General features: G+C 73.7%; 51 protein-coding genes and 1 riboswitch (1 of these 52 running past the window's edge). Of the genes, 32 read left to right on the forward strand and 19 right to left on the reverse strand.

All coding sequences use genetic code 11. The annotated features are described in order from the left end of the window. The 4 genes from ACFV1L_RS15180 to ACFV1L_RS15195 form a co-directional block, all read left to right on the forward strand. On the forward strand, positions 1-980 hold a 980-nt coding region (locus tag ACFV1L_RS15180; RefSeq protein WP_380366011.1), incomplete at its 5' end, for a diguanylate cyclase domain-containing protein. Between the two features lie 75 nt (positions 981-1,055). Further along, the gene (locus ACFV1L_RS15185; protein WP_380366013.1) at positions 1,056-1,985 is read left to right on the forward strand and encodes a hypothetical protein; all 930 of its coding nucleotides are present in this window, start codon (positions 1,056-1,058) and stop codon (positions 1,983-1,985) included. Positions 1,986-2,103: 118 nt separating this feature from the next. Then, positions 2,104-2,526: a hypothetical protein gene (locus tag ACFV1L_RS15190; RefSeq protein WP_380366014.1), complete on the forward strand. Its 423-nt coding sequence runs from the start codon at positions 2,104-2,106 to the stop codon at positions 2,524-2,526. Positions 2,527-2,627: 101 nt separating this feature from the next. After that, positions 2,628-3,581 (forward strand): hypothetical protein, encoded by a 954-nt coding sequence (locus ACFV1L_RS15195; RefSeq protein ID WP_380366016.1) that lies wholly within the window; start codon positions 2,628-2,630, stop codon positions 3,579-3,581. A 4-nt stretch (positions 3,582-3,585) separates the two neighbouring features. Here the strand turns inward: ACFV1L_RS15195 and ACFV1L_RS15200 are convergent, their stop codons facing one another. The 4 genes from ACFV1L_RS15200 to ACFV1L_RS15215 all read right to left on the reverse strand — a co-directional run bounded on the left by ACFV1L_RS15200 (position 3,586) and on the right by ACFV1L_RS15215 (position 7,688). After that, entirely contained in the window at positions 3,586-4,443 is an 858-nt protein-coding gene (locus tag ACFV1L_RS15200; RefSeq protein WP_380366018.1) for a ketose-bisphosphate aldolase, read from the reverse strand. A gap of 93 nt (positions 4,444-4,536) precedes the next feature. Next, complete coding sequence (gene nagA, locus ACFV1L_RS15205; protein ID WP_380366019.1) at positions 4,537-5,712, reverse strand: N-acetylglucosamine-6-phosphate deacetylase; 1,176 nt, start codon at positions 5,710-5,712, stop codon at positions 4,537-4,539. After that, entirely contained in the window at positions 5,709-6,641 is a 933-nt protein-coding gene (locus ACFV1L_RS15210; protein WP_380366021.1) for an ROK family protein, read from the reverse strand. Before ACFV1L_RS15210 ends, nagA begins: the two co-directional genes overlap by 4 nt. Before the next feature lie 126 nt (positions 6,642-6,767). Beyond that, positions 6,768-7,688, reverse strand: a complete 921-nt coding sequence (locus tag ACFV1L_RS15215) for an SIS domain-containing protein (protein ID WP_380366022.1) — start codon at positions 7,686-7,688, stop codon at positions 6,768-6,770. Between the two features lie 175 nt (positions 7,689-7,863). Between ACFV1L_RS15215 and ACFV1L_RS15220 the strand changes: the two genes are divergently transcribed. The 4 genes from ACFV1L_RS15220 to otsB all read left to right on the forward strand — a co-directional run bounded on the left by ACFV1L_RS15220 (position 7,864) and on the right by otsB (position 11,206). Next, positions 7,864-8,652, forward strand: a complete 789-nt coding sequence (locus ACFV1L_RS15220) for a DeoR/GlpR family DNA-binding transcription regulator (RefSeq protein ID WP_380366023.1) — start codon at positions 7,864-7,866, stop codon at positions 8,650-8,652. A 148-nt stretch (positions 8,653-8,800) separates the two neighbouring features. After that, entirely contained in the window at positions 8,801-10,063 is a 1,263-nt protein-coding gene (locus ACFV1L_RS15225) for an extracellular solute-binding protein (protein WP_380366024.1), read from the forward strand. A gap of 25 nt (positions 10,064-10,088) precedes the next feature. After that, positions 10,089-10,319 (forward strand): DUF3263 domain-containing protein, encoded by a 231-nt coding sequence (locus tag ACFV1L_RS15230; protein ID WP_380366025.1) that lies wholly within the window; start codon positions 10,089-10,091, stop codon positions 10,317-10,319. Positions 10,320-10,360: 41 nt separating this feature from the next. Continuing rightward, entirely contained in the window at positions 10,361-11,206 is an 846-nt protein-coding gene (gene otsB / locus ACFV1L_RS15235; protein ID WP_380366026.1) for a trehalose-phosphatase, read from the forward strand. Positions 11,207-11,221: 15 nt separating this feature from the next. Here otsB and ACFV1L_RS15240 read toward each other — a convergent pair whose 3' ends face one another. Both ACFV1L_RS15240 and ACFV1L_RS15245 read right to left on the reverse strand, forming a co-directional pair. After that, positions 11,222-12,688, reverse strand: a complete 1,467-nt coding sequence (locus ACFV1L_RS15240; protein WP_380366027.1) for a trehalose-6-phosphate synthase — start codon at positions 12,686-12,688, stop codon at positions 11,222-11,224. A 178-nt stretch (positions 12,689-12,866) separates the two neighbouring features. Further along, positions 12,867-13,865, reverse strand: coding sequence for a glucosyl-3-phosphoglycerate synthase (locus ACFV1L_RS15245; RefSeq protein WP_380366028.1), 999 nt, complete (start codon positions 13,863-13,865; stop codon positions 12,867-12,869). Positions 13,866-14,004: 139 nt separating this feature from the next. Next, a riboswitch (SAM riboswitch) is annotated at positions 14,005-14,133 on the forward strand. A 17-nt stretch (positions 14,134-14,150) separates the two neighbouring features. Between ACFV1L_RS15245 and thrC the strand changes: the two genes are divergently transcribed. The 4 genes from thrC (at position 14,151) to groL (ending at position 18,475) form a co-directional block, all read left to right on the forward strand. Beyond that, on the forward strand, positions 14,151-15,431 hold the full coding sequence (thrC, locus tag ACFV1L_RS15250; protein WP_380366029.1) for a threonine synthase: 1,281 nt from the start codon (positions 14,151-14,153) through the stop codon (positions 15,429-15,431). A gap of 29 nt (positions 15,432-15,460) precedes the next feature. Further along, positions 15,461-15,739 carry a MoaD/ThiS family protein gene (locus ACFV1L_RS15255; RefSeq protein WP_380366031.1) on the forward strand — a complete coding sequence of 93 codons (279 nt, stop codon included), beginning with the start codon at positions 15,461-15,463 and terminating at the stop codon, positions 15,737-15,739. Positions 15,740-16,325: 586 nt separating this feature from the next. Beyond that, positions 16,326-16,532, forward strand: a complete 207-nt coding sequence (locus tag ACFV1L_RS15260) for a cold-shock protein (protein ID WP_014137493.1) — start codon at positions 16,326-16,328, stop codon at positions 16,530-16,532. A 320-nt stretch (positions 16,533-16,852) separates the two neighbouring features. Then, a complete protein-coding gene (gene groL / locus ACFV1L_RS15265; protein WP_380366033.1) occupies positions 16,853-18,475 on the forward strand; it encodes a chaperonin GroEL in 1,623 nt (540 codons plus the stop codon). An 89-nt stretch (positions 18,476-18,564) separates the two neighbouring features. Here groL and ACFV1L_RS15270 read toward each other — a convergent pair whose 3' ends face one another. Beyond that, the gene (locus ACFV1L_RS15270) at positions 18,565-19,029 is read right to left on the reverse strand and encodes a very short patch repair endonuclease (RefSeq protein ID WP_380366035.1); all 465 of its coding nucleotides are present in this window, start codon (positions 19,027-19,029) and stop codon (positions 18,565-18,567) included. Positions 19,030-19,108: 79 nt separating this feature from the next. On the opposite strand from ACFV1L_RS15270, the gene ACFV1L_RS15275 reads away from it, so the two are divergent. From ACFV1L_RS15275 to ACFV1L_RS15305, 7 genes are all read left to right on the forward strand, one after another. Continuing rightward, on the forward strand, positions 19,109-20,347 hold the full coding sequence (locus tag ACFV1L_RS15275; RefSeq protein WP_380366036.1) for a DNA cytosine methyltransferase: 1,239 nt from the start codon (positions 19,109-19,111) through the stop codon (positions 20,345-20,347). 57 nt (positions 20,348-20,404) lie between these two features. Then, on the forward strand, positions 20,405-21,418 hold the full coding sequence (locus tag ACFV1L_RS15280) for a DUF4928 family protein (protein WP_380366038.1): 1,014 nt from the start codon (positions 20,405-20,407) through the stop codon (positions 21,416-21,418). A 122-nt stretch (positions 21,419-21,540) separates the two neighbouring features. Then, a complete protein-coding gene (locus tag ACFV1L_RS15285; protein ID WP_380366040.1) occupies positions 21,541-22,383 on the forward strand; it encodes a hypothetical protein in 843 nt (280 codons plus the stop codon). Positions 22,384-22,385: 2 nt separating this feature from the next. Then, positions 22,386-23,699 carry a hypothetical protein gene (locus tag ACFV1L_RS15290; RefSeq protein WP_380366042.1) on the forward strand — a complete coding sequence of 438 codons (1,314 nt, stop codon included), beginning with the start codon at positions 22,386-22,388 and terminating at the stop codon, positions 23,697-23,699. Continuing rightward, complete coding sequence (locus ACFV1L_RS15295; protein ID WP_380366044.1) at positions 23,696-25,576, forward strand: DEAD/DEAH box helicase; 1,881 nt, start codon at positions 23,696-23,698, stop codon at positions 25,574-25,576. Before ACFV1L_RS15290 ends, ACFV1L_RS15295 begins: the two co-directional genes overlap by 4 nt. A gap of 23 nt (positions 25,577-25,599) precedes the next feature. Then, on the forward strand, positions 25,600-26,517 hold the full coding sequence (locus tag ACFV1L_RS15300; protein ID WP_380366045.1) for a DUF3883 domain-containing protein: 918 nt from the start codon (positions 25,600-25,602) through the stop codon (positions 26,515-26,517). Positions 26,518-26,571: 54 nt separating this feature from the next. Continuing rightward, complete coding sequence (locus ACFV1L_RS15305; RefSeq protein WP_380366047.1) at positions 26,572-26,928, forward strand: hypothetical protein; 357 nt, start codon at positions 26,572-26,574, stop codon at positions 26,926-26,928. 58 nt (positions 26,929-26,986) lie between these two features. On the opposite strand, the gene ACFV1L_RS15310 is transcribed toward ACFV1L_RS15305, so the two are convergent. Then, entirely contained in the window at positions 26,987-27,616 is a 630-nt protein-coding gene (locus ACFV1L_RS15310; protein WP_380366049.1) for a hypothetical protein, read from the reverse strand. 170 nt (positions 27,617-27,786) lie between these two features. Here ACFV1L_RS15310 and ACFV1L_RS15315 point away from each other — a divergent pair, with 170 nt between their 5' ends. The 5 genes from ACFV1L_RS15315 (at position 27,787) to ACFV1L_RS15335 (ending at position 33,372) form a co-directional block, all read left to right on the forward strand. Then, positions 27,787-28,503 (forward strand): ABC transporter ATP-binding protein, encoded by a 717-nt coding sequence (locus tag ACFV1L_RS15315; protein ID WP_380366050.1) that lies wholly within the window; start codon positions 27,787-27,789, stop codon positions 28,501-28,503. Beyond that, positions 28,500-31,205, forward strand: a complete 2,706-nt coding sequence (locus tag ACFV1L_RS15320) for an ABC transporter permease (protein WP_380366052.1) — start codon at positions 28,500-28,502, stop codon at positions 31,203-31,205. The genes ACFV1L_RS15315 and ACFV1L_RS15320 overlap by 4 nt, the downstream gene beginning before the upstream one ends. 63 nt (positions 31,206-31,268) lie before the next feature. Beyond that, the gene (locus ACFV1L_RS15325) at positions 31,269-31,613 is read left to right on the forward strand and encodes a PadR family transcriptional regulator (RefSeq protein WP_380366054.1); all 345 of its coding nucleotides are present in this window, start codon (positions 31,269-31,271) and stop codon (positions 31,611-31,613) included. Further along, a complete protein-coding gene (locus tag ACFV1L_RS15330) occupies positions 31,610-32,560 on the forward strand; it encodes a hypothetical protein (protein ID WP_380366056.1) in 951 nt (316 codons plus the stop codon). Before ACFV1L_RS15325 ends, ACFV1L_RS15330 begins: the two co-directional genes overlap by 4 nt. Positions 32,561-32,685: 125 nt before the next feature. After that, positions 32,686-33,372, forward strand: coding sequence for a copper homeostasis protein CutC (locus ACFV1L_RS15335; protein ID WP_380366058.1), 687 nt, complete (start codon positions 32,686-32,688; stop codon positions 33,370-33,372). Here the strand turns inward: ACFV1L_RS15335 and ACFV1L_RS15340 are convergent. Continuing rightward, positions 33,359-35,449, reverse strand: coding sequence for a HelD family protein (locus tag ACFV1L_RS15340; protein WP_380366060.1), 2,091 nt, complete (start codon positions 35,447-35,449; stop codon positions 33,359-33,361). The genes ACFV1L_RS15335 and ACFV1L_RS15340 overlap by 14 nt on opposite strands. Before the next feature lie 311 nt (positions 35,450-35,760). Between ACFV1L_RS15340 and ACFV1L_RS15345 the strand changes: the two genes are divergently transcribed. After that, on the forward strand, positions 35,761-35,916 hold the full coding sequence (locus ACFV1L_RS15345; RefSeq protein WP_380366062.1) for a hypothetical protein: 156 nt from the start codon (positions 35,761-35,763) through the stop codon (positions 35,914-35,916). Positions 35,917-35,922: 6 nt separating this feature from the next. Here the strand turns inward: ACFV1L_RS15345 and ACFV1L_RS15350 are convergent, their stop codons facing one another. The 3 genes from ACFV1L_RS15350 to ACFV1L_RS15360 all read right to left on the reverse strand — a co-directional run bounded on the left by ACFV1L_RS15350 (position 35,923) and on the right by ACFV1L_RS15360 (position 40,502). After that, complete coding sequence (locus tag ACFV1L_RS15350; RefSeq protein WP_380366064.1) at positions 35,923-37,554, reverse strand: DNA repair helicase XPB; 1,632 nt, start codon at positions 37,552-37,554, stop codon at positions 35,923-35,925. Positions 37,555-37,636: 82 nt separating this feature from the next. Further along, the gene (locus ACFV1L_RS15355; protein ID WP_380366066.1) at positions 37,637-38,767 is read right to left on the reverse strand and encodes an acyltransferase family protein; all 1,131 of its coding nucleotides are present in this window, start codon (positions 38,765-38,767) and stop codon (positions 37,637-37,639) included. 136 nt (positions 38,768-38,903) lie between these two features. Further along, positions 38,904-40,502 (reverse strand): DUF2079 domain-containing protein, encoded by a 1,599-nt coding sequence (locus tag ACFV1L_RS15360; protein ID WP_380366068.1) that lies wholly within the window; start codon positions 40,500-40,502, stop codon positions 38,904-38,906. 157 nt (positions 40,503-40,659) lie between these two features. On the opposite strand from ACFV1L_RS15360, the gene ACFV1L_RS15365 reads away from it, so the two are divergent. Continuing rightward, entirely contained in the window at positions 40,660-40,929 is a 270-nt protein-coding gene (locus ACFV1L_RS15365) for a hypothetical protein (RefSeq protein WP_380366070.1), read from the forward strand. 53 nt (positions 40,930-40,982) lie between these two features. On the opposite strand, the gene ACFV1L_RS15370 is transcribed toward ACFV1L_RS15365, so the two are convergent. After that, entirely contained in the window at positions 40,983-43,472 is a 2,490-nt protein-coding gene (locus ACFV1L_RS15370; RefSeq protein WP_380366072.1) for a helicase-associated domain-containing protein, read from the reverse strand. Between the two features lie 156 nt (positions 43,473-43,628). Between ACFV1L_RS15370 and ACFV1L_RS15375 the strand changes: the two genes are divergently transcribed. Then, positions 43,629-44,492, forward strand: coding sequence for a hypothetical protein (locus ACFV1L_RS15375; protein ID WP_380366074.1), 864 nt, complete (start codon positions 43,629-43,631; stop codon positions 44,490-44,492). A gap of 10 nt (positions 44,493-44,502) precedes the next feature. Here ACFV1L_RS15375 and ACFV1L_RS15380 read toward each other — a convergent pair whose 3' ends face one another. Continuing rightward, the gene (locus ACFV1L_RS15380) at positions 44,503-45,516 is read right to left on the reverse strand and encodes an ABC transporter substrate-binding protein (RefSeq protein WP_380366075.1); all 1,014 of its coding nucleotides are present in this window, start codon (positions 45,514-45,516) and stop codon (positions 44,503-44,505) included. A gap of 110 nt (positions 45,517-45,626) precedes the next feature. Between ACFV1L_RS15380 and ACFV1L_RS15385 the strand changes: the two genes are divergently transcribed. Next, positions 45,627-46,232: an HAD family hydrolase gene (locus ACFV1L_RS15385; protein ID WP_380366077.1), complete on the forward strand. Its 606-nt coding sequence runs from the start codon at positions 45,627-45,629 to the stop codon at positions 46,230-46,232. 7 nt (positions 46,233-46,239) lie between these two features. Here the strand turns inward: ACFV1L_RS15385 and ACFV1L_RS15390 are convergent, their stop codons facing one another. Further along, positions 46,240-46,494, reverse strand: a complete 255-nt coding sequence (locus tag ACFV1L_RS15390; protein ID WP_380366079.1) for a hypothetical protein — start codon at positions 46,492-46,494, stop codon at positions 46,240-46,242. Between the two features lie 168 nt (positions 46,495-46,662). Here ACFV1L_RS15390 and ACFV1L_RS15395 point away from each other — a divergent pair, with 168 nt between their 5' ends. Together ACFV1L_RS15395 and ACFV1L_RS15400 are read left to right on the forward strand one after the other, a co-directional pair. Next, positions 46,663-47,796, forward strand: a complete 1,134-nt coding sequence (locus ACFV1L_RS15395; protein ID WP_380366080.1) for an alpha/beta hydrolase — start codon at positions 46,663-46,665, stop codon at positions 47,794-47,796. Between the two features lie 326 nt (positions 47,797-48,122). Then, positions 48,123-48,506 carry a cold-shock protein gene (locus ACFV1L_RS15400; protein ID WP_035865009.1) on the forward strand — a complete coding sequence of 128 codons (384 nt, stop codon included), beginning with the start codon at positions 48,123-48,125 and terminating at the stop codon, positions 48,504-48,506. Positions 48,507-48,512: 6 nt separating this feature from the next. Here ACFV1L_RS15400 and ACFV1L_RS15405 read toward each other — a convergent pair whose 3' ends face one another. From ACFV1L_RS15405 to ACFV1L_RS15420, 4 genes are all read right to left on the reverse strand, one after another. Then, a complete protein-coding gene (locus ACFV1L_RS15405) occupies positions 48,513-49,364 on the reverse strand; it encodes a 1,4-dihydroxy-6-naphthoate synthase (protein ID WP_380366082.1) in 852 nt (283 codons plus the stop codon). Next, positions 49,349-50,044: a futalosine hydrolase gene (locus ACFV1L_RS15410; protein ID WP_380366084.1), complete on the reverse strand. Its 696-nt coding sequence runs from the start codon at positions 50,042-50,044 to the stop codon at positions 49,349-49,351. The genes ACFV1L_RS15405 and ACFV1L_RS15410 overlap by 16 nt, the downstream gene beginning before the upstream one ends. Before the next feature lie 11 nt (positions 50,045-50,055). Further along, positions 50,056-50,574, reverse strand: coding sequence for a hypothetical protein (locus tag ACFV1L_RS15415; RefSeq protein WP_380366086.1), 519 nt, complete (start codon positions 50,572-50,574; stop codon positions 50,056-50,058). A gap of 61 nt (positions 50,575-50,635) precedes the next feature. Beyond that, complete coding sequence (locus ACFV1L_RS15420; protein ID WP_380366210.1) at positions 50,636-51,976, reverse strand: MFS transporter; 1,341 nt, start codon at positions 51,974-51,976, stop codon at positions 50,636-50,638. Positions 51,977-52,473: 497 nt separating this feature from the next. Between ACFV1L_RS15420 and ACFV1L_RS15425 the strand changes: the two genes are divergently transcribed. Both ACFV1L_RS15425 and ACFV1L_RS15430 read left to right on the forward strand, forming a co-directional pair. Continuing rightward, a complete protein-coding gene (locus tag ACFV1L_RS15425) occupies positions 52,474-53,355 on the forward strand; it encodes a DUF3027 domain-containing protein (RefSeq protein WP_380366088.1) in 882 nt (293 codons plus the stop codon). Between the two features lie 224 nt (positions 53,356-53,579). Further along, a protein-coding gene (locus ACFV1L_RS15430; protein ID WP_380366090.1) for a sacsin N-terminal ATP-binding-like domain-containing protein crosses the window boundary here: on the forward strand, positions 53,580-56,057 show its 5' portion. Its footprint extends 810 nt past the window's final position; only the first 2,478 of its 3,288 coding nucleotides appear in the window; the start codon lies at positions 53,580-53,582; the stop codon falls past the right edge of the window.

Here is a 56,057-nt window from a genome sequence, read left to right on the forward strand (position 1 = left end):
ACCACCCCGCCGACCTGTACGTGGTGCTGCGCACCCGCGCGGTGGGCGGCGGGGCCGAAGTGAGACTCTCCCGCGGGGAGGGCGGCCACCTGTGGGTCTCCCTGCCCAACGGGGTGGTCGCCGACGCCGCCGAGGGCCCGAGCTTCCTGCTCACCCACGTCGAGGACATCGAGGACCGCAAGCGGCACGAACTCCAGCTCGCCCACCGGGCCAGCCACGACGCCCTCACCGGCCTGCCCAACGGCGCCGAACTGCGGGCCCGGCTCGCCCGCCGGCTCTGTTCCCGCCCCGGACTGCCCGGCCAGCCACTGCCGCCCGGCGCCGCGCACCAACCGCCCCACGCCGCCCAGGACGGGCCGGCGGCCCCCGCCGCCCCCGCCGCCCTCGCGCACGGCTACGCGGCCCCGGACGAGGCCCTGGAACGCGACCGCGAGGCCTTCGCCGCGGGCGAGGTGCTCCGCCACGACGGCACCCCCGCGCACCACGTGCACGCCGTCGTCCCCGCCGACCCGGCGCACGGCGAACTCTGGCACGGCCAGCGCCGGGCCGCCCCCGACAAGGGCCTCGCCGTCCTCTACTGCGACCTCGACGGCTTCAAGCTGGTCAACGACCGCTACGGCCACAACGCCGGCGACGCCGTGCTGATCGAGATCGCCCGCCGGCTCCAGCAGGTCGTCCGGGAGGGCGACACGGTCGCCCGGATGAGCGGCGACGAGTTCGTGGTGCTGGCCGACGCGATCGGCCGCGAGGAGGCGAAGGAGCTCGCCGGGCGGCTGCGCAGCGCCATCCTCCCGCCGATGCGGATCGACAACCGGGTGGTCCGGGTCGGCGTCAGCCTCGGCATCGGCTGGGCCGGCTGCGGCATGAGCATCGACGAGGTCCTGCACTCCGCGGACGAGCGGATGTACGACGAGAAGCGCACCCGGGGCGGCGCGGCCCGCGGCTCGCGCGGCGAGCGCTCGCACCGCCGGGCGGGCTGAACCGTTTGTTCCGTCCTCGGCGGCGGCAGGTAGGGTGCCCTGGGTACGAGAGCATCCAGTACTGGGGAGTTGACCGTGACCACGGCCGGCAGCAACGGCGGCGCGCCCGACGGCGCGGGCGAGGACGACCCCTTCGCGTACCTGTACCGCCCCGCCGAGGGCGAGCAGCCCGCACCCGAGCGGCCCCGCACCGGCTACAGCCGCCCGATGGAGGTCGGCCGCGCCCACTACGGCGAGCGGCCCGCCCACCCGCAGACCCCGCCGCCCGCCGGCCCCGTCGCCGCGCCCGGCCAGGAGACCGCCGCGCTCCCGCAGCAGTCCCGGTACGCCGAGCGCTCCCGGCCCCGGCCCGGCGAGGACCGGCCGGCAGGCCGCGGCAAGGCCGCCGTGATCGGCGCCGTCGCGGTGGTCGCCGCGATCGCCGTCGGCGCGGGCGTCGCGCTGTCCACCGGCGACCCGGACGGCGGCAAGAACCAGGCCTCCCCCACGCACAGCCCGACCGCCCCGGCCGCCCCCCAGAGCGCGGCCCCCTCCAGCGCGGCGCCGAGCCCCAGCGCGCTCTCCGGCGGGACGGACGTCGCCGACGCCGCAGGCATGAAGCTCAGCGGCGGCAGCGTCGTCGCCACGCAGGTGGCGGGCGCGAAGGGAGCCGGCGGCAAGTACGTCGACGGCCTCCGCACGGTCGGCGCGTCGGTCTCCTGGGACGTCGACGTGCCCGCCGCCGGGTCGTTCCAGATCTGGCTGCGCTTCAACAACAGCGGCCCGAACGCCACCGCGACGGTCGCGGTGGACGGCAAGCCGACCTACACCCCGATAAAGCTGAACAACTACAGCCCCGGTCTGCCGCCGGAGAGCTCCTGGTACTCGTCCTGGGTCAGCGGCACCGTCGCCCAGCCCGGCCACCACACCATCTCGGTGACCTGCCAGGCCGACAACCAGTGCGGCTTCCTGCTCGACCAGATAGCTGTCACCCCGAACGGGACCTCCAAGGTCCAGGGCTGGTAGTCCGGCCCGGTCACCGGCCGATCATGTCCGCACGAACCTTCCCCGGTGGGCCGTGCGGACTTTATGATCTTGGTCCGGCGGGCGCTCGGCGAGAGCGCCCCTGATCGGAGGGGACTACATGCGCTTCAAGCGGACGGTCGCGGCACTGGCGGTGGCCGCGGGAATGGCGGCCAGCGGGCTGGTTGCCGCAACGCCGGCCTCGGCGGACATGGCGGGCGCCGACTGCGGGGGATCCGGTGCCTTCGTCTGCCTGTACTACAGCCCGCGGGCCAGCGGGTACGGCGCGGTGTTCAAGCAGGGCGGCGACATCGCGAACTACTCGGGCTACACCTTCTCGTGCAGCCACTTCGGCTGCTCCGGTGCCGGCCAGCCCGTGCGCAACAACGCGGCGGCGATGGACAGCAGCCTGACCGTCGGCTTCACGGTGTACTACAGCGTCAACTACGACTGCAGCTACTCGTGCCAGAGCATCCCCGCCTACGGCCTGGCCGACCTGAACGGGTCGATGCGCAACAACAACGCGTCGGGCCGCACTTCCTGACACCGCGACGAGCGCCGGGCCGTCCGATTCCGCGCGGATCGGACGGCCCGGTCCGTTGGTGCGCCATGCCTGACCGGTCGATCGATCCGAGAGGAGCACGGGTGTCGCGACTGCGCCGCCTCGCCACTGCTGTTGCCTTCCTGCCGATGCTGGCCGCGGCCGCCTGCGGCGGCCCGTCCCCGGCCCCGGCGGCCGACGCGGGGACGCCTTCCGCGGTGCCCTCCGTCGGGCAGGTGCCCGTACTCGATTCGGCCAACGACCGTCCGCTGCCGCTGGATTCCTATTTGCTGACCCCCGCGCAGGAGGCGTTGGTGATCGGCACGCAGCAGCGCCTGCTGGCGCAGTGCGCCGCGCGGTTCGGGCTGACGTACACGATGCCGGACGCCGTTCCGCGGGACAGTGACGCCCCGACGACCCGGGTGGACGGACGTTACGGTCACCAGAGCGCCCGGTTGATGGCGGTGTGGGGCTACCACCCCGAGGGCGGGCTGCGGGCGGGCCAGAACCGGTGGAGCGCGGGGGTGGACACCACCCTGCCCGGGGCTGCCGCGGCCATGACCGGGTCGGACGGCTCCGGCAGCAAGTTCGGGCCCGGCGGCCAGGTCGTCAACGGCCAGGTCGTACCGGATCACGGGTGTGCCGGGGAGGCCATGAAGGCGTTGACCGGCTCGCTCGGAGGGCGGCTGGGCAACGCCCAGATCGCGGAGGACCTGAAGCTCGACACCCTGCGGCGCTCGCAGGACGATCCGCGGACCCGGGCCGTGTTCGCGCTGTGGTCGGCGTGCATGAAGGAATCCGGCTTCGACTACCCGGACCCGGTGGCGGCACTGACCGATCCGGAGTGGTCGCGGACGCCACTGCCCGGAGAACACGAACTACGGGTGGCCCGGGCCGACGCGGAGTGCCGTCACCGCCACAACGTGGTGGGTGTCTGGTACGCGGTGGACTTCGCCGCCCAGGAGCAGGCCGTCCGTGAGCACGCCGATGCCTTGGCGGCGGCCCGGGCCGCCGTGGCGGCCCAGGTCGCCGCGGCGCAGCGAGTGGCGTCGGGCTGAGGGGTCAGCGGGCCGCGGCGACCACCCGGGCCAGCTGTTCGACGGTGCGGGTCATGGCGTCCCGGGCGGCGGTGAGGTACTTGCGCGGGTCGGTGGTGTCCGGGCGGGCCGTCAGGTGGTCGCGGACGGCGGGGGTGTAGGCCAGGTTGAGGGCCGTGCCGATGTTGACCTTCACCATGCCGGCCGCGACGGCCGCGGCCAGCTGCTCGTCGGGCACGCCGGAGCTGCCGTGCAGGACCAGCGGGACGGGGACGGCGGCGGCCAGTTCGCCGATCAGCGCGAGGTCGAGGTCGGCGGTGCGCGAGGTCATCGCGTGCGAGGAGCCGACGGCGACGGCGAGCGCGTCGACGGCGGTGTCGGCGACGTAGCGGGCCGCCTCCGCCGGGTCGGTGCGGGCGCCGGGGGCGTGCGCGGACAGCGGCGGCTCGCCGTCCTTGCCGCCGACCCGGCCGAGTTCGGCCTCCAGGTGCAGGCCGTGGCGGTGCGCCCAGGCGGCGGCCTCGGCGGTGGCCTTGACGTTCTCGTCGTGCGGCAGCGCGGAGGCGTCGAACATCGCGGAGGAGAACCCGGCGGCGGGGGCCGCGCGCAGCAGGTCGAAGTTCTCGACGTGGTCGAGGTGGAGCGAGACGGGCACCCGGGCGGCGGCGGCGATCTCCGCGCAGGCCCGGGCGATCGGCAGCAGGCGGCCGCCGCGGTAGGCGATCGCGTTCTGGCTGAGCTGCAGCACGACGGGCGTGCCGACGGCTTCGGCGCCGGCGGCGATCGCCTCGGCGTGCTCCAGCGTGATCACGTTGAAGGCGGGCAGTCCGCGCCCTTCGGCGGCGGCGGACGCGAGCAGGTCGGAGGTGGGGACGAGCGGCAAGGGGGTCTCCCGGTCGGGGTGAGCAACGAGGCGCAGGTTCCGCTGCTCACCCCCACGCGTGCGGGAGCGACCGGGGGACGGCCCCCAGCCGGGTCAGGCCGGGTTGCCGGCCCTGGTGAAGCGGTCCGCGCCGACGATCCACTCGCCGCGGCGCATCACCGCGGCGAGCTCGTAGGTGTCGGAGTCGAGGACGACGAGGTCGGCGTTCTTGCCTGCCTCCAGGGTGCCGAGGGTGTCGGCCAGGCCCATCAGCCGGGCCGGGACGGTGGACAGCGAGGTGACGGCCTGGTTCAGGGAGAGGCCGAGCACGGTGACGGCGCGCCGGAAGGCGACGTCCAGGGTGAGGGTGGAGCCGGCGATGGAGCCGCCCTCGACGAGGCGGGCCACGCCGTCCTCGACCCGGACCTGGAGCGGGCCGAGCGGGTACAGGCCGTCGCCCATGCCGGCCGCGCCCATCGCGTCGGTGATCAGCGCGACCCGGTCGGCGCCGGCCGTGCCGTAGGCGAGTTCGAGCACCGACGGGTGCAGGTGGATGCCGTCGTTGATCAGCTCGACGGTGACCCGCTCGTCCTCCAGCAGCGCGACGATCGGGCCCGGGGCGCGGTGCTGGATGCCCGGCATCGCGTTGAACAGGTGGGTGGCGACGGTGGCTCCGGCGTCGATCGCCTCCAGGGTGACCGCGTAGTCGGAGTCGGTGTGGCCGACGGCGGCGATGATGCCCTGCTCGGCGAGCATCCGGACGGACTCCAGGCCGCCGGGCAGCTCCGGGGCGAGGGTGAACATCTTCGCGTGGCCGCGGGCGGCGTCGGCGAGCTTGCGCACCAGCGCCGGGTCGGGGTCGCGCAGCAGGTCGGGGCGGTGGGCGCCGCACCGGTTGTGCGAGATGAAGGGCCCCTCGAAGTGGATGCCGGCCAGCACGCCGTCCTCGACGAGTTCGGAGAGGACGGCCGCCTGGCGGCAGACGTCGTCGATCTCGCCGGTGACGGTGGAGGCCATCGTCGTGGTGGTGCCGTGCTCCAGGTGCGTGCGGGCGGCGGTGAGCGCCTCCTCGGCGCTCCCGGAGGCGTAGCTCGCGCCGCCGCCGCCGTGCACGTGCAGGTCGACGAAGCCGGGGACGACGGTGTACCCGGTCAGGTCGAGGTCGCCGGCCGCGGTCTCGCCGCCGAGGTCCGCGATGCGCGGCCCCTCGACCGTGAGCCGGCCGCCTTCGATCACCCCGCCGGGCAGGACCAGTCGGGCGCCGGCCAGTGCAGTTCGGTCCGCGGTCACGCGGTCACCTCCATGGAGAGCAGATCCCAGGCGAGCAAACCGGCGCCCAGGGACGCGGCGGTGTCTTTGAGCATGGCCGGAACGACCTTCGGGGGCATCTGGAAGGTCAACCGCTCGGTCACCGCGGCGCGCAGCGGCGTGAAGAGGGTGTCACCGGCCTCGGCCAGCCCGCCGCCGACGATCACCGTCGACGGGTCGAGCAGGCTCTGCGCCAGCACGATGCCGTCGGCGAGGGCGTCCACCGCGTCCTGCCAGACCTCGACGGCCGCCGGGTCGCCGGCCTCGACGGCCAGCGCGCAGGCGGCGGCGTCGGCGTCCGGGTCGCCGGTGGCCTCGGCCCAGGCCCGGGACACCGCGGAGGCGGAGGCCAGGGTCTCCAGGCAGCCGCGGGCGCCGCAGCCGCAGAGCGGGCCGCCGGGGCGGACCACCACGTGTCCGATCTCGCCGCCGTAGCCGTGGGCGCCGGCCTCGATGGATCCGCCGATGCCGATCGCGCCGGCGATGCCGGTGCCGAGCGCGATGAACAGGAACCGGTCGACCCCCCGGCCGGCCCCGATCCGGCCCTCGGCGAGGCCGCCGGAGCGGACGTCGTGGCCGAGGGCGACCGGGATGTTGCCGAGGCGCTCGCCGAGCAGCTTGCGCATCGGCAGGTCCCGCCAGCCGAGGTTGGCGGAGAAGACCGCGATCCCGTTCTTCTCGTCGATCGTCCCCGGCACGGCGACGCCTGCCGCGAGGGGGGCGGCACCGAACCGGGTGCGGCCCTCCTGCGCCAGGTCGGCGGCGAAGTCGAGGATGGTGGCGACGACGGCGTCGGTGCCGTGCTCCCGCCCGGTCGGTCGGCGTGCCTCGTACAGCACGGAGCCGTCCTGGGCGACCAGCGCGGCCTTCATGCCGGTGCCGCCTACATCGAGTGCGATGACGTGCTTCACGGGGGACAGTTTCCCTTGGCCGAGTCGAAGAGGTCTAGTCCAGTTGCTCGATTGGTCTGGTCCTGGGAGGTGAGGTTTATCGCTCTTTGGCGACTCCTGGGGGTTTTGCCGGACCGGGGCGGGCGGTCAGGACAGGATGATCGAGCGGGTCAGGTTGCGCGGCTCGTCCGGGTTCAGGCCGCGGTGCGCGGCCAGTGCGACCGCCAGCTTGTGCACCCGCACCAGGTCGGCCAGCGGGTCCAGGCCGCCCGCGCCGGAGTCGGCCACCAGCCGCCCGCCGACCGCCGCCACCTCGTCCGCCAGGCCGACCGGCAGCGCGCCGAAGGCCCAGGCGGCGCGGCCGGGGGCGGTGATCGAGATCGGGCCGTGCCGGTACTCCATCGCCGGGTACGCCTCGGTCCAGGCGAGCGCCGCCTCGCGCATCTTCAGTCCGGCCTCCTGGGCCAGGCCGTTGGTCCAGCCCGCGCCGAGGAAGGAGATCTGCTCCAGCTCGACCAGCTCCTGCGGCACCTGCCAGGCGACCGCGCGCTCGGCGTCCGCGGCGGCCTCGGCGACGGTGGCGACCCCGGCGGGGCGGGCCTCCTCCAGCTCCAGGTGGGCGCGGAGCAGGGCGAGCACGGTGGTGGCGAAGCGGGTCTGCACCACCGAGCGCTCGTCGGCGAAGCCCAGGTCGATCAGGTGGCCGGCGGAGGCGGCCACCGGCTGGTCGGTGCAGGCGGTGATCGCGGTGCTCGGCAGGTCGGTGTCGGCCAGCAGCCGCAGCACCTCGGTGGTGGTGCCGGAGCGGGTGATCGCCAGCACCCGGTCGTAGCGGCGGCCGTGCGGGAACTCGGACGCGGCGAAGGCGTCGGTCTCGCCGTGGCCGCCGGACTCGCGGAGCGCGGCGTACGCCTGCGCCATGAACCACGAGGTGCCGCAGCCGACCACGGCCACGCGCTCGCCGCGCTGCGGCAGGCCGGCCGGGCCGCTCGCCGCCAGCGCCGCGGCGGTGCGCCAGTTCTCGGGCTGGGTGGCGATCTCCTCGCCGGTCAGGGACGGGTGCGGCATGGGTGCGGACTCCTTCGACGGTATCCGGGCGACGACACAGGAAGTGTGCGCAAATCTGATTGATTTATAGCCGTTTCGCGCATCACTGCGCAATGCACTGGCGACGACCCGGTTGTGCGAAGCTGTCCGGACCGGCCGCGGGGCGCGCGGTGGCGAGCGCGGGAGGAGCGGAACGATGTCCAGGTACGAGCGGTGGAACGCGCTGCTGGAACTGCTGGCCGAGCACGGCAAGTTGGACGTCGAGGAGGCGGCCGCCGCACTGGACGTCTCGGCCGCCACCATCCGGCGCGACCTCGACCAGCTGGCCCGCCAGCAGATGGTCACCCGCACCCGGGGCGGTGCGGTGGCGCACAGCGTCTCCTACGATCTGCCGCTGCGCTACAAGACCGCCCGGAACGCCGACGCCAAGCAGCGGATCGGCGCCCTGGTGGCCGGCCTGATCGCCCCCGGCGAGGTGGTCGGCCTGAACGGCGGCACCACCACCACCGAGGTGGCCCGCGCCCTCGCGGTCCGCCCCGACCTGGCCGAGCACCCCGAGAACGGCCAGAGCCTCACCGTGGTCACCAACGCGCTCAACATCGCCAACGAGCTGACGGTCCGTCCGCAGGTGAAGATCGTCGTCACCGGTGGCGTCGCCCGCCCGCAGTCCTACGAGCTGATCGGTCCGCTGGCCGCCCAGGTGCTCGGCGAACTCGCTCTGGACACCACGGTGCTGGGCGTGGACGCGATCGACGCCGGGCACGGCGCCACGGCCCACCACGAGGGCGAGGCGGCGGTCAACCGGCTGCTCGCCGAGCGGGCCCGCCGGGTGGTGGTGGCCGCCGACTCCTCCAAGCTGGGCCACCGCGCCTTCGCCCGGATCTGCGGCCTGGACCGGGTGGACACGCTGGTCACCGACGACCAGGTCGAGGACGGTCTGGCGGCCGCCTTCGCGGACGCCGGCGTGACGGTGCTCAAAGCGTGAACGTCCCATTACCGGACAGTTCTTGATGATGTGTCACGCTGAGCGAAACACGATCTGACACTTCGATAACTCCGTCCCCACAGGTGTGGACCACTACCTGGAGCGGCTGTCAGGGTCACGCTGTCACCCTCCTGAAGGCGGTCCATCTGTGAAGCGATCAGCGCTGCTCCCCCTGCCCATCGTCGGGTCCCTGCTGCTCACCGGCTGCGGTGCCCTGGACATGTCGGGGGGTGTCACGCTCAGCCTGGTCGCAGCCGACTACGGCGACAACGAGACCAACTCCAGCGCGATCTACTGGAACGACCTCGCCCGCCGCTTCGAGGCCGCCAACCCCGACATCAAGATCCGCGTCGACGTGGTCGGCTGGACCGACATCGACAAGCACATCGCCGACCTGATCGCCAAGGGCAAGACCCCCGACGTCGTGCAGACCGGCGGCTACGCCGACCAGGTCGCCGCCGACCGCCTCTACCCGGCCGGCGACGTGCTCTCCATCGACACCCAGGTCAACATCCTGGACTCGTTCGCCAAGGCCGGACAGGTGCTCGGCAGCCAGTACGGCATCCCGTTCATCTCCTCCAGCCGGGTGTTCTTCTACAACAAGGACATCTTCGACAAGGCCGGCATCACCGCCCCGCCCACCACCTGGGACGAACTGCGCCGCGACGCCGAACTGGTCAAGGCCAAGGCCCCCGGCGTCATCCCGTACGCGCTGCCGCTCGGCCCCGAGGAGGCCCAGGGCGAGTCGATGATCTGGACCATGAGCGGCGGCGGCGGACTCTCCGACAACGCCGGCAACTACACCATCGACAGCCCGCAGAACCGTTCCACCTTCAACTGGCTGCGCACCAGCCTGGTCGACAAGCGCCTCACCTACGACGACCCCGCCAAGGTCGACCGCAAGACCGCGTTCGCGGACTTCGCCGCCGGCAAGGTCGCCATGCTCAACGGCCACCCCGGACTGGTCAGCAAGGCCGTCGCCGGCAACATCAAGTACGGCACCGCCGCGATCCCGCGCAAGGACAAGACCGTCAAGCCCGCCACCCTCGGCGTCGCCGACTGGATGATGGCGTTCAAGGAGAACGGCCACCGGGCGGAGATCAAGAAGTTCCTCAACTTCGTCTACAAGAAGGAGAACACCCTCAAGTTCGACGAGCAGTACAACATGCTGCCCGTCACCCAGGACACCCTCGACGAGATGTCCGCCAACCCCGCCCACAAGGACCTCACCGAGTTCCTCAACGCGCTGCCGAACGCCAACTTCTACCCGCTCGGCGACCCGTCCTGGGACAAGGTCTCCAGCATGCTCAAGCAGCGCATGGGCGAGGCCGTGAAGCCCGGCGGCGAGGACGTGCTCGGCGAGCTCCAGAGCGCCGCGGCGGCCGAGGCCTCCCGGGCCCGCAAGGGCTGACAGCCGCCGCGACTAGCCTGGACGCATGGCCGAACTGACCGACCGCGACCGGGCGGTACTCGAACTGGAGGCACGCGGGTGGCGGACCGCCGGCGCCAAGGAGCAGGCGATCCGGCAGGAGCTCGGCATCTCCGCCACCCGCTACTACCAGCTCCTCAACGCCCTGCTCGACCGGCCGGAAGCCCTCGCCCACGACCCCGTCCTGGTCAACCGGCTGCGCCGGGTCCGGCAGACCCGGCGCGACGCCAGGCAGTGAGACGCGCCCGCGGACGGCCGGCGCCGGGTAGCGTCTGGGGCATGGGAATTGCTGAGCAGATCACGTCCCAGGCAGGTCGGACCGGACTGGCGGGCCTGCTCGCCGACCCGCGCTCCGCGGTCGTGGGACTCGACTTCGACGGCACGCTCGCGCCGATCGTCGCCGACCCGGAACAGGCCCGCGCCCACCCCGGCGTCGTCCCCGCCCTCACCGCGCTCGCCCCGCTGGTCGGCTCGGTGGTCGTCGTCACCGGGCGGCCCGCCGCGACCGCCGCCGCGTACGGCGGCTTCGCCGACACCCCCGGCCTCGAACACCTCACCGTCCTCGGACACTACGGGGCCGAACGCTGGGACTCCGGGCGCGGCGTCAGCGCCGCCCCGCTGCCGCCCGGCGTCGCCGCCGTGCGGGCCGAACTCCCCGCGCTGCTCGACGAGTTGAAGGCGCCCGAGGGAACCTTCGTGGAGGACAAGGAGCGCGCGCTGGCCGTGCACACCCGGCGGGCGGACGACCCCGACGGCACGCTGGAACTCCTCCGCGCACCCCTGGCCGAGCTCGCCGCCCGCCACGGCCTGATGGTCGAGCCCGGCCGGATGGTGCTCGAACTCCGCCCGCCCGGCGTCGACAAGGGCACCGCCCTCCGGGAGTTCCTGGCGGAACGCCGGGCCGGCCCCGTGCTGTTCGCCGGCGACGACCTCGGCGACCTCGCCGCGTACGCGGAGGTCTCCCGGCGCCGGGAGCAGGGCCACCCCGGTCTGCTGGTCTGCAGCGGGCCGGTCACCGGCGAACCCCCCGTCCGCGAACTCGCCGACCGCGCCGACCTGGTGGTGGCGGGGCCGGCGGGCGTGGTCGACCTGCTCACGGAGCTGGCCGAGCTGCTGCGGGGGTGACGGCGGGCGCCCCTGTCACAGCGCCCCCAACTGGTCGAGGAACCACTGCTGCGGCGGCAGCGCCGTCGCCGCAGCAGCCAGTCGCCCGGTGCGCTCGGCGCGTTCGGCCGCGGGCATGTCGAGGGCCCGGGCCAGGGCGTCCGCGGTGGCGATGACGTCGAAGGGGTTGACGGTGATCGCGTCGTCGGCCAGCTCCTCGTGGGCGCCGGCCTCGCGGGACAGGACCAGGGCGCAGCCGTGGTCGGAGACGACCGGGACCTCCTTGGCGACCAGGTTCATGCCGTCGCGGATGGGGTTCACCAGGGCGACGTCGGCCAGCCGGTACGCGGCGAGGGAGCGCGGGAAGTCGTCGTCGACGTGCAGCAGGACCGGCTGCCAGTCCGCGGTGCCGAACTCGGCGTTGATCTCCTCGGCGATCCGCCGCACCGCCGCGGTGTACTCGCGGTACTCGGCGAGGTCGGTGCGCGAGGGGTAGGCGAAGGCGATGTGGACGACCCGGTCGAGCCACTCGGGGCGGCTGCGGAGCAGGTGCCGGTAGGCGAGCAGGCCGCGGACGATGTTCTTGCTGAGCTCGGTGCGGTCGACCCGGACGATCGTGCGGCGGTCGCCGACGGCCTCCCGCAGCGCGGTGAGACGCTCGTCGACGTCCGGCCGGTGGGCGCGTTCGCGCAGGAACTCGCCGTCGGCGCCGAGGCCGTGGACGCCGAGCCGAGTGGTGCGGCCGGCGTGGGTGACGGTCAGGGCGTCGCGGTCGACGTCGGCGCCGAGGAGGGCCTCGCAGCAGTCGGCGAAGGCGAGCGCCCAGCGGCGGGTGAGGAAGGCGGCCCGGTCGGCGCCGAGGATGCCTTCGAGGACGTCGGCGGCGACGTCATCGGGCAGCAGCCGGTAGTAGTCGGGCGGGGCCCAGGGGGTGTGCGAGAAGTGGCCGATGCGCAGGTCGGGGCGGAGGGCCCGGAGCAGCGCGGGGGCCAGCGACAGGTGGTAGTCCTGCACCAGGACGGCGGCGCCGGGGGCGGCCTCGGCGGCGAGGGCCTCGGCGAAGGCGGTGTTGTAGGCCCGGTAGGCGTCCCATTCGGTGCGGAAGTCCGCGTCGAAGGCGGGCTGGACGGGGGTCCGGTACAGCAGGTGGTGGACGAACCACAGGGTGGAGTTGGCGACGCCGTTGTAGGCCCGGGCGAAGGTCTCCGGGTCGATGTCGAGCATGCGGACGGCCTGTCCGCCGACGTCGTGGCCGGCCCGGTCGAGGCGTCCGTCGGGCGCCTTCCGGGCGGCGGTGCGGTCGGCGTCGGAGAGGGCGGCGCAGACCCAGACGGCGTTCGGGTCGTCGATCGCGGAGAGCCCGGAGACCAGGCCGCCGCCGCCTCTGCGGAGGCTCAGCGTGCCGTCGTCCTCCGTGCGGAAGGACACCGGCCCGCGGTTGGAGGCCACCAGGATCGGGGCGGCTCCGGACTGCTGGGGGCGTTCGGACGCGTGATCGGCCATACAGCCAACCTTGCCGTGTGATCAGCGGACCAAACCACCCGGCGCGGCCCGCACCGGGTGAACACTCGGGGTCGGCCGCCGCCGGCGCGGCCGCTCGGCGAACGCGGCGGGCCGGGCACGGCGGGCGGGAGGCGGTGCCGGGGCGGGCTTCCGCGCCGGGGCGGACGCGGGTGGGCGGTCAGCGGTTGCGGTACTCCGGGACGGTGGTCATCGGGGGGCGTTCGGTGGCCGGGACGGGGTGGGTGCGGGGGGTGAAGCCGGTGGGGGTGCGGGTGTACTGGGTGAGGAGGGGGCGGACCAGGTCGGGGTCGGCCTTCAGGCGGTGGGTGCGGTCGAGGCGTTCCAGCGCGGTGCGGTAGATGGTGGCGGCCATCCGGCCGAGGGCCTGGCCGTCCTGGTGCCGGTGGTGCCGGACGCCGACGTCGACCTGGGCCAGCGCGTCCAGCCCGACCAGTTCCAACGCATCGACCAGCAGCCCGAGTTCGACGCCGTAGCCGGTCGGGAAGGGCAGCCGCTCCAGCAGGCTGCGGCGGGCCGCGTACTCGCCGCCGAGGGGCTGGACGAAGCCGGCCAGCTGCGGCCAGTGCAGGTTGAGCAGCGGGCGGGCGACCAGTTCGGTGACCCGGCCGCCGCCGGCCGGGACGACCGCCCCGTCGGCCTCGAACGGGCGGTCGTACATGGCCTTGACCAGCTGCAGGGCCGGGTCGGTGAGCAGCGGGCCGACGATGCCGGAGACGAACGCCGGGTCGAACTCGCGCAGGTCCGCGTCGACGTAGCAGACGATCGCGCCGCTGCTGGCGAGCAGCGCCCGCCACAGCACCTCGCCCTTGCCGGGGGCGGCGGGCAGCCGGGGCAGGATGGCGTCCCGGTGCACCACCCGGGCACCGGCGGCGGCCGCGGCGGCGGCGGTGCCGTCCACCGAGCCGGAGTCGACCACCAGCAGCTCGTCGACCAGCGGGACGCGCTCCATCAGCTCGGTGCGGATCGCGGCCACGATCTCGCCGACGGTGGTCTCCTCGTCCAAGGCGGGCAGCACCACGCTGACGGTGCCGGCGGTGCCGGCGGCGCGCTTGGCGGCGAGCAGCAGGTCGAGTGGCCGGTCGGCGGCCGTCCAGGACCGGCGGCGCAGCCAGTCGGCCACCTCCGGCAGTACCCCGGGCTCGGGCTGGTCGGCCAAGATCTCGCTCCCTGTCTCGGTCCGTCTCGGGTGTCGGACGGTCGGGTTGGACGGCACGGGCCTTCGGTTACAGTCTTCGTACTGCGCTCGGACCTTCGCACGCCGGGGTCGCTCGCAGCGTACGACCACAACTTCACAGAGCTCATCCAGAGGGACTGAGGGAACGGCCCGTTGACGTCCCGGCAACCCTCCCGCGCGGCCTCGCAGGCCCGGCGGGACAGGTGCCAATTCCGGCCCGGGCGCGACCGCGACCCGGGGAAGATGAGGAGAAAGGGCCTCGCCACCATGGCTGTTGACACCCCCGCACCCGTCGCCGTCGACCTCGGTCCGGCCACCGCGCTGTCCTGTCGCGAGTGCGGCACCCGCTTCCCGCTCGGCCCGAGCTTCGCCTGCCTGGAGTGCTTCGGCCCGCTGGAGATCGCCTACGACTACGCGGGCTACGACGCCGACGAGCTGCGCAAGCGCATCGAGGCCGGCCCGGCGTCGATCTGGCGCTACGCGCCGCTGCTGCCCGTCCCCGCCGACGTGGCCGGCAAGCCGAACCTGAACCCGGGCTGGACGCCGCTGGTGAAGGCCGACAACCTGGGCCGCGAGCTGGGCTTCACCGCCCAGCTGCACGTCAAGGACGACTCCGGCAACCCCACCCACTCCTTCAAGGACCGGGTGGTGGCCTGCGCGATCGAGGCCGCCCGCGCGTTCGACTTCACCACGCTGTCCTGCTCGTCCACCGGAAACCTGGCGGGTGCGGTGGGCGCCGCCGCGGCCCGGGCCGGCTTCAAGTCCTGCGTGTTCATCCCGCACGACCTGGAGCAGGGCAAGGTCGTGATGGCCGGGGTGTACGGCGGCGAGCTGGTCGGCATCGACGGCAACTACGACGACGTGAACCGGTTCTGCTCGGAGCTGATCGGCGACCCGGCCGGCGAGGGCTGGGGCTTCGTCAACGTCAACCTCCGCCCGTACTACGGCGAGGGCTCCAAGACCCTGGCGTTCGAGATCTGCGAGCAGCTCGGCTGGCGGCTGCCCGAGCAGATCGTCATCCCGATCGCCTCCGGCTCCCAGCTCACCAAGATCGACAAGGGACTGCAGGAGCTGATCAAGCTCGGCCTGGTCGAGGACCGGCCGTACAAGGTCTTCGGCGCCCAGGCCGAGGGCTGCTCCCCGGTCTCCGCCGCCTTCAAGGCCGGCCGCGACGTGATCAAGCCGGTCAAGCCGGACACCATCGCCAAGTCGCTGGCGATCGGCAACCCCGCCGACGGCCCGTACGTGCTCGACATCGCCCGCCGCACCGGCGGCGCCGTCGAGGACGTCACCGACGCCGAGGTGGTCGAGGCGATCAAGCTGCTGGCCCGCACCGAGGGGATCTTCGCCGAGACCGCGGGCGGCGTCACCGTGGGCGTGCTGAAGAAGCTGGTCGAGACCGGTCGGCTGGACCCGTCCAAGGAGACCGTCGCGATCAACACCGGCGACGGCCTGAAGACCCTCGACGCGGTCGCCGACTCCGGCATGACCGCCGTGATCCGCCCGACGCTGGAGTCCTTCCGCGCCGCCGGCCTCGCCTCCGCCTGAACCCCCCCACGTCCGAGGAGCCACCCATCATGAGCGCCACCGTCCGCATCCCCACCATCCTCCGCACCTACACCGGCGGCGCCGCCGAGGTGACCGCCGAGGGCGGCACCCTGTCCGCCGTGATCGCGGACCTGGAGGCGAACCACGCCGGCATCGCCGCCCGCCTGCTGGACGACACCGGCAAGCTGCGCCGCTTCGTCAACGTGTACGTCAACGACGACGACGTGCGCTTCGCCGACGGCCTGGAGACCGAGATCAAGGACGGCGCCTCGGTGTCGATCATTCCGGCGGTCGCCGGCGGCTGCTGACGCCGCCCCGCGCATTCGCCCCGCCGCCGCCAGGCCCGGAATTCGGATTTCCGGCCCGCCTGGCGGCGGTTCGGCGCAGCGGCCCGGCCGGACCCGCCCGCCGGCCCTTTGCCGGGCCGGGCACCTGCGGTTTCCGGCCCGGCGGGTCGCTGGAATTCCGGCACCTGCGGGGGAGTAGAGTGCCGGTCGGGCCGTTCCCCGCCAAGGCCCGTTCCAATCCTCGTTTTTCACCGCACCGCACCTCGCGCAGGCTCCGTTCCGTCCCGCGCTCCGAGACATGCGCGGACCGCTTACCGCCCGTCCTGTCAGGCCGCCGTCAGAATTCTTCCGGCAATTTGCGGTGATACGTCCGTTATGTCCGGTGGCAATTGTCGCGCCCCATACCTTTCGCCCCGTCATATCCCCTGCGGGGCCCGGCCTTTCCGTGAAATTGGGGCCTGTTGCAGAGGGCGCATATCCGGATACATTCAGCCGCGACAGAGGCTGCGCCGTACGGGGGGGAGTCCCCACAGGCCGGCCTTCCAGACCTCCGGGTCCGCGTCCCGCGGATCTCTGAAGGGCCAGCACAGCACAAGGGGAGTTCGGAATGGCTCAGGGCACCGTCAAGTGGTTCAACGCCGAGAAGGGCTACGGCTTCATCGCGGTCGACGGTGGAGCGGACGTGTTCGTCCACTACAGCGCGATCCAGATGGACGGCTACCGCACCCTGGAAGAGGGCCAGCGGGTCGAGTTCGAGATCTCGCAGGGTCAGAAGGGTCCGCAGGCCGACATGGTCCGGGCCGCCGGCGCCTGACGGCTCCGGTAGACCGCACACACGCAGATACAGACGGCAGGTCCGTCCCCGGCGCGACGCGTCCGGGGCGGGCCTGTCGGCGTTCTCCGGCCCGGCCTGCGGGTTTCCCGGAAGGGTCGCCGGAGCGTGCCGAATGGGCTTGCACTCGGCACCCCTGAGTGCTAATCATTGGCGTTAGCACTCACAGCGTGAGAGTGACAACGGACCGGGCCGGTGAGGCCCCGGAAGCGGTAGGGGACAGGACCCCCGCTCTCCTGGGCCGTCCGTCGCGGGCACCCCTTGGTCCGAGCAGTCGACCGTGTCCCGGAGGACCACTTCTGATGGCCAAGATCATCGCCTTTGACGAGGAAGCCCGCCGCGGCCTTGAGCGTGGCATGAACCAGCTTGCCGACGCCGTGAAGGTGACGCTCGGCCCCAAGGGTCGCAACGTCGTCCTGGAGAAGAAGTGGGGCGCCCCCACGATCACCAACGACGGTGTCTCCATCGCCAAGGAGATCGAGCTCGAGGACCCGTACGAGAAGATCGGCGCCGAGCTCGTCAAGGAGGTCGCCAAGAAGACCGACGACGTCGCGGGTGACGGCACCACCACCGCCACCGTGCTCGCCCAGGCGCTCGTCCGCGAGGGCCTGCGCAACGTCGCCGCCGGCGCCAACCCGATGGCCCTGAAGCGCGGCATCGAGAAGGCCGTCGCCGCCGTCTCCGACCAGCTGCTGGCCCAGGCCAAGGACGTGGAGACCAAGGAGCAGATCGCCTCCACCGCCTCCATCTCGGCCGCCGACACCCAGATCGGCGAGCTCATCGCCGAGGCCATGGACAAGGTCGGCAAGGAAGGCGTCATCACCGTCGAGGAGAGCAACACCTTCGGCCTGGAGCTCGAGCTCACCGAGGGCATGCGCTTCGACAAGGGCTACATCTCCGCCTACTTCGCCACCGACCTGGAGCGCATGGAGGCGAGCTTCGAGGACCCGTACATCCTCATCGCCAACTCCAAGATCTCCTCGGTCAAGGACCTCCTCCCGCTGCTGGAGAAGGTCATGCAGAGCGGCAAGCCGCTCGTCATCATCGCCGAGGACGTCGAGGGCGAGGCCCTGTCGACCCTGGTCGTGAACAAGATCCGCGGCACCTTCAAGTCCGTCGCCGTCAAGGCCCCGGGCTTCGGCGACCGCCGCAAGGCCATGCTGGGCGACATCGCCATCCTGACCGGCGGCACCGTGATCTCCGAGGAGGTCGGCCTCAAGCTCGAGAACGCCGGCCTGGACCTGCTGGGCACCGCCCGCAAGGTCGTCATCACCAAGGACGAGACCACCATCGTCGACGGCGGCGGCGACAGCGACCAGGTCGCCGGTCGCGTCAACCAGATCCGCGCCGAGATCGAGAACTCCGACTCGGACTACGACCGCGAGAAGCTCCAGGAGCGCCTCGCCAAGCTGGCCGGCGGCGTGGCCGTCATCAAGGCCGGCGCGGCCACCGAGGTCGAGCTCAAGGAGCGCAAGCACCGCATCGAGGACGCGGTGCGCAACGCCAAGGCCGCCGTCGAGGAGGGCATCGTCGCCGGTGGTGGCGTCGCCCTGCTGCAGGCCGGTGTCGCGTTCGAGAAGCTGGAGCTGGACGGCGACGAGGCCACCGGTGCCAACATCGTCCGCGTGGCGCTCGAGGCCCCGATCAAGCAGATCGCCACCAACGCCGGCCTCGAGGGCGGCGTCGTGGTCGAGAAGGTCCGCAACCTGCCCGCCGGCCACGGCCTGAACGCCGCGACCAACGAGTACGTCGACCTGATCGCCTCCGGCATCATCGACCCCGCCAAGGTCACCCGCTCCGCCCTGCAGAACGCCGCCTCCATCGCGGCGCTGTTCCTCACCACCGAGGCCGTCATCGCCGACAAGCCGGAGAAGGCCGCTGCGGCCGCCGGCGGCGGCATGCCGGGCGGTGACATGGACTTCTGATCCGATTTCCTGATCGGGTCTGTCGTTCTCACGCCGAGGGCGGCCTCCTCCGGGAGGCCGCCCTTGCGGCGTTCGGCTCCTGAGGCGGGTCAGAGCTGCCCGTGGATACGGCGGGCTTCGATCAGCGCGGCCTCGACGCGCGCCGCAGCCTCGATCGGGTCCTCGTGCTCCCACACCCGCACCACAGTCCAACCGGCTTCCGCGAGGCGCTGGTTGGTGTCCGCGTCGCGAGTCCGGTTCCGCTCCACCTTCGAAGCCCAGTAGGTGCCGTTCCGCACGGCGACGGTGTGATGCTCCGGGCAGCCGTGCCAGAAGCAACCGTCCAGGAAGACGGCGACCTTGGCCCGGGTGAAGAGGAGGTCGGCAGTACGCCGCAGCTCCTTCAACGGGCGGGCGGACACCCGGTACCGAAGTCCACGTGCGTGCACGGCACGGCGCAGTGCGAGCTCGGGCCCGGTGTCCCGACTGCGGTTGGCTTGCATGCTGGCTCGCACCGCGTCGTTGGACGCCCAGGACTCGGTTTCCTTCGGTACTTCGGCCGCTTTCCCAGTCACCTCTCAACCGTATGCGACGGCACGGACGGCAGCGCTGTTCTTGCGAGTGCTGTCGGCGCTCTCCCGTAACATCGGCGAGGTGACCTCAGAGCTCTCCTCCGACACCGGTATGTCCGCCCCGAACGCAACGGCTCCGGGCGCCGCGCAGTTCGTCGTAGCCGAGTTCTTCGCCGGGATCGGCCTGGCCCGATTGGGCCTGGAGCGGGCTCAGGTGGGCTTCGAGGTGGTGTGGGCGAACGACCTGGACCCGCAGAAGAAGGAGATGTACGCCGGCCAGTTCTCCGACGCCGAAGAGCACTACGTGCTTCGGGACATCAGGGAGATCGCCTCGGACATCAGCTCCGCGTCCGTCCCCGAGAGTCTCTCGCTGGCCTGGGCGTCCTTTCCGTGCACCGATCTCTCGTTGGCCGGCGGCCGATCCGGCCTGGCAGGTCAGCACTCGAGTACCTTCTGGGACTTCACCAACGTCCTGGAAGCGATCGGTGAGCGCGACGGCGCAGTGCCGCCGCTGGTGGTGTTGGAGAACGTGAACGGGTTCGCCACCAGCCACCAGGGGGCTGACATCAAGGCGGCGATCGAGCGGCTCGACGGGCTTGGTTACTGGGTGGACGTCGTGACCTTGGACGCCCGTCGGTTCGTGCCGCAGTCCAGGCCTCGACTCTTCATGATCGCCAGCACACTGCCGCAGCCCCCAGCCGACGATCGGCGCGACACCGAACTGCGCCCTGCTTGGCTCAACCCCGCGCTCGACGCCGATTTCCGCATCCACCGGACTCTGTTGCCGGAGCCGCCCGGGCTGCGCGACACGGGGTGGACCGCCTTGGTCGACGCCGACGACGACCCGCACGTCGAGTGGTGGAACGCGGCCCGAGTGGCGAAGTTCGTCGACCAGCTCTCCGGAATCAACCTCGTACGCATGGAGCGGTTGAGCAGCGAGCCCGAGGTCTCCTACCGGACCGCGTACCGTCGAACGCGCAACGGCGTCCCGGCGTGGGAGATCCGGGAGGACGATGTCGCCGGCTGCCTCCGCACGGCCCGGGGCGGGTCGTCCAAGCAGGCTGTGGTGCGCATGCAGAAGGGAGAGCCGCTGCGCGTCCGGTGGATGACCGCACGGGAGTACGCCAAGCTCATGGGCGCAGACGACTACGTTCTCCCGAGCAGGAGCAGCCAGTCGGTCATGGGCTTCGGCGACGCGGTCTGCGTCGACGCGGTGGCTTGGCTGGCCGAGCACTACCTTCAGCCGCTTCTCACCGGTGAGCTTTCAGGCTCGCCCGTGCCCGCGCCCCGATCCGAACCCGAGTACCGGACCGCGGTCTGAGGCAGCCGGCGCCTGCTTTTCCCGGTCACAACCCCTGTTCACGATCAGGAGGAACGCATGGTTGCCCTGCGGCCCGGAACAGTCACGCCCTCGGTCACGGCCGTCGCGGACGGGCTGAGGGAGAAGCTCCATGAGTGGTACGAGGCCAGGCGCGATCCCAAAGGCGGCACCGTCCACACGAACGTGATGTGTGCCGGCCTCTACGTGACGGAGTTCCTGGCCGATGCCTTCCCGCTCCTGCCGGACCATTACAGGACGAAGTCCCAGGTGAAGGGGGCCGGAGGCGCACAGGCCGCCAAACTTCTCGCCGAGCACGGCGAACACCGCAAGTTCAGGAGCGAAGGCGGCCGTACCTCCCGCGCGACGCTGGATCACGCGCAGCAGATCGTCGACCTGCTGAACGCCGAGGGGGATGCCCTCGGCGTCGGTTCCCTGACCGTATTGGAACGCGGGGCACTGGCTGCGCTGCTTCAGAAGTGGTTCGTCGATCGGGCCCGCGAAGACTTCTTCAACCGCCTGCGCATCGAGGTCCCGATCGACCCGAGCCGTCCGGTACGCAACACAGTGGCAGACCTTCTGGAGGCTGCTTCGAAGCGTGGAGGCACCGCCGCCGGGGCCGTGGCCCAGCATCTGGTCGGGGCGAAGCTCAAGCTCCGCTTCCCCGACCGGGAGATCAACGTGGAGAGCTATACGACCGCCGACTCGCAGACCGGCCGGGCCGGTGACTACCAGATCGGCGACACAGCGATCCACGTGACCATGGCACCGGGCTCCAGGGTCTTCGAGGAGCGCTGTGCGGAGAACCTCCGCCAGGGGTACCTCGCCAGGGTGCTCGTACCCGATGCGGCCCTGGCCGCTGCCGTGCAGAACGCTCGGATCGCCGGTGTCGGAGACCTGGTCGCCATTCAGTCGATCGAGGACTACGTCGGAACCACCGTCGAGGAGATCGGGGGGATGGAACAGGGCGGAGTGCGGGTCCAGCTGCGCCGTCTGCTGGAGGAGTACAACGCCCGCATCGATCAGGCCGAGTCGGACGCCTCGCTGAAGATCGAGATCCCGGAGAACCTCTGAGGTCCTCGGATCCCCCGCGCAGGGGCACACCAGATACATATGATCTCCCCAATCCGCGCTGAGCGATCTTCCGCCGTGTCGGGCTGCGGGGCGGGAGCCTGTTGGGGAAGGAGACGGGGACGTTGGAGCTTGAAGACGCTGCGCCGTGCCGGCACGCCGGGGCACCGCCGAAGTGGGCCGTCGACGCGGCATCCAAGCTGATCCGGGACCTGGGGCGGGAAGAGGCGCTGATCGCCAAGTATGGGCTGACGAGCGAGGAGTTCAAGGCCGCTCTGCCCGCAGCGATCGAGAGCGTCCGCGGCCGCAAGAGCGCGGAGACATCCGACCGAACGGCCTTTCTGGGCAGCGTACTTCAGGAACTGCTGAGCCAAGGCCTGGTACAGGGCCTGGAGCGGCCGAAGGCCGGTTCCGACACCGTCTACCGTCTCACCGTCGCGGGAGTCGGCGACATCGCGGTGATCCAGAAGGGCTGTCCCGACGGGAGGCACAGCAGCGTCAGCTGGTCCGCCCCGGAATGGGCACAGGAGACCTATCTCTGGTGGCTCTGCGACAGCATGCGGTACGAGCCCGGCGAGCACATCGCCAAGGGCGTCAACCGGCTCCGCAACCGGTTCTTCGGCGACTATCCCGACACGGTGGACGGCGTCATCTTCCACAACAACCTGTGCGGCACGGCGACTCGTGTCTGTCCCAAGTCCGCCCACGCCATCGACATCGGCGGCGTGCGAGTCCCGCCGCCCTGCATCTACGTCATGCCGGATCGGACCGACGGCGCGACGGACTGGAACTGGGACGGGGAGACCAGGCGTCACTTCCCCACGCTTCTGCTCAGAGCCTTCGGCATCGTCGAGGAAGAAGCCGGGCTCTACGTCGGCCATGTCGGGTTCCAGCGGCGAGGCACGACCGAGCAGACCGTCATCACCGCTCGCTACGGAGCTCAGCGCGTCACCACCTACAGGAGCTGACCATGCAGTTGCACATCCTCGACCCCGACCGCGCGGCGTTCCTCGAAGCGCGTCACAAGAAGGGCTCGGTGACTGTTCCGGCGTGGCCTCGCGAGGATCGCGACCTCCCGCAGACAGAGGTGCCGGTGGAGTGGGTCCGTTTCTCCACGCTGAATCACCGGACAAAGGCGGAGCAGCTCAGGGAATCGCGGAAGCACGGCCGCGACGACCTCTTCACGGCCGACCCGCTGGGTCCGGAGGCGCAGGAGGCACAGTTCGCCATTCTTCGGAGCCAGGGCCAGTTCGACGAGCTCAAGGCCGACCTGCTGGACCGTGGGCAGCAGGAGCCGGCGATTTTGACGGCCGACGGCGTACTGATCAACGGCAACCGGCGTGCAGCGGGGCTGCGTGCGCTCCACCGGGAGGGAAACCTCAAGTGCCAGTACGTGAGGTGTCTTGTTCTCCCGAAGGACGCCTCTGCCGAGGAGTTGCTGTACCTCGAGGCCGAGCTCCAGGTGGCCCGCGACTTCAAGGCGGACTACTCGTGGGTCAACGAGGCGTTGATGATCGAGGACCTCTACGAGCGAGCCCAGCGCAATTGGGACAGCGTGGCGAAGCGGATGCACCGGACGGTGGCGGACGTCCGTCGGCAGTACGACAAGTTGCAGCTGGTCCATCAGCTGGTTGCGCGTTCCGGGGGCACTCGACTCATCGTCGACTTCACGGACAACGAGTCGGCCTTCGACGAGTTGGCCAGGCACATCAAGAACAAGCCCGCGCGCGAGGCCGACGTGGTCAAGGAGGCCTACTTCCTGGGGATCCTGTCCGAGGTCAACTACCGCGATCTGCGGCACCTCCAGAGGAAGGACGCCGTCGACCTGGTGGCGAAGGAACTGGCCAAGGAGCCGACGCTCAGGTCGGTGCTCGAGGCTGCCGGCGCCGCGGAGGACGAGGCGGACGAGCTGGACCTGCTGAGCGAGTTCGCGCACGAGGACGACGATGAGTCGTCGGTCGCCGACCTCGTCGACCTGGTGGCATCGACCCGCCCGGAGTCGGGGGTCGATCTTCCGGGCGGCGGGCGGGCGCAGATGCAGCACGTGCGCCAGAGTCTGCGGACCGCGATCACGGCTGCCGCCCGTGAGGCCCGGGATCTGGAGCAGGAACAGAACGCCATAGACGCGCCGCTGAAGCGCCTCGACGACGCCATCTCCGACCTGCGGCGGATTCCCGCTCTGCTACCCAGGGCCCGTGCCCAGGTGGACTGGGACGAGGCCGCCTTCCAGCTGAAGATCCGCGAATTCGAGGCGTTGCTCGAGGACATTGAGGGCGTCCGTTGATCCAGGCGGAGCTGGTTCGGACAGGCCGTCCCGTCGTCGTCCTCGAACGCGGTCCCGGGGCGAACCCGGGGGCGTGGGCGGAGCTGTCCGAAGCCGTCGGCCGGGGTACGGTCGGCGGCTCGGCCGACCGTATCGATGTCCGGGTCGACGTATTCCTCGCGGAGTTGACGGTCGTGGCGAGGATACGGAAGAGGTTCGGGCAGGCGGTTCGGATAGGGCCTGCCCTGCAGGGCCAGCTGCAGACGTTGATCGAGGACCGCCGGCGGCGCGAGAGCGTGCTCCGGGGCAAGGAGCGGGACAGCGAGGGAGACCTCTCGCAGGAACTCGCCGCTGCCGGTTTCCGGCGCCAGCTCAAACCGTTTCAGCTGGACAACCTCGCGGTTCTCCTGCAGCTGCCGCACGGCGCGGATTTCTCCGTCCCCGGCGCAGGAAAGACGACAGTGGCGTTGGCGAACTTCGCCGTGAATCGGGCCAGGGGGCACGTCGACCAGCTTCTCGTCATCGCGCCGCTCGCGGCATTCCAGGCCTGGAAGGAGGACTCGGAGGCGTGCCTCTCGCCTCTGCCCGCCCTCACCGTTCACTCCTCCGGGGCGTTGATCCGGGACGATCTGGACATCCTCCTGACCAACTACAACCGGGCGGCGGCCGACTACGACCGGATCCTGGAGTACGTCACGCGCCGACCGACGCAGGTCGTCCTGGACGAAGCCCACCGGATCAAGAAGGGCGAACAGGGCGTGCATGGGCGGGCCGTGCTGGATCTCGCCTACACCGCTCGGCGCCGGGACGTGCTGACGGGCACGCCTGCTCCCCAGGGGGCGCACGACCTGGTGGCCCCGTTGCGTTTCCTCTACCCGGGGCAGGATCATCAGATCCTCCCGGCGGGGGCCTACTCGGAGCAGGACGGCCGGGATCCCGTGGTCGTCGCGGAGACGAGCAGGGCGATCGAACGTTATTTTGTGAGGACTCCCAAGTCCCAGCTGAATTTGCCGCCGACGACCTTCGACGTCGTCGCGCGGCCGATGGGGCAGATCCAGAAAGCCGTCTACGAGGCCCTGGAAGGCAGGTACCGGGGGGAGTTCGCACTCGGCGTCGACGACCGTCGCAACTTCAGCCGGATCGGGCGGATCATGATGTACCTGCTCGAAGCGGCGACCAACCCCATGCTCCTGTCGGCGGGGTCGGACGAGAACGACGAGGCCGGGTTCCAGCACCCGCCCATCGAGCTCCGCGGCGACGAGCAACTGGCGCACCTGTTGCAGCAGTACGGGGAGTACGAACAGCCGTGGAAGTACCGCGAAGTCGAACGGATCGTCCGCGAGGCGGCTGCGCGGAACGAGAAGGTCCTGGTCTGGTCGACCTTCGTACGGAATCTCAAGCTGCTGCGGTCGGTCCTCAAGGACTTCCAGCCGGCCATGGTCCACGGTGGCGTCCCGCCGGCCGACGGGGCGCCCGCCGGAGCGGTGACGAGGGACGACGAGTTCAACCGGTTCCGGGAGGACGTCGATTGCACCGTTCTCCTGGCCAACCCCGCGGCCTGCGGCGAAGGGGTGAGCCTGCACCACTGGTGCCACAATGCGGTTTACCTCGACCGGAGCTTCAACGTCGGCCACTACCTGCAGAGTCAGGACCGCATTCACCGCCTTGGGCTGGGCGACGACGTGGTCACCCGCTTCACGCTGCTGATCAGTGAGGAGAGCATCGACGAGGACGTCCACGGCCGGCTTCGCGAGAAGATCGTGGTCCTGTCCGAGTTGATGAACGACCCCGGTCTCGTCCGAGCCGCTCTGCCGGAACCCGATGCCGGTGATTCCGAGCCGTTCGCGCTGGCCGACGATGTCGCGATGCTGCTGCAGAGGCTGCGAAGCCGTCGATGACTCTCCTACCGCGCCACGGAACGGTGTTCGGCGTTCAGTTGCTGACCGATGTTGCCTCGCTCGCGCCTCGGGGCAGCCTTGGGGCCTGGCTCCAGGCAGCCCGGGCGCACAGCTCCCATCTGATCGAGGCACTCGATCTCGCTGCCGTCGCCCGCTCTCTGGTCGATGCCGGACTGGTCGACGTCACGGACGGAGTGAGCCTCGGCCGGCGGTTGTCCGCCGTCGCCGAGTTCGGCGACCAGCGAACGCTGCAAGACGTGGCGCGGGTCCTCCTGGTGGCGGACCCGCCGCCCTGGTTGCTGCCGGCCACTCGCACCGGTGCGGTCGTCCGCGCATACATCCCGACCGATGACCTCAAGGCACTGACCTGGTTGGAAGCCCACCTGGACCGCCTGCTGCTAGACGCGAGTGCAGAGGTGCGGGCCGAAAGCGGTGAGGCGATGAGAGAACGCCTCGGGGAGGCCGCGGAGCAGGTGGTCCTCCATGCCCTGCGACAGTCGGGCCACCGACCGATCCAGGTGTCCCGGATCTCCGACTCCTTCGGCTACGACATAGAGGTCAGAGGGGCGACGCCCGACCGGATCGAGGTGAAGGCTGCCAGCGTGACGACGATGAACAGTTTCCACCTGTCCAGGAACGAGTTCGAGACCGGGATCCGGTACGGCGCGCAGTGGCGACTCGTCCAGGTTGTGTTCGACAACGCGGCGTTCGCCGCCGGGGTCATCGAGCCTCGACACCTCGCTGCGCTGCGGGAACTCGAGCCCGGTGCGATCGCCCGGCTCGTACCCGCGGATGTGCCGAGCTTCGTGTGGGAGCAGTCAGCTGTGCTGACACCGGACGAGAGCGACTGGCGGCCGGCAGGCCTCGACATCGGCACCGGCCTCCGCCTGCCGGGCTTCGCTGCTCCGAAAGGTTCGGCCCCGGCGTCCACGCGGGGCTGACGCCCGGCTCGGCGGCGGAGGCCTGTTCTCGGCGTTCTTTGGGACAATGGGCGGATGGCCAGCCCCCAGATCGAAACCGCCCTGCACAACGCGCGTGCGCTGATCCTCGCCGACCTCACCGCGCGGGACGTCGCCGACGCGGCGATCGTCTCCCTCGTCGAGGACGCCGTCACCCACCGCCGCTGGTGGCTCGAACAGTGGCCCGACGGCAGCGAGTTCGTTCTCGGTCTGATCGCCCAGGACGTGCAGGACGCGCTGCTGGAGTCCTACGGGCGGTGGCCGCTCTGCGCCGCCTGCGCGGCCGAGGACGATCCGCACGCGCTCGGCGTGGAGCCGGAGCTGGGGGCGGACCCGCACTGGGTGTGCGGCAAGAAGGGCGTGGTCGTCGCTCCGGTGGGCGGGCTCTCCTGAGGGACGGGCGGCCGGGGTCCGCGTCCCTCGCCCGTGGGCTTCCCCCGCGGGCGTTCGGTCAGGCCTCCAGGTCCTTGAGTTCGGCCTGCATGTTCGCTCGCGCCTGCGCGTCGTAGCGGTCGTGGGCCTCGGGGGTGCGGTAGAGCGCCGGGAGGGCCAGGAGATGGCGGAGGATCGCGGAGCGGCCCTCGCGGAAGGCGTGCGGGGGGACGAAGGAGTACTCGTCGCGGACGGCGGCGGTGTAGGCGGCGTACTGCGCGGGGGGTGAGCCGAGGACGGCGAGGTCGGCGTCGCAGAGGACCTCGCCGTTGTGGTCGCCGGGGGCCGGGTGGTGGGTGACGGTGAGGCGGACCAGCCGGGCGACCTCGTGGACCAGCGGCTCGGGAAGGCCGGCTTCGCGCAGGGCGCGGCAGGCGAGGGCGGCGCTGCGCTCCTCGTTCTCGGAGCGGTCGGGCCGGTAGACGGCGTCGTGGAACCAGGCGGCCAGGCGGACGGCGTCCGGGTCGTCGGCGTGGCCGGCGAGCTCGTCGATGCGGTCGAGGACGGCCCGCAGGTGGTCGGTGGTGTGGTAGCGGCGCTGCGGTTCGGCCCAGCGGTCGAGCAGGTCGCGGGCGTACGGCTCCGGGTCTGCGGTGGCGCCGCAGCGGGTGAGCAGGGCGTGCCAGCGCTCGGGCAGCGATGCGGTCATGACGGTCATTCTGCTCCCTGCGGGGAGGTGCGGTGGCGCGGTCCGGTGTCGGCGTGATGTGATCCAGCCTATATGTAGTTCACCGACTTATGACGCAGACTTGAGTAGTCGTCGCGCGAGGGCTATACATACTCGGTATGCAAGACGTTCCGCTGTTCCGAGGGGGAGCCATGACCGCACCGACCGAACACGCCGTGCTGCGCCTGGAAGGAGTCGCCCGGGTGCACGGCCGCGGCGAGGCCCGGGTGCACGCCCTGCACCCGACCGACCTGGAGGTGCGCGCCGGGGAGTTCCTGGCCGTGATGGGGCCGTCGGGCTCCGGGAAGTCCACCCTGCTCGCGCTGGCCGGCGGCCTGGACCGCCCCACCGCCGGCCGGGTGCTGGTGGAGGGCACGCCCCTGGAGGGGCTGAGCCGGGCCCGGCTGGCGGACGTGCGCCGCCGCTCGGTCGGCTACGTCTTCCAGTCGTACAACCTGATCCCGTCGCTGACGGCGGCGGAGAACATCGCGCTGCCCAGGGAGCTGGACGGCGTCCCCGCCCGCACCGCCCGCGCGGAGGCGCTCGCCGCACTGGAGGAACTGGGCATCCGCCAACTCGCCGACCGCTTCCCGGAGGACATGTCCGGCGGCCAGCAGCAGCGGGTAGCGATCGGCCGGGCGCTGGCCGGCGAACGCCGCCTGGTGCTCGCCGACGAGCCGACCGGCGCGCTCGACTCGGCCACCGGCGAGGCCGTCCTGCAACTGCTGCGGGCCCGCTGCGACGCCGGCGCCGCCGCCATGATGGTCACCCACGACGCGACCCACGCGGCCTGGGCGGACCGGGTGGTGTTCCTGCACGACGGCCGGATCGTCGACCGGGCGGCGCAGCACGCGGAGGCGGCCCGATGAGCGCCTGGCGGGCGGTGCTGCGGATCGCGCGCCGCGACGCCTGGCGGGCCAAGGGCCGCAGCGCCCTGGTGGTCGCGATGATCGCGCTGCCGGTGCTCGGCGCGACCGGCGTCGACGTGGTGCACCGCAGCGGGCAGCTCACCGCCGCCGAGCGCTCCGACCGGCTGATGGGCCGCGCCGACGCACTGATCGGCGCCTACGACCCCGGCCGGACGATCGAACAGGCGGTGTTCCCGGCCGACGGCGTCCGCACCCTGCCGCAGCGACAGGACGCGCGGACGCCCGAGCAGAAGCGCGCCGCCGAGACCGAACCGGCGGCGCTGCTCGGCGAGTTGCTCCCGCCGGGCAGCGTCCTGGTGCCGGCCCGCACCGGACCGGTGGCGGCCGTGCAGACCCGCGACGGCCTGACCCCCGTCGACACCTTCGAGGCCGACCTGGCCGGCGGCCTGTGGCAGGGCCGGCTGGACCTGGTCTCCGGCCGGACCCCCGCCGCCGCCCACGAGGCCGCCGCCACCCGGGCGTTCCTGGACGCCACCGGCCTGCGGGTCGGGGACCGGGTCACCGTCCGCGGCCTGGAGTCCGCCCCGTTCACCCTGACCGGCACCGTGGAGCACCCCGGCGACCTGACCAGGTCCGAACTGGTCGCCCGCCCCGGCGAGCTGTACCGGCAATTGGACGCCGCACAGGTCACCGCCGGACTCGCCCCGCAGACCCCGAGCGCCGAACAGGCCGCCGCCCGGAAGGCCGCCTGGCTGGTCCGGCTGCCCGCCGGCGCGACCCTCGGCTGGGAGCAGGTCCGCGAACTCAACCGCTACGGGTACACCCTGGCGAGCCGTCAGGTCGCCGCCCACCCGCCCGCCGACGCGATGGCCCGCCAGGAGGCCGTCGGCTCGGCCGACGCCCGCGAACGCCGACTGATGACGGTCGCCACCACCGCCGCGATGGCCCTGCTGGAGGTCGCCCTGCTGGCCGGCCCGGCGTTCGCCGTCGGCGCCCGCCGGGCCCGCCGCCAGCTCGCCCTGCTCGGCGCGGCCGGCGGCCGGCCCGGGCACGTCCGGGCGGTGGTGCTCGGCGGCGGCCTGGTGCTCGGCGCGGTGGGCGCGGCGCTCGGCGCGGTGCTCGGCGCGGGACTGGTCGCCGTGCTGCGCACCCCGATCGAGGAGTGGGGCGGCAGCCGGTTCGGGCAGCTCGCGCTCCGCCCGGCCGACTTGGCGGCGATCGTCGCGGTCGGCGTGGTCACCGCGCTGCTGGCGGCGCTGCTGCCCGCCCTGCAGGCCGGCCGCCGCGAGGTGCTCGACGGCCTGACGGACCGTGACCCGGTGCGCCGCGCCGGCCGCTGGACGCCGCTGCTCGGCCTGGCCGCCGTGCTGACCGGCGCCGCCCTCGCGCTGTACGGTGCGGTGGTCGCCCCGACCGGCGGGATGCCGGTGGCCGCCGGACTGTCGGCCCGCACCCTGTCGGTGCTCGTCGGCGCGACCCTCGCCGAACTCGGACTGCTGCTGTTCACCCCGATGCTGCTGGCCCTGCTCGGCCGGCTCGCCCGCCTGCTGCCGGTCGGCCCGCGCCTCGCGCTGCGCGACACCGCCCGGCACCGCTCCCGGACCGGCCCCGCGGTCGCCGCGGTGCTCGCCGCCGTCGCCGGGGCCGTCGCGGTCGGCGTGCACACCGCCGGCGCCGAGGCCCAGGACCGTGCCTCCTACCGGCTGGAGCAGCCCGTCGGCGCCGTCCGGATCACCCTGCACGGCGACGCCGACACGCTGCCGCAGCTGCGCACCGCCGTGCTCCAGGACCTGCCCGACCTCGGCGAACGCGCCGACCTGTACCAGGCGCAGTACGTGTTCTGCGAGGGCTGCCTGGGCGTGGTGTACGCCGAGGGCGGCCAGCGCTACGGCGAGGCCGTCGCCGACCCCGCCGTGGTCGGCGACGCCCCGGTGCTGCGCAACCTGCTGGCGCTGCGCGACCGCACCGCCGAGGCGGCGCTGCTCGACGGGAAGGCCGTGGTCACCGACCCGTCGTACCTGCACGACGGCAAGGCGGTGCTGCGGATGCAGGGCAACGGCCAGGAGGTGCGGAAGATCGCCGTCGACGCGGTGCTGGTCGAGCGGCCCGCCGGGCAGCGCTACGCGCCGCTGGTGGTCGCGCCGGAGACGATCCGCCGGCTCGGCCTGCAGGTCGCGCCGGCCGGGGCGATCTGGCTGCCCACCGGGCCGGTCTCCGACAAGGCCGAGCAGCGGGCGGCCGCCACCGTCGCCCGGCTCGCCCCGCACTCCGAGTTCGGGGTGGAGCGCGGCTACCGGCCGCAGGACAGCGTGATGCAGGTCGCCCTCGGCGGCTTCGCCGCGCTGGTGGTGCTCGGCGCGGCCGTGGTCTCCACCGCGCTGGCCGCCGCCGACGCCCGCCGCGAACGCGCCCTGCTCTCCGCGATCGGCGCCCGCCCGCGCACCCGGCGCACCGTCTCCGGGCTGCAGGCCGCCCTGATCGCCCTGCTCGGCGCGGTCCTCGGCACCGTCAGCGGCTTCGTCCCCGCGTACGCCCTGCTGCGCTCCCGGGTGGCCGGGGAGATGGGCGCGCCGCCCGTGCTGAACCCCGGCGACGTCCCGTGGGGCACGATCGTGCTGCTCGCCGTGGCGCTGCCGGTGCTGGCCGGCGTGCTCGGCGCGCTGCGCCGGGACGACCTCGCCGGGTGGCGCGGGCAGTCCTGACGACCGGGTCCCGACGGCGCCCGGGATGGCGCGGATAGGACGGTCGGCGATATATGTAGTCGCATGACTGAACGCGCCATGCAGGAACCCACCCTGCTGCTGCTCACCGCCCTCGCGGACGCCCCCCGGCACGGATACGCGCTGATCCAGGAGGTCGACGCGATCTCCGGGGGGCGGGTGAAGCTGCGCACCGGCACCCTGTACGGCGCACTCGACCGGCTGCTCCAGCAGGGCCTGATCGAGGTCGCCGCCGAGGAGATCGTCGACGGCCGGGCCCGCCGCACCTACGCCCTCACCGGCTCCGGCCGGGACGTCCTCGCCGCCGAGGCCGAACGGCTGCGCACCGTCGCCGCCGAGGCGCAGCGCCGCCTCGGCGGCGCGGTCCGTCCCCGGGGGGCCACCGCATGAGCGTCGCCCTGCGCACCGCCCTCGCGCTCTACCCCGCCCGCTACCGCCGCGACCGGGGCGCCGAACTCGCCGAGGTGTTCGCCGACAGCACCGCCGGTTCCGGCCCGCTCGCCACCGCCCGGGAGGCGCTCGACCTCGCCGCGTACGGCCTGCGGCTGCGCACCGGGCTCACCGACACCGCGATCGGCGGCCGCCTGCTGGCCGCCGCCGCCCCGCTGCTGGCGGGCGCCCTGCTCGGCCTCGGCGCGCTCCCCGGCACCGGTGACTGGCGGACCTTCCTGGTCGCCGACGCCGCCCGGGCCGGGACGGACCTCCCGCCGGCCCGGCTGGCCGAGAACATCGCCGTGCTCGGCCTCGCCGTCGTCCCGCTGCTGCTGGCCGTGGCCGCCGCGCTCGGCGCCTGGCGCGCCGCCCGGTCGCTCGGCGCCGTGGTGGCCCTGCTCGGTGCCGTCCGGATCGGGTTCGCCGCCGTGGACCTGCTCGGCCCGCAGGGGAGCGGCTGGTTCTTCCTGTACTCCGCCGTCGTCCTGACGCCCCATCTGCTGGGCGGCCTGCTGCTGGCCGTCGCCCCCACCGGCCCGGTGGACTCCCGGGGCCGCGCCGACCGGCTGCTGATCGTGGCCGGCGCCGCCGCCGGCTTCGCCGTCACCCGCGCCCAGGGCGGCTACAGCACCCGCAACCTGATGGACGGCTGGTGGCCGGCCGCGCTGCTGCTGCTCCCGCTGCTGCTGGTGCTCTTCGCCGCCCGCGGCCGGCTGCTGCCCGCCGCGCTCGGCCTCGCCGTGCTGCCGCTGACCGCCGGGTTCAGCCTGCTCTCGCTCTGGGGGCAGGTCGGCGGGCTGTGGCCGGCCGCCCCGCTCGCGCTCGGGACCGCGCTGGCCCTGGTCCTCGCCGCGCGGCTGCTCGGCCGCCCGGCGCGGCGCCGGTCGGCGTCCCGGGTGGGCTGACCGGACGTACGAACGGGACGCCGGCGGGCGAACGGGACACCAGCGGGACGCGAACGGCGCAGGACGCGGGGCCGAACGGCGGAGGGGGGTCGCTCGGCGCGGACCGATGTGGCAGGCTATCGGATATGTCTAGACCAATGTTCGAAGTGATCGCGCTGACCGCCCAGGACGCGAGGGCCGCCGAGTCGGGCGGCGCGGACCGCCTCGAACTGGTCACCGACATGGCCGCCGACGGGCTCACCCCCGGCGTCCGGGACTTCGCCGCGATCCGCGCCGCCGTCTCGCTGCCGCTGCGGGTCATGCTCCGCATCCGCGACGGCTTCACCCCCGGCGACCTCGACGAGCTGCTCGCCCGGGCCGCCGCACTGCGCGCGGAGGGCGCCGAGGAGTTCGTCTTCGGCTTCCTCACCCCCGACGGCGCGATCGACCTCGACGCGACGCGCGCCGTCGCCGACGCCGTCACCGGCTGCCGCTGGACCTTCCACCGGGCCATCGACCACAGTGCCGACCGCTCCGAGGTCCGCGCCGCCGTCGCGGACCTGCCCGGGCTCGACACCTTCCTCACCTCCGGCGCCGCGGCCGGCATCGACGCGGGGCAGGAGGTCCTCCTCGGCGAACTCGCCAAGTCCGGCGAGCCCGGCTACCGCCAGCAGATCCTGGTCGGCGGCGGCCTCCGCGCCGAACACGTCCCCGACCTGCGCGCCGCGGGCTTCGACGCCTTCCACATCGGCGGAGCCGCCCGCGAGGGCGGCTGGACGGGAACGGTCAGCGCGGCGAAGGTCGCGCAGTGGCGGGAGCTCATCGGGAGCTAGGCCACTGCCCCAACTCCTCCGGCAGCGGATCGGTGTGAAGTACCGTCAGCCCCGAGACGGCTCGCGTCAGCGAGACGTAGAGCCGGCGCAGGCCGGTGCGGCGGTCGGGTTCGCCGGCGACGACCGCGGCCGGTTCGTCGAGGACCACGTAGTCGTACTCGAGGCCCTTGGCGAGCGAGGCGGGGACGAGGGTCAGGCGGGCGCCGGCGGTGGTCTCGGCGCCGGGTTCGAGGTGGGGGAGCCCGGCGGCGTCGAGCGCCTCCGCGAGGGCGGGGATCCGGGCGTCGGCCGCGATCAGGCCGACGGAGCCCTCGTGGCGCAGGGCGTCGCGGCAGGCGGCGAGGACGGCCTCGTCGCGGTCGGCCGCAACGTGCCGGACGGCCAGCGAACCGGGGGTGTCGCGGACCGAGGTCGCGGGGGCCAGGCCCGGGGCGATCGCGGGGAGGAGGCGGGACGCGTAGGCGATGACCTCACCGGGGACGCGGAAGCCCTGGGTGAGCTCCTCGATGTGCGCGCCGTCCTTGCCGAGGTGGTGCAGCGCCTCCTGCCAACTGCCGGTGGCCCACGGGGTGGTGCCCTGGGCGAGGTCGCCGAGGACGGTCGCGGAGCCGGTGGTGCAGCGCCGCCCGACGGCCCGGTACTGCATGGGGGAGAGGTCCTGGGCCTCGTCGACGACCACGTGGCCGAGCGACGGGGTGCGGTGGACCAGGTCGGCGGCCTCGTCGATCAGGACGGCGTCGGCGACGGACCACGGCGCGGTGCGGGCCGAGCGCGGCGCCTTGGCCCACCGGATCGCGGCCTGCTCCTCGGCGTCCAGCACGCCGTCCGCGGCGGCGGCCAGGAACTCGGCGTCGGTCAGCAGGCGGTGCACCAGCTTGACCGGGTCGACGGGCGGCCAGCAGGCCTTGACGGTCGCCTTCACGGCGGCGTTGCGGGCCACCGCGTCCTGCACCCGGTCGTCGGGGGCCTCGCCGCCCTGCTCCATCTTGACCAGCACGGCGTGCGCGATCCGCTGCGGAAGGGCCTCGGCGGCAGCCCCGTAGCGGATCTCCCGGTCCATCAACTCGCGGACGATCTCCTGGAGTTCGTACGCGGGCACGCGCCAGCGGCGGGAGCCGCGGACCACCACGCACGGCTCGGTCGGCAGCGTGATGCCGGCCCGGACGGCGTTGCGCAGCACCCGGGCCATCCGGGCGTCGCCCTTGATCCGCGCGGCGTCCGCGGTGTCGGCGCCGCGGACCTCGACGTGGCCGACGAGCTCCTGCACGGTGGCCTGGGCGACGTCCAACTCGCCGAGGGCGGGCAGCACCTGCTCGATGTACTGGAGGAAGGACCGGTTCGGGCCGACCACCAGGGTGCCGGTGCGGGCCAGCCGCTCGCGGTGCGCGTACAGCAGGTAGGCGACCCGGTGCAGGCCGACGGCGGTCTTCCCGGTGCCGGGGGCGCCCTGGACGCAGACGGTGCCGGAGATGTCGGCGCGGACGATCTCGTCCTGCTCGGGCTGGATGGTGGCGACGATGTCGCGCATCGGGCCGACGCGGGGCTTCTCGATCTCCGCCGCGAGCAGCGCGGAGCGGGAGTCGCCCTCGTCCGGGTCGGACAGGTTCTCGTCCTCGTAGGCCGTCAACTCGCCGCCCGTGTAGCCGAACCGGCGGCGCTTGGCGACGTCCATCGGGTCCTTGCGGCTGGCCCGGTAGAACGGCTGGGAGACCGGGGCGCGCCAGTCGATCACCATCGGGTCGCCGTCGGCGTCGTGGACGTGCCGGCGGCCGATGTAGAACTGCTCGCCGCCGCTGCCCTCGGAGTCGGCCTCGCTGATCGCGTGCAGGTAGTCCAGGCGGCCGAAGAACAGCGGGGTGTGCGCCAGGTCGGCGAGGGCCTTGATGCGCTCGTCGATCTGCTTCTGCAGCACCAGCGCGGACACCCAGGTGCCGGTGACGTCGCGCAGGTCGAGCGCCTCGACGTCCTCCCGCATCGCCTTCAGGGCGGCCCGGGACGCGGCCAGGTGGGAACGCTCGCGGCCCAGCGGATCGGCGTCGGCGGCGAGCGTGTCGGTGGTGGAGGTGGGGGAGTGCACGGCGGACCTTCCCGGCCGCCCGGCATCCACGGGCGGCGGACTCGTCTTGGCTCACGGTGAAGGACACCGGCCGGTTTCCGAGCGGCCGGCACCTCCCACGGCTGCCGACGGGGCACCACGGTTCGGGAGGGGCAGACGGACGATCCTAGACCCGCGACCGCCCGGGTGCGAATCGTTTTCCCCTACCCCGGTCCCGGGGATCACCCCCGGAAAGGAGTAGGGGTCGGTACGCCTCCAGGACGACCGCCCGCCCGCCAGGTACGGCCTTTCGGGCGATGCCCGCGGCAGGTCGGCGAACCTACCGTGGACACATGACGACCGAACGAATGAACCCGCAGCTCAACGGCGCGCACAGCGCCTCCGCGCGCCGCCGCAACCCGCTGGCCAACGCCGTCCGCAACGTCGGCATCGTGCTCGACACCGCCGCGCGCGTGCTCTTCCTGGGCCGCGACGGCGTCCGGATGTAGCCGCGCCTACAGGTCGTCGGCGTCGACGATCCGGTACGCGTAGCCCTGCTCGGCCAGGAAGCGCTGGCGGTGCGCCGCGAAGTCCTGGTCGACGGTGTCCCGGGCGACCACCGAGTAGAAGTGCGCCGCGTGCCCGTCCGCCTTCGGCCGCAGCACCCGGCCCAGGCGCTGCGCCTCCTCCTGGCGGGAGCCGAACGTCCCCGACACCTGGATGGCCACGGTGGCCTCCGGCAGGTCGATCGAGAAGTTCGCGACCTTGGAGACCACCAGCACACTGATCTCCTTCGTCCGGAACGCCTCGAACAGCTTCTCGCGCTGCGCGTTCGTGGTCTCGCCCTTGATCACCGGGGCGTTCAGCGCCTCGCCCAGCTCGTCCAGCTGGTCGATGTACTGGCCGATGACCAGCGTCTGGTCGCCCCTGTGCTTCTCCACCAGCCGCTCCACCACCCGGCGCTTGGTCGCCGTGGTCGAGCAGAACCGGTACTTCTCCTCCGGCTCGGCGGTGGCGTACATCAGCCGCTCCGAGTCGGACAGCGTCACCCGCACCTCGCAGCAGTCGGCGGGCGCGATGTAGCCCTGCGCCTCGATCTCCTTCCACGGGGCGTCGAAGCGCTTCGGGCCGATCAGCGAGAACACGTCGCCCTCCCGGCCGTCCTCGCGCACCAGCGTCGCGGTCAGGCCGAGCCGGCGGCGGGCCTGCAGGTCGGCGGTGAACTTGAACACCGGCGCGGGCAGCAGGTGGACCTCGTCGTACACCACCAGGCCCCAGTTGCGGGCGTCGAACAGCTCCAGGTGCGGGTACACGCCCTTCCGCTTGGTGGTCATCACCTGGTAGGTGGCGATGGTCACCGGACGGATCTCCTTGCGGGTGCCGCTGTACTCGCCGATCTCGTCCTCGGTCAGCGAGGTCCGCTTCACCAGCTCGTGCTTCCACTGCCGCGCCGAGACGGTGTTCGTCACCAGGATCAGCGTGGTCGACTTGGCCTCCGCCATCGCCGCCGCGCCGACCAGCGTCTTGCCGGCGCCGCACGGCAGCACGACGACGCCGGAGCCGCCGTGCCAGAAGCCGTCCACCGCGTGCCGCTGGTACGGGCGCAGCTGCCAGCCGTCCTCCTCCAGGTGGATCGGGTGCGACTCGCCGTCCACGTACCCGGCGTGGTCCTCGGCCGGCCAGCCCAGCTTCAGCAGCACCTGCTTGATCTGCCCGCGCTCCGACGGGTGCACCACCACCGTGTCCGGGTCCACCCGGGCCCCGACCAGCGGCGCGATCTTCTTCGACCGCAGCACCTCCTCCAGCACCGGCCGGTCGGTGGTCGACAGCACCAGCCCGTGCACCGGGTGCTTCTGCAACTGGAGCCGGCCGTACCGCGCCATGGTGTCCGCGACGTCGACCAGCAGCGCGTGCGGCACCGGGTACCGCGAGTACGTCACCAGCGCGTCCACCACCTGCTCGGCGTCGTGCCCCGCCGCGCGCGCGTTCCACAGGCCCAGCGGCGTCACCCGGTAGGTGTGGATGTGCTCCGGCGCCCGCTCCAGCTCGGCGAACGGCGCGATCACCCGCCGGCACTCCGCCGCCTGCGGATGGTCGATCTCCAACAGCAGCGTCTTGTCGCTCTGGACGATCAGCGGTCCGTTCACGCCTGTGCATCCCCTTCCGGCGGGCCAAACGTCCAGTGTGCCGCATCGGCGGCCAGGACGCGGACGGCCGCCGCCCCCGCTGCTAGGAGCGGTCGGAGCGGTCGGGCAGCAGCAGCCGGCGGCCGGGGACCTCCACGAAGGTGTGCAGCAGCCAGGCGACGCCCAGCGACACCGTGAACGCGGCGGCGGTCACCAGCAGGCCGGTCGGCCACTCCGACTTCGGGTGGGAGGTGAACAGGTTCTCGCCGGTGCGGATGACCAGGATGTGCACCATGTAGAAGGCGAAGGAGAGCTCGCCCAGCTTCACGCCGAGGCTCCCGCGCCACGGCGACGGCTCGCCCTTCAGGTCGGCCGTCGCCGCGGCCGCGATCAGCGCGGCGAACCCGACCACCGTGCAGGCGGCGTAGCGGTAGAGGAAGTCCGCCTGTGACGCCATGAAGTAGCCGAACACGGTCAGCCCCAGCGAGGCGGTGAGCCCCGGCCCGCGCCACCGCCCGGCCCGGACCAGCTCCGCCAGTGCGATGCCGAGCAGGAACTCGGGCAGCCGCGCCAGCGGGAAGTAGTAGACCGCCCACCCGGTGTCCACGGGGTGCAGCCAGTCGTCGACCACGGCCGGCACCACGACCACCGCGGCGAGCGACAGGACGCCCAGGACCGTGCCGGCGTGCCGGCCGGCGGCCCGCAGCGGGCGGATGATCAGCGGGAACAGCAGGTAGAAGAACGCCTCGCAGGCCAGCGACCAGCTGACCGGGTTGACGCTCTGGTAGAAGCTCACGTCCTGCGGCCAGGACTGCACCAGGAACAGGTTCGCCAGCAGCTGCCGGGTCGGCGGCTTCGCCCCGGCCGCCAGGAAGTACGCCATCGCCAGCGCGATCAGCGCCGTCGCCGCGTGCAGCGGATAGACCCGCGCCAGTCGGCGCCGCCAGAACCGCACCGGCCCGCCGCTGCCCGGCGGCGACGACCAGGCGAGCACGAAGCCGGAGAGGACGAAGAAGAACGACACCCCGGTGTTCCCGGCCCCGAACGCGAAGCCCAGCGTGCTGCCCATCCGCCCGCCGAAGTACTCCACCACGTACACGTGGTAGAGGAAGACCATCAGCGCGGCCGTCCACCGCAGCCCGGTCAGCGAGGGCAGCGCGACCGGTCGGCCGCGCTCCGCGGCGGCGCCCGCCGCCCGGACCTGGTGCGGGAGCTTCGCGGACCGGCCTGTCATCGGGTCTGTCGTCGACACGCTGCGCAAAGTAGCACGCGCCCCCTGCCGGGCCCAGTGCTCCGGAGCGCCGGTCGGGCGCCGAAGAGCGAAGCGGCGCCGCTCAGTTGGGCGACGCCGGGGCTGCTCGGGCCGGAGGTCAGCCCAGGAAGAAGTTGTGGCCGACGTCCGGCGGGATCTTCTCCTGGTACGGGGTCGAGCCCGGGCCGGGCAGGTGGGTGCCGGGCACCGGCTCGGTGCCGGTGCGGCGGAGGAGGGTGACGCCGTCCTGGTCGAAGAGCTCCCGGTAGCCGTGGGCCAGCAGGAAGGCGCGGTACGCGGCCTGGTCCGGATCCCGCTGGAACGGGAAGGCGCGCTGGGTGTAGCGGAGGATCACGTACTCCTGGCCGCGCGGCGTGCCGTCGGCCAGCACCACGTGGGTGCGGTTGGTCAGGCGCGGCGCGACCTGGTTGTCGGCCTCCACCGTGGCCCCGTCCGGGATCAGCTTCGCCGCCCGGGCGAGCGCCGCCGTCGGCGCCTTCGGCTGCCACTCGTACGGCAGGACCAGGTGGTACAGGCCGAGGGCGGCGGACGCGGCGAGCGAGAGGACGGCGGCGGTGGCGCCCAGCCGGCGGGCCCGGCGGAGGCGGCCGCGGGACCACAGCACGCCGAGGGCCTCGATCGCGGCGGTCACCAGGATCGGCCACAGGAACGCGTCGTAGTGGCGCGCGATCGACCAGTGGTTCGGATTGTCGGACAGGATCCGCTCCGCGAGCAGCGGCAGCGCGACGAGGGAGGTCGCCGAACGGAACGGCAGGGCCGCCGTGGTGAGCACCAGCCAGCCGAGCAGGATCGGCTTCAGCGGGCTGGAGAACGCCGACTCCACCAGCAGCCACGGGTCGGCCAGCACGTGCCGCAGCGCCTCGCCGCCGTCCGCGCCCAGCTGCGTGTAGTTCCAGTAGTAGCCGGGCACCCCGCCCATCGCCGGTATCAGGTACCCGATCTCCACCGCACTGGCCAGCGGGCCGCCCACCAGCAGCGCCCAGCCGAACGCCTTCGCCCGGCGGTCCGGGCCGCCGCGCTCCCGCCACAGCACCACCGCGCCGAACGCGCCGACCGCGAGCCCCAGGTCCTCCTTGGTCGCGCACAGCAGCAGTGCCGCCAGCGCCGCCGTCCCCCAGCGCCGCGCCCCCGCCCGTTCGAACAGCAGCAGGAACAGCGGGACGGCGAAGCCCACCTCGTGGAAGCCGCCGCGCGAGGAGATCAGCAGCGGCCAGCCCAGCCCGTACACCAGCGCCGCGACGTCCAGCACCCGCCTCCGGACCCGTGCGTCGGCGCCCGCGAACGCCCGGCTCGCGATCCGGCGCACCAGCGGGACGCCCGCCGCGAACAGCGCCGCCTGCCCCACCAGCAGCATCCGCGGGTCGTCCCACACCCAGTACAGCGGGGCGAGCAGCGCCAGCACCGGCGAGAAGTGGTCGCCCAGCAGCGAGAAGCCCGGCGGGAACTCGTGGTGCACGCTCTTCAGCGTCGACACCGGCAACCCGAAGTGTGCGTAGCCGCGCACCCCCTGGTCGAAGATGCCCAGGTCGAAGCCGCCCAGCTGGAGCGACGTCCACTGCTGCAGGCCCAGTGCCAGACAGGCCGCGAAGCTCAGCAGGGTCAGCAGGGCGGTGCGGCGGCGGCGGGTGAGCCGGACCCCGGACGCGCGGTCCGTCGCCCGGGCGACCGGCGTGTGCAGAGCGGGGGAAGTGGTCACGGATTCGGTCCTGTCGGGGGCCGGCGAGGGCCCGGTCCGGCGGTCGTTCCGCAGTCTAACCGCCGCCCGCGGGACGCCTCCGGCGGAACGTCGAGCGGAACCCGGGCCTCCGGAGCAGTGACTCCGCAGCCGCCGACTCGTTGGGCAGGCCATGACCATGCGCAACCGATTCCTGGCCGGCCTCGCGCTGTCCGGCGCCGCCCTTGCCACCACCCTCGGGGCGGCACCCGCCCACGCGAGCGAGGGCCCCGCCCTCGACCAGGTCGCCGACGTCGGCCAGCCCGGCGGCCTGCTCGGCACCCTCGCCTTCACCGGCACCGGCCTGCTCACCGGCGTCGAGCCGAAGATCCCGGACCCGCACACGATCGTGGAAGAGGCGAAGAAGCAGAAGGCGGAAGAGGAAGCGAAGCAGCACGCCGGCAAGTAGCGGCCGGGGAGGCGCGGGGGCGGGCCGGGAGACGCTCCACGCGCTCCCGGCTCTCAGTCGTCGACCTCGGCCACGCCGGTGATGCGGTGCAGGGCGAAGGTGCGGACCTCGTCCGAGAGGTGGTCGTAGGCGGTGACGAAGCCCCCCTCGACCTTGACCGGGTCGATGACGCGCTGGGAGGACAGGCCCTCCGCGTTGATGTAGCCGATCCACATGCGTTCGCCGAGCAGGACGGCGGTCTGCAGGGAGGCGAGGGTGTCGGCGGCGGCGGTGCGGGGAACGGCCGCGCCCGCCGGGCCGGCGACAGCCTCCTTGCGGGGGGCGGTCGCGGCGCGGTCGCCGGCCCGGATGGCGCGGACGGCGGCGGTGAGCAGCGTGTCGTCGGGCCGGGCCGGGCCGTCCGGGACGGGGGTGGGGGCGGTGCGCGGCGGGGTGCGGCGGGCGTCCCGGCGGGTGATCACGACGTCGCCCTCGGCGGACTCCGCGGCGGGCGCGTAGCCCATCGCGCGGAGCACGGTGAGCAGGGTGTCCGGCGGGGCCTGCGCGGCGAGCACGGTGGGCGCCAGCAGCCGCAGCCGCAGTTCCGCGACGCGCCGGTCGGCGAGGACCTCGCCGAGCAGCCGGGGGTCGTCGCAGCGCAGGTAGGAGCTCGCGGCGCCGACCCGCAGGATGCCGTGCCGGCGGGCGACGTCGTCGATCAGGTAGGCGAGCGGCTGCGGGACGGGCGTGCGGGAGTGCTGGGCGAGGAAGCCCTGCAGGTCGGCGGCGGTGCGGCCGGCGTCGAGGGCACGGCGGACGGAGTCGGGGGTGAAGCGGTAGACGGTCGCGCCGCCCTTGGACTCGATGTCGGCGCACAGGGCGAGGGCCTGGGCGAGCGGGGTGAGCAGCGGGCCGGGCGCGATCGCGGTGAGGTCGGGCTGCAGGACGACGTGGTCGAGGGGTTCGGGCAGCAGCGGGGCGAGGACGGGCGCGGGGTCGGCGCCGTCGAGCAGGGCGCGGGCCGGGGCGGCGAGCGCGCCGCGGCCGGTGACGCCGAGCAGTTCGGCCTCGTGCAGCGTCCACTCGGTGAGCCGGTCGCGCAGTTCGTGGCCGTCGGGACCGGTGGGGCCGCCGCGCAGCGGGCGGTGCCAGCGCAGCGCGGGCAGCAGCGCGTCCGGGCCGGCGGCCGTGCCGGCGGGCAGTTCGGCGAGCCGGGTCAGGGCGGCGCGGCGGACGGACGGGGCGAGGGTGCGGTCGAGTTCCGGCCCGAGCGCGGCGCGCGGCCGGCCCTTGCCGTCGGGGGTGCCGGTGAGCCGGCCGACCCGGGTGGCGGTGAGCCAGGCGCCGGCGAGCAGCGCCCAGCGGTCCGCGGTGTCCTGCTGCCGCCACTGGTCGTACCCGGGGGTCGGCGCCCACACTTCGTCGATCTCGCCGTCGGGGGCCAGCAGCCCTGCGGTGTAGGCGAGTTCGAGCCAGAACGCGGCGTCGGCCTCGGAGCTCTCCAGCAGCGCGGCGGCGCGCTTGAGGTCGCGGACGCCGAGGCCGCCGGCCCGCAGCGTGGGCGGCGGGGTGACGCCCCAGGACTCCAGCAGCTCCTCGACCAGCCGCACGGCGGTGGCGGCCTGTCCGGCGGCGGTGCGGTCGACCAGCGCGGGGTCGCGTTCGACGACGGGCTCGACGGCCGGCGGGGCGGGCTCGACGGTGCGGTGGGTGCGGCCGCCGCGCAGGTGCAGGGCGAGTTCGCGGGGCAGCACGACCGAGGTGGGGCTGGACGGCAGCAGCAGGCCGCGGGCCAGCAGCCACTCGACGGGGCTGTGCGCATCCTCGGCGGTGACCTGCCGGGCCGCGTCCGGGACGGTGCCGGTGGGCGGCCCCCACACCAGGCGCTCCAGCAGGCCGACGGCGGCGGGCGGGGCCTGGTCGAGCAGCGCGGCCAGCCGCTTGCGGTCGCCGAGCAGCGCGGTGAGCGCGGCGACGGCGGTGACCGGGTCGGGGGTGGGCGGCAGCCCGGCGCCCGCCAGCAGCTGCTGGAGCCGGGCGGGCGACATGCCGACGGTGGCCTCGGCGAGGGTGGGGCCGAGCCCGGTGCGGCCGGGGTTGAGCGCGCTGGGGGCGAGCGCCTCGCGGACGGCGAGGACCAGGCGCAGCGCCGAGTCCGGACCCCAGACCAGGGCCCGTTCGCGCAGCCGGGCGAGCGCCGCGGGGAGCGCGGCGGTGACGGCGGCCCGGTCGACCGGGTCGGCGCCGGGGTGCGGCTTGACCCGGGCGGGGCCGGCCAGCAGGTTGCGGACCACGGTGTCGGACGCGCCCTCGGGGGCGGCGGCCAGCGCCTCGGCGGTCTGCAGCGTGAACCGGTCGAGCCGTTCCAGGGCACGCAGCACGGACGCCCGGCTGGAGAGCCGGGCGGACAGCTGGGTGAGGTCGGTGGGCACCGGGTTCAGCAGGTCGGGGCGGGCCCGGAGCAGCGCGGCGACAGCCTCGTCCTCCCGGCCGCGGAGTTCCTCGGCCAGCGTCCGGGGGGCGCCTGTGCGGGGGGCGCGCGGCGCGCTCTGCGGTGCGGTCATCCGCTCCAGGTTAGTCAACGGCCCGGCCGAGGCCCAGAACGGCGGAAGAACTCCCGGCGAATCCGGCGGCCTTTCGGGTCCGGCGGGGCGTCGGGGACGGCCCGGACGGGGCTCGCTTGGGGCGGGTGCGGGTGGGTACCGTCTCGGTGCGGCGGGATGTGCGACGTGAGGGCGGGTGGCGGGGCGATGGCGGGCGGCTCGTGGTGGCGCGAGGACGGGTCGGCGGACGGCGCGGACAGCGGGGAGAGCGTGTACGTGCCCGCGCAGGCGGCGGATTCGCCGCCGGTCCCGGCCGTTCCGCCGCCGCCGGCGGCGCCGCCGGTCGGGTTCGACAAGCCGCGCCTGCCGCCGGTCGACCTGCTGCCGCCCGGGCCGTCCCCGGACGAGGTGGACCGGGCCGCGCGGTGGGCGGAGGGCCGCGGCCGGGCCGACGTCACCTCGGTGTTCCCCGGCTGGACCGAGGTGTACTTCGACCTGCCGGCGGAGGAGCCGGAGCCGCAGCCGGAGGCCGCCCCCGAACCGGAGCCGGACCCCGGGGCCGCCCCCGAGCCGGCACCCCCGGCCGAGCCGCGCCCGGGCCCGGGCACCCGGCTCCTGCGCCTGCTGTTCGGCAAGCCGCAGCCGGCCCCCGAGGCCGTGTCGGAGCCCCCGCCGGCGGCCCCGGCGGGCGGGTCGCGCCGGCCCGCGCCGCTGCTGCTGCTCGGCGCGCTGCTGCTGGTCGGCGGCGCGGTGGTCGGCAACCTGCTGGTGATGCTGCTCGGCTGGGGCCTGGCGTACCTGTCGAGCGGGCTGTCCGACCTGATGAAGAAGTTCGCCGTGCTGGGCATCCCGCTGCTCACGGTGTCCGGTCTGACGCTGTGGAACTGGGGCCGGGAGAAGGGCCGCTGGGGCGCGGCGCTGGCCCCGGGCACCGACGCGGGCCACGCCACCTGGGCGGCCGCGCCCGGCGTGCTGCGCGTCGCGGCGGTCCTGACGGCGCTGTTCGTGCTGGTGGTGACGCTGCGCCGCCGCAGGTCGTAGCCGAGCGGGATCAGCCCGCGCCGAGCAGGTGCAGCAGGTCGGCGATCAGGAAGTGCGCGCCGGTGTAGCCGATGCCCTGGTACCAGAGGCGGTCGTCGACGGGGAAGGCCCGGTGGGCGCGGACCGCGCCGAGGGCGCGCCACGCGGGGGAGGCGAGGGCGGCGTTGAGGCCGTTGCGGTCGGGGTCGCCGTAGCCGGAGTAGAACAGCACGTCGCCGTCGGCGTGGGCGAGCTGGTCGGGGGCGGTCTCGACGGCGAACTGGTCGGTGTTCTGCGGGTCGGGCCGGGGCAGGCCGAGGTCGGCGAGGACGCTGCCGGGGAAGTTCTGCCGGGCGTACAGGCGGACGGTGGGGGAGCCCTCGACGAACCGGACCAGGCTGACGTGCTGCCCGGTGAGGCCGGCGGCGGCGAGCGCCCGGCCGGACTGGTCGAGGTGGCGGGCGTAGGCGGCGACCACGGCGGCCGCCTGTTCGCGGCGGTCCAGGGCCTCGGCGTGCAGGTGGAAGTTCTCCTTCCAGGGGGCGCCGGTGGTCTGGGTGAGCACGGTCGGCGCGAGGCCGCGCAGGGTGGTCAGGTGGGCGGCGTCGCGGGTCCGGTTGGAGAGCAGCAGCTGCGGGCGGAGGCTGGTGACCGCCACCGGGTCGGGCGGGGCGCCGATGTCGCCGACCACGGCGATCCGGGCCAGCCAGGAGGCCGGCCAGTAGTCGGGCAGTCCCGCGTCGAGGGGGGCCTTGGCGGCGCCGACCGGCGGGATGCCGAGGGTGATCGCGGAGTCCAGTTCGGCGGTGTCCAGGGTGATCACCCGGGTCGCCCCGCCGGGGACGGCCACCGGCCCGTCCGCGCCGTCGACGGTGACGCCGGGCGTCGGGCTGGGGCTGGGACCGGGGCTGGGCGGGGGCGGCGGGGAGCCGCCGGCCGTTCCGGGCAGCGGCGGGGCGGCGGGCAGTTCGTGCGGGCCGCAGCCGGCGAGCAGGGCGGCGCCGAGCCCGGCGAGGGCGGCACGGCGCGAGAGCGGGGGCGGCACCTGGGACCTCCGGCGGCTCCGGTGGCACGGTCGGACTCCAGCAGTATGTCCGTCCTGCGGGCCTTCGTCCGGCTTTTCGGGGCGAATCCGCCCTGACTTAGGCTGGCGGCATGGCTCTCACCGTCGGCTTCGACCTCGACATGACGCTGCTCGACACCCGTCCGGGCATCAGGACCACCTACGACGTGCTGGCCGCCGAGACCGGGACGTTCATCGACTCCGAGCTGGCGGTCAGCCGGCTGGGGCCGCCGCTGGTGCACGAACTGGCCCACTGGTTCCCGGCGGACCGGGTGGAAGCGGTCGCCGACCGGTACCGGGAGCTGTACGCGGAGCACGCGGTCTCCGGGTCGCTGGAGCTGCCCGGAGCGCTGGCGGCGGTCGCGGCGGTGCGGGCGGTCGGCGGCCGGGTGCTGGTGATCACCGGCAAGTGGGAGCCGAACGCCCGCCGGCACCTGGACGCCCTCGGGCTGGAGGTGGACGCGCTGGTCGGCGACCTGTGGGCGGAGACCAAGGGCGACGCGCTGCGCGAGCACGGTGCGCACGTGTACGTCGGTGACCACCTGGGCGACATCCGGGGCGCGCGGGCCGCCGGGGCCGTCGCGGTGGGCGTGGCCACCGGCCCGTACAGCGCCGCCGAACTGGCCGCGGCGGGCGCGGACGCGGTGCTGCGCGACCTCACCGAGTTCCCCGGCTGGCTGACCGCGCACCTGAACTGACGCGCGGTCAGGAGGCGGCCGCGGCCTCCCGGGCGGCGCGCCGGCGGCGGGACTCGGCGCGGGCGGTGGCGAACAGGCCGATCAGGGCCACCAGCAGCCCGAGCGGCATCATCATGGACAGCCCCCACGCGATCGACGGCAGCCGCGGCAGGTCGAGCAGGTACGGCACGACGGTGGCGACGGTGGCGAGGGTGCCGAGGACGAACACCACGCCGCCGACGCGGACGAGGTTCTCACCGAGATCGCGGGACCGACCAGTCACTGCTGCACTCCTTCGCGCGGGCTTTGTGCCAGTTTCCCACGTGTGTCCCCGCCGATCGGCGGGGGCACGGGCACGCGCATTCCACCTGAACGCTCAGGATTCCCAGGAAGCTCTCAGGCATGCTGATCCTTCGGGGAAAATCGGCAGGGAACGAGGGCGCGCGGCGGCATGGGTCTGACCAGTCACAAGGTGCTGGCACTGTCGGCACTGGTCTCGGCGCTGATGGTGGCCGGCACGGTCTGGCTGTGGCCCCGGCTGGCCCGGCAGAGCTGGCGCGCGGTGCTCGGCCGGCTGGGCACCATCGTCGGCACCCAGCTCGCGGTGATGTGCACGCTGGGCCTGCTGGCCAACAACTACTTCGCGTTCTACAGCAGTTGGGCCGACCTGCTGGGCACCAACGACGACGGCCCGGTGACCGTCCAGAACCAGATGCTCGGCCGCACCAAGGGCGTGGAGCGGATCAGCGCGGAGAACGTCCGGGACACCGGCGCGATGGGCCGCGATCCGGGCCAGGTCGGCCGGCTGGAGAAGGTCCGGCTGCCCGGCGCGGCCACCGGCCTGTCCACCGAGGGCTACGTCTACCTGCCGCCGCAGTACTTCCAGCCCGGCTTCCAGGACAAGCACTTCCCGGCGGCGATCGTCATCACCGGCTTCCCCGGCGACGCCAAGAACCTGATCACCAAGCTGAACTACCCGGCGGTGCAGCTGAAGCTCACCACCGAGGGCAAGGCGAAGCCGACCGTCCTGGTGCTGATGCGCCCGTCGCCGGCGATGCCCCGCGACACCGAGTGCGAGGACGTGCCGGGCGGCCCGCAGTCCGACCGCTACTTCAGCGCCGACGTGCCGGCCGCGCTGCGCTCCTCGTACCGGATCGCCTCCGGGCCGGGCAGCCTCGGCGTGATCGGCAACTCCACCGGCGGGTACTGCGCGCTCAAGCTGGCGATGCGTCACCCGGACGTGTTCTCCGCCGCGGTGTCGCTGTCCGGCTACTACAAGGCCGCCGAGGACCCGACCACCGGCGACCTGTTCGGCGGCGACCAGCAGCGCCGCGACGAGGCCGACCTGACCTGGCGCCTCGGGCACCTGCCGGCGCCGGGCACCGCACTGCTGGTCGGCGGCAGCCGGGAGGGCGACGGCGACTACTTCGCCGAGACCGAGCGGTTCCGGGCCGCCGCCAAGGGCACCGCCACCACCGTCTCCGCGATCACCCTCGACACCGGCGGGCACAACTTCAACACCTGGTCGCGGATGCTCCCGGCCTCCCTCGGCTGGCTCGGCGGGCACCTCTCCGACCCCTCCTGACCGGCCCGGCGTCACTGCGCGCAACTCGGTGCGCGCAAAGAGTTTCGACCCGCGCCGACCCCGGGTATGCAGCCATCGCGCGGGCGGACCAGCGGCTGGTCCACGAGATGCCCGCCCCGAGCCGACGGGAGGTGTGGGCCGATGGAGGGCGCTGCAGGCGCGAGGCACGGCCACACCCCGGCCCGGAATCCCGTCGCCGTTCCGGCGCACGCTGAGGGATCATTGCCCCACTGAGTGGCACCGGCCGCCCGTTCCCGGCGGCCGAGCCGCACATCCATCCGCGACCCGACGGGGTCGCTCGCACCCGACACCGAGGACTTTTCGAGATGCCCACCGGCCAGGTCAAGTGGTTCAACGAGACGAAGGGCTACGGCTTCCTGTCGCGCGACGACGGGGGCGAGGTCTTCGTCCACACCAAGGCGCTGCCCGCGGGCGTCACCACGCTGAGGCCCGGGCAGCGCGTCGAGTTCGGCATCGCCGCGGGCCACCGCGGCGACCAGGCGATGAGCGTGACGCTGCTGGACGCGCTGCCGTCGGTGGCGGCGAACCAGCGCAAGAGCGCCGACGACATGGCCCCGATCGTGCAGGACCTGATCACCAAGCTGGACAGCGTCCTGCCCGGCCTGCAGCGCGGCCGCTACCCCAGCAAGCCGGAGGGCCAGAAGATCGCCATGGTGCTGCGCGCGATCGCCGACCAGTTCGACGTCTGACACTGCTCAGGGGAAGGCCAGCGCGCCCGGGTCGACGGCGGGGACGAGTCCCTGCTCGGCGGCCCGGGTGAGCAGGCCGCGCACCGCCGCGTAGCCGTCCTCGCCGAGGTCGGCGGTGAACTCGTTGACGTACAGCCCGATGTGCTGCTCGGCGACGGCCGGGTCCATCTCCTGGGCGTGCGCCAGCACGTACTCCCGGGAGGCCGCCGGGTCCGCCCAGGCCTGCCGCACCGAGGCGCGCACCGTGTCGGCGAGTTCGCGCAGCCGCTCGGCGCCCAGCGAGCGCCGGGCCACGATGGCGCCCAGCGGGATCGGCAGCCCGGTCGCCGCCTCCCACGCCTCGCCCATGTCGGCCAGGCAGTGCAGCCCGTACTGCTGGTAGGTGAACCGGGCCTCGTGGATCACCAGGCCGGCGTCCACCCGGCCGTCCCGGACGGCCGGCATGATCTCGTGGAACGGCAGCACCACGATCTCGCCGAACCCGCCCGGCACCGCCTCCGCCGCCCACAGCCGGAACAGCAGGTACGCGGTGGAACGCTCGCTGGGCACGGCCACCCGGCGCCCGGCCAGCCCGGCCGCGTCGGTCGGCGCGGCGGTCAGCACCAGCGGCCCGCAGCCCCGGCCCAGCGCCCCGCCGCACGGCAGCAGCGCGTACTCGTCCAGCACCCACGGCAGTTGGCCGTAGGAGATCTTCAGGACGTCCAGTTCGCCGCGCTCGGCCAGCCCGTTGGTGATGTCGATGTCCGCGAACCGGACCTCGGGCGCGTCCGCACCCGCGACCAGGCCGTGCGCCCAGGCGTGGAAGACGAACGTGTCGTTCGGGCAGGGCGAGTAGGCGACACTCAGCGGCTCGGCCATGGACGGACCTCCTGGAGCAGACGGGACACCGGCAGCGCCGCGAAGGCCCGCTCCAGGGCCGCCAGCGCCTCGCCGATCCGCCACGCCGCGCGGTCGCGCGGCCCGACGGCGTTGGACACGGCCCGCAGCTCCCCCGCCGCGAGCCCGAAACGGGCGGCCGCCTCGGCCACCCCGAACCCCTCCATCGCCTCGGCCAGCGCCCGCGGGTGACGCTCCCTCAGCTGCCCGGCGCGGCGCGCCGAACCCGTCGCCGTGGAGACCGTCAGCACCTCGCCGAGCGCCCCGCCGGTCGCCCCCGCGACCAGCTTCGCCACCTCGTCCGGCACCGGGTACCGCGCCGTGCCGAAGCCCAGCTCGGTGACGTCCGCGAAGCCGTCCGGGGTCTCCGCACCCAGATCGGCCGCCACCAGGGCGTCCGCGACCACCAGCGACCCGATCGGCGCGGCGGGCGCGAAACCGCCCGCGATGCCCGCCGACAGCACCAGCCGGAACCCGCCGCGGGACAGCGCCACCGCCGTGCCGGCCGCCGCGGCGGCCGGGCCGACGCCCGCCGCCAGCACCTCGACCCGGGCGTCCTCGCCGAGCCCCCGGCGGACCGCCTCGGCCTCCGCCTGCACGGCCACGACGACGAGCAGCCCGGCGGCGGGGCCGGACTGCTCGGGGCGGCGCTCAGCGGTCATCGACCGGAAGGTCAGCTCTTCTGGTTGTTCAGGTTGAAGAACCAGACCGCGTAGTACTCGTTGGTCTGCTGGTCGACCGCGGCGACCGTCACCATCGTCCGGTCGTCGCTGGTCATCAGGGTGGTGGCGGAGACCGAGCCGGAGTAGGTCAGCCCGGTGGCGCCCTGCATGATCGGCATGCGGTTCTGGCCGGAGCCGGTGAAGGCGTACCAGCCCTTGTCCGCCAGGTCCTTCGGCACACCCACGCCGACCCGGTCGCTGGCGCGCACGTCGAGGCTGGTGAGCTTCTTCGCCTCGGAGTCCTTCGCCGCCTGCTGGGCGCACTTGGTGAGGTCCGCGTCGGAGATCGCCTTGCCGCCGTTGAAGCAGGCCGGCTCGGCGCGGACCGTCGAGGTCCCGACGACCAGCGTGGCCTCGTTCTTGGCGGGCTTGCCGTTGTCCACGGCCGTGTAGATGCCGAAACCGGCAAGTCCGGCGCCGACGACGACGGCGGCGGCGAGTCCGGCGGTGACGGGGGTGCTGAGGCTCATGGGCAAGAGGCTACTCGCCTTCCGTGATCACACGACGCCGGGGTGCCCGAGTCGCGCGAGGTTACGCCACGCGCGGGCGCGCCGCCGACCGGCGCGGCCCGATCCGCAGCAGCGACCGGAACGTCCACAGCAGCATCAGCGCCGTCACCCCCGCCGCCACCCACAGCCCGAGCACCGCGTTCAGCGGCAGCGAGATGCCCACCACGCCGCCCACCACCCAGCTCAGCTGGAGCGCCGTCTCGGACCGGGCGAACGCCGAGGTGCGCACCGCCTCCGGCACGTCCCGCTGGATCAGCGCGTCCAGCGCCAGCTTCGCCAGCGACGCCGCCATGCCCGCCGTCGCCGCCACCACCGTCACCGTCACGATGCCGTACCAGAGCGCCGCCGCGGCCGCCGCCAGCGTCGCCAGCAGCAGCATCACCGTGACCGTCACCTCCGAGCCGCGGGTGCGCAGCCACGAACCCAGCACCGAGCCCAGCGCGTTGCCCAGGCCCGCCGCCGCCGCGACCACGCCCAGCGCCACCGTCTCCGGCAGGCCGCCCGGCGGGTGCTGGCGGATCAGGAACGCCAGGAACATCACCAGGAACCCGACCAGCCAGCGCAGCGCCGCCACCCCGCGCAGCGCCATCACCACCGACGGCCCGACCGCCCGCAGCACCCCCTTCGGCCGCGGCTCGGACGGCTCCGCGTGCAGCTCCGCCCGCTGCTCGCCCTTCGCCGAGTCCACCTGGTGCGGCAGGTGAAAGGCCATCAGGGTGCCGATGACGAACACCACGAACGCCCCGCGCAGCGGCCAGGCCGGCCCCAGCAGGTGCAGCAGCCCGCCCACCCCGCCCGCCACCAGCGTCGCCACCAGGCCCGCCAGCGTCACCCGCGAGTTCGCCTTCACCAGCGACAACTGGGAGGGCAGCAGCCGCGGCACCACCACGCTGCGCACCACCCCGTACGCCTTCGAGGACACCAGCACGCCCAGCGCCGCCGGGTACAACGCCAGCCCGCCGCCCGGCACCAGACCCGCCATCACCCACGCCAGCACCGCCCGGGCCAGCATCGCCATCGCCACCGCCGAGCGCCGGCCGTTCGGCAGCCGGTCCAGCAGCGGCCCGATCACCGGGGCCAGCACCGCGAACGGCGCCATCGTGATCACCAGGTAGAGCGCCACCCGGCCGCGGGCCTCGCCCGTCGGCACCGAGAAGAAGATGGTCGACGCCAGCGCCACCGTGATCAGCATGTCGCCGAACGAGTTCAGCGCGTGCAGCTCGATCAGCTTCGCCAGGCCCGACTCGCCCGCGCCCTCCGCCGACGTCGCCCGCCGGATCCGCCGGCCCGTGCCGTGCACCACCCGCCCCGTGCGCACCCCCGCCGCCGACGCGCCCCGCGCCCACACCCCGCGCGGCTTCACCGTCGGCGCCGCCGCGCCGTCCTGACCGGCCGTCGGACGCGGCTCATCCGCCTCCGGCTCGCCGGGGGCCGCGGGATGCTGCCGCGGCGCGGCTGACGGCTCGGGCCGGCTCTCGTCCTGCCCGGGGCGCAGTCCGTGCTGCGGCGGGTTCTCCTCCGCCACAAGCCCATCCTGCCCGACAAACACACGCCGTACGAGTGATTGCCCGCGGCACGGCGCGCCCCCGCCCGCGGCCCCGGACTGTGCTCCACCGCCGACCGGCGGGTAGCCTGCACTACGCGCCTGCCCGGCCTGCGCAAGGGGGTGGCGGACCGGGGGCGGCGCGGCCCGGCCACGGAGCGGTCCCCGGTCGAGCAGAATGGATCGGTCCCGCGTCCGCGGGGGTTGCTCTGGTGACGTGGCAGCGGCAACCGGTGCGAGCCCGCCCAGCGGGGGCCGTCTCGGGACAGACCGCAGGATGACAGGACTGGGAGAGAACCGACGCCGTGAGTGCTGCGATGCGAAGCCGTACCCCTGACCGGCTCTGTGCCGAGGCCGTCGATCTCGCCCGCCAGGCAGTCGTGGAGAGCGTCGGAGAGTCCGTCGTCGGCGCCCACGTGAAGGCCAACGCGGACGCCGAGCGCCTGGTCACCCACACCTTCGAGTGCCTCGACCCCGCCTACCGGGGCTGGCACTGGGCCGTGACCGTCGCCCGCGCCCCGCGCGCCAAGAACGTCACCCTCGACGAGGTCGCGCTGCTGCCCGGCCCCGACGCCGTCCTCGCCCCGCAGTGGGTGCCGTGGAGCGAGCGCCTGCTGCCCGGCGACCTCGGCCCCGGCGACCTGCTGCCCACCGGCGCCGACGACCTCCGCCTGGAGCCCGGCTGGAGCGGCGAGGACGAGCCCGCCCCCAACTCGGTGCTGGCCGAGGCCGCCGACGAGGACCTGGTGATCGCCGAACCCGGCATCCAGCCGCCGCCGGCCCGCGCCGAGATCGGCGCCGTCGCCGACGAACTGGGACTCGGCCGCCCCCGCGTGCTCTCCCGGATCGGCCTGCACCAGGCCGCCGAACGCTGGGAGACCGCGTACGGCCCGCAGACGCCGATGGCGCAGTCGGCCCCCGCCTCGTGCAACACCTGCGGCTTCCTGATCCCGATCGGCGGCTCGCTCGGGCAGGCGTTCGGCGTCTGCGGCAACGAGTTCGGCCCCGCGGACGGCCAGGTCGTCTCCCTCGCGTACGGCTGCGGCGCGCACTCCGAGGCCGCGGTCCTCCCGGCCCCGCCGGTCCCGTCCGAGCTGATCCTCGACGAGACCGTCGTCGAACCGCTCCACATCCACCCCGACCGCACCTCCGGCTCGGTCGAGCCGGACGCCCCGGCGGAGGAGCTCGGTCACTCGTAGCGGGCGGACGAGCGCGAACCGGGGGCGCGGGGAGCTGCGCGGAGCCGGAGGCGCCGACCGCGAGGTCGCGACGCAGGGCGACGACTTGCCGGCGATCGCGACCTCGCTGACGTGCGGTCATCGCCCGCGCAGCTCCCCGCGCCCCGGTCGGTGCGCCTCCTGCTTCCGAAGCCCCTGGCAGAATGCCGACTCGTACGCAGACCACGCGAAGGGCGGCTCGGCACGTGGAGTCTCGGATCATCGGCAGCGCGGCGTCCCCCGAGGGCCCGGACGTCTTCGACACGGCCCGGCTGCGGCGGACGGTCCTGGAGGCGTGGGCGGCCGCGCCCGCGCGCTTCCGGGAGGACGCGAACGCCGAGGAGGAGCTCGCGCTCGGCGGGTACCGGGACCGGCTGATCGTCGAACTCGCGCAGAACGCCGCCGACGCGGCCGCCCGCGCGGGAGTGACCGGCCGCCTCCGGCTGACCCTGCGGGACGGAGTGCTGGCGGCCGCCAACACCGGCGCGCCGCTGGACGCGGAGGCCGTGGAGTCGCTGTCCACGCTGCGGGCGTCCGCGAAGCGCGGGGACGAGCAGGCGGTGGTCGGCCGGTTCGGCGTCGGGTTCTCCGCGGTGCTGGCCGTCAGCGACGAGCCGGCCGTGCTGAGCCACCCCGGCGGGGTCCGCTGGTCGCTCACCGACGCGCGCGCACTGGTCGCCGAACGCCCCGAACTGGCCGAGGAACTGACGCGCCGTGAGGGCCACGTGCCGCTGCTGCGGCTGCCCTTCCCGGCGGAGGGGCGGGCCCCGGGGGGCTACGACACGGTGGTGGTGCTGCCGCTGCGCGACCGCGCCGCCGAGGACCTGACGGGCCGTCTGCTCGCCGCGATCGACGACGCGCTGCTGCTGACCCTGCCCGGCCTGGCCGAGGTGGTGGTGGAGACCGCCGACGACGTGCGCACCCTGACCCGCACCGCGAACCCGCCGCGGCCCGAGCAGCTGCCCACCGTCACCGTCACCGACGGGACGCGCAGCACCACCTGGCAGACCGTCGGCGCCTCCGGGACGGCCGCCGCCGAACTGCTCGCCGACCGCACCACCGAGGAGCGGGCCCGCCCGCAGTGGACGCTGACCTGGGCCGTGCCGGTGGACGCGCAGGGCCGCCCGCAGCGGCCCGGCACCGCCGCCGTGGTGCACGCGCCGACGCCCAGCGAGGAACCGCTCGGAGTGCCCGCGCTGCTGATCGCCTCGTTCCCGCTGGACCCGACCCGCCGCCACGTGGCACCCGGCCCGCTCACCGACTTCCTGGTCGAGCGCGCCGCCGACGCGTACGCGGACCTGCTCCGCACCCGCGGCGCCGACGTCCACTCGCTGGACCTGGTGCCGTCCCCGCTCGGCGGCAGCGCGCTCGACAACGCGCTGCGCACCGCGATCCTGGACCGGCTGCCCGGCACCCCGTTCCTGCCGCACCCGCGCGGCACCGAGGAGGGCACCCCGGCGCTGCGGCCGCGCGACGCGGTGCTGCTGGAGGGCGCCGACCACTCGGTGGTGGAGGCGCTCGCCCCGATCTTCCCCGGCCTGCTGCCGGCCGGCCTGGAGCGCCGCACCGAACTGCGCACCCTGCGGGTGCGCCGCGTCCCGCTGGCCGAGGTGGTCGACCAGCTGGGCGGCCTGGAACGCGAACCCGCCTGGTGGCGCAGCCTGTACGCGGCCCTGGAGGGCGCCGACCCGGAGGCGCTCGGCGCGCTGCCCGTGCCGCTCGCCGACGGCCGCACGGTGACCGGCCCGCGCCGGGTCCTGCTGCCGTCCGACCCCGCCGACTGGGCCGGCTTCGAGGGCTACCCCGAGTCGCTGGCCGAGGCCCTCGACCTGCTCGACCTGCGGCTGGCCCACCCCGACGCCGCCCACCCGCTGCTGGGCCGGCTCGGCGCCGCCACCGCCACCCCCGCCGGCCTGCTGGAGACCCCCGAACTGCGCGCCGCCGTCGCCCGCTCGCTGGAGCTCGGCGAGGACGACTACGACGCCGCGGTGGACCTCGCGGACGCCGTCCTGTCGCTGGTGAAGGCGGCCGCCCCCGCCCCCGGCGAGCACCCGTGGCTGGCCCGGCTGGCGCTGCCCGACGACGAGGGCGAACTCGCCCGGGCCGGCGAACTGCTGCTCCCCGACAGCCCGCTGGCACACCTGGCCGGCGAGGACGAGGTCGCCTTCGTGGACGACGACCTGCTGGAGCGCTGGGGCCCCGAGGTGCTGGCCGCGGCCGGCGCGCTCACCGCGTTCACGCTGGTCCGCGCCGAGGACGTGGTGCTCGACCCCGACGACCTGGAGCGCCTCGACCCCACCGCCCCCGCCGACCGCGCGGCCGGCGGCACCCCCACCGGCCTGATCGACGAGGCCCCCGACGGCCTCGCCGACTGGTGCGAGGACGCACTGGAGTCCCTGCACGCCGACGATGCGGCCGAGCTGGGCGTCCCGCCGGTGGCCGCCGAACTGCTGGCCGTCCGCGACCTCGACCTGGTCGCCGACGACGCCTGGCCGGAGGCCCTCGCGCTGCTCGCCCGCCCCCCGTACCGGGACGCCGTGGTGACGCCCGTCCGCACCCTGCTGCCCGACGGCACCTACACCGACCTGCCGCCGTACACCGCCTGGTGGCTGCGCGACCACCCGGTGCTGGACGGCCGGGAGCCCGCCGGCCTGCGCGCGGCCGGCGCCGACCCGCTGCTGCGC

The sequence above is a fragment of the Kitasatospora sp. NPDC059646 genome (genome assembly GCF_042734615.1).
Taxonomy (GTDB): domain Bacteria; phylum Actinomycetota; class Actinomycetes; order Streptomycetales; family Streptomycetaceae; genus Kitasatospora.

What these genes read in the sequence shown, in the direction of transcription:
- ACFV1L_RS15410 (WP_380366084.1), bottom strand. Translation starts at nt 50,044, where the DNA reads ATGACCGCTGAGCGCCGCCCCGAGCAGTCCGGCCCCGCCGCCGGGCTG.
- ACFV1L_RS15415 (WP_380366086.1), bottom strand. Translation starts at nt 50,574, where the DNA reads ATGAGCCTCAGCACCCCCGTCACCGCCGGACTCGCCGCCGCCGTCGTC.
- groL (WP_380366033.1), top strand. Translation starts at nt 16,853, where the DNA reads ATGGCCAAGATCATCGCCTTTGACGAGGAAGCCCGCCGCGGCCTTGAG.
- ACFV1L_RS15220 (WP_380366023.1), top strand. Translation starts at nt 7,864, where the DNA reads ATGTCCAGGTACGAGCGGTGGAACGCGCTGCTGGAACTGCTGGCCGAG.
- ACFV1L_RS15230 (WP_380366025.1), top strand. Translation starts at nt 10,089, where the DNA reads ATGGCCGAACTGACCGACCGCGACCGGGCGGTACTCGAACTGGAGGCA.
- ACFV1L_RS15395 (WP_380366080.1), top strand. Translation starts at nt 46,663, where the DNA reads ATGGGTCTGACCAGTCACAAGGTGCTGGCACTGTCGGCACTGGTCTCG.
- ACFV1L_RS15375 (WP_380366074.1), top strand. Translation starts at nt 43,629, where the DNA reads ATGTGCGACGTGAGGGCGGGTGGCGGGGCGATGGCGGGCGGCTCGTGG.
- ACFV1L_RS15325 (WP_380366054.1), top strand. Translation starts at nt 31,269, where the DNA reads ATGACTGAACGCGCCATGCAGGAACCCACCCTGCTGCTGCTCACCGCC.
- ACFV1L_RS15290 (WP_380366042.1), top strand. Translation starts at nt 22,386, where the DNA reads ATGCAGTTGCACATCCTCGACCCCGACCGCGCGGCGTTCCTCGAAGCG.
- ACFV1L_RS15405 (WP_380366082.1), bottom strand. Translation starts at nt 49,364, where the DNA reads ATGGCCGAGCCGCTGAGTGTCGCCTACTCGCCCTGCCCGAACGACACG.
- ACFV1L_RS15190 (WP_380366014.1), top strand. Translation starts at nt 2,104, where the DNA reads ATGCGCTTCAAGCGGACGGTCGCGGCACTGGCGGTGGCCGCGGGAATG.
- ACFV1L_RS15215 (WP_380366022.1), bottom strand. Translation starts at nt 7,688, where the DNA reads ATGCCGCACCCGTCCCTGACCGGCGAGGAGATCGCCACCCAGCCCGAG.
- ACFV1L_RS15315 (WP_380366050.1), top strand. Translation starts at nt 27,787, where the DNA reads ATGACCGCACCGACCGAACACGCCGTGCTGCGCCTGGAAGGAGTCGCC.
- ACFV1L_RS15330 (WP_380366056.1), top strand. Translation starts at nt 31,610, where the DNA reads ATGAGCGTCGCCCTGCGCACCGCCCTCGCGCTCTACCCCGCCCGCTAC.
- ACFV1L_RS15370 (WP_380366072.1), bottom strand. Translation starts at nt 43,472, where the DNA reads ATGACCGCACCGCAGAGCGCGCCGCGCGCCCCCCGCACAGGCGCCCCC.
- ACFV1L_RS15280 (WP_380366038.1), top strand. Translation starts at nt 20,405, where the DNA reads ATGGTTGCCCTGCGGCCCGGAACAGTCACGCCCTCGGTCACGGCCGTC.
- ACFV1L_RS15260 (WP_014137493.1), top strand. Translation starts at nt 16,326, where the DNA reads ATGGCTCAGGGCACCGTCAAGTGGTTCAACGCCGAGAAGGGCTACGGC.
- ACFV1L_RS15400 (WP_035865009.1), top strand. Translation starts at nt 48,123, where the DNA reads ATGCCCACCGGCCAGGTCAAGTGGTTCAACGAGACGAAGGGCTACGGC.
- ACFV1L_RS15255 (WP_380366031.1), top strand. Translation starts at nt 15,461, where the DNA reads ATGAGCGCCACCGTCCGCATCCCCACCATCCTCCGCACCTACACCGGC.
- ACFV1L_RS15240 (WP_380366027.1), bottom strand. Translation starts at nt 12,688, where the DNA reads ATGGCCGATCACGCGTCCGAACGCCCCCAGCAGTCCGGAGCCGCCCCG.
- ACFV1L_RS15385 (WP_380366077.1), top strand. Translation starts at nt 45,627, where the DNA reads ATGGCTCTCACCGTCGGCTTCGACCTCGACATGACGCTGCTCGACACC.
- ACFV1L_RS15305 (WP_380366047.1), top strand. Translation starts at nt 26,572, where the DNA reads ATGGCCAGCCCCCAGATCGAAACCGCCCTGCACAACGCGCGTGCGCTG.
- ACFV1L_RS15335 (WP_380366058.1), top strand. Translation starts at nt 32,686, where the DNA reads ATGTCTAGACCAATGTTCGAAGTGATCGCGCTGACCGCCCAGGACGCG.
- ACFV1L_RS15355 (WP_380366066.1), bottom strand. Translation starts at nt 38,767, where the DNA reads ATGACAGGCCGGTCCGCGAAGCTCCCGCACCAGGTCCGGGCGGCGGGC.
- ACFV1L_RS15365 (WP_380366070.1), top strand. Translation starts at nt 40,660, where the DNA reads ATGCGCAACCGATTCCTGGCCGGCCTCGCGCTGTCCGGCGCCGCCCTT.
- ACFV1L_RS15320 (WP_380366052.1), top strand. Translation starts at nt 28,500, where the DNA reads ATGAGCGCCTGGCGGGCGGTGCTGCGGATCGCGCGCCGCGACGCCTGG.
- ACFV1L_RS15345 (WP_380366062.1), top strand. Translation starts at nt 35,761, where the DNA reads ATGACGACCGAACGAATGAACCCGCAGCTCAACGGCGCGCACAGCGCC.
- ACFV1L_RS15310 (WP_380366049.1), bottom strand. Translation starts at nt 27,616, where the DNA reads ATGACCGCATCGCTGCCCGAGCGCTGGCACGCCCTGCTCACCCGCTGC.
- otsB (WP_380366026.1), top strand. Translation starts at nt 10,361, where the DNA reads ATGGGAATTGCTGAGCAGATCACGTCCCAGGCAGGTCGGACCGGACTG.
- thrC (WP_380366029.1), top strand. Translation starts at nt 14,151, where the DNA reads ATGGCTGTTGACACCCCCGCACCCGTCGCCGTCGACCTCGGTCCGGCC.
- ACFV1L_RS15425 (WP_380366088.1), top strand. Translation starts at nt 52,474, where the DNA reads ATGCGAAGCCGTACCCCTGACCGGCTCTGTGCCGAGGCCGTCGATCTC.